54 protein-coding genes, 1 tRNA gene and 1 pseudogene (2 of these 56 running past the window's edge) are annotated in these 55739 nt (G+C 66.8%); 34 read left to right on the top strand and 22 right to left on the bottom strand.

What is annotated here, in order from left to right; translation table 11 throughout:
- From FWJ24_RS00810 to hmgA, 8 genes are all read left to right on the top strand, one after another.
- Positions 1-923, top strand: partial view of an esterase-like activity of phytase family protein gene (locus FWJ24_RS00810; RefSeq protein ID WP_150285883.1) — the 3' portion only. It extends 463 nt beyond the left edge of the window; the window shows 923 of its 1386 coding nt (coding positions 464-1386); its start codon lies off the left edge, out of view; its stop codon occupies positions 921-923.
- Between the two features lie 76 nt (positions 924-999).
- Complete coding sequence (locus FWJ24_RS00805) at positions 1000-1650, top strand: GyrI-like domain-containing protein (protein WP_150285882.1); 651 nt, start codon at positions 1000-1002, stop codon at positions 1648-1650.
- 222 nt (positions 1651-1872) lie between these two features.
- The gene (ffh, locus tag FWJ24_RS00800; RefSeq protein WP_150285881.1) at positions 1873-3444 is read left to right on the top strand and encodes a signal recognition particle protein; all 1572 of its coding nucleotides are present in this window, start codon (positions 1873-1875) and stop codon (positions 3442-3444) included.
- 37 nt (positions 3445-3481) lie between these two features.
- Positions 3482-3835 carry a 30S ribosomal protein S16 gene (gene rpsP / locus FWJ24_RS00795; protein ID WP_150285880.1) on the top strand — a complete coding sequence of 118 codons (354 nt, stop codon included), beginning with the start codon at positions 3482-3484 and terminating at the stop codon, positions 3833-3835.
- A gap of 93 nt (positions 3836-3928) precedes the next feature.
- Positions 3929-4528, top strand: coding sequence for a ribosome maturation factor RimM (rimM, locus tag FWJ24_RS00790; RefSeq protein WP_150285879.1), 600 nt, complete (start codon positions 3929-3931; stop codon positions 4526-4528).
- A 29-nt stretch (positions 4529-4557) separates the two neighbouring features.
- Positions 4558-5244, top strand: coding sequence for a tRNA (guanosine(37)-N1)-methyltransferase TrmD (trmD, locus tag FWJ24_RS00785; RefSeq protein ID WP_150286606.1), 687 nt, complete (start codon positions 4558-4560; stop codon positions 5242-5244).
- 93 nt (positions 5245-5337) lie between these two features.
- Positions 5338-5718 (top strand): 50S ribosomal protein L19, encoded by a 381-nt coding sequence (gene rplS / locus FWJ24_RS00780; RefSeq protein ID WP_150285878.1) that lies wholly within the window; start codon positions 5338-5340, stop codon positions 5716-5718.
- 260 nt (positions 5719-5978) lie between these two features.
- Positions 5979-7328 (top strand): homogentisate 1,2-dioxygenase, encoded by a 1350-nt coding sequence (gene hmgA, locus FWJ24_RS00775; protein WP_246155518.1) that lies wholly within the window; start codon positions 5979-5981, stop codon positions 7326-7328.
- A gap of 21 nt (positions 7329-7349) precedes the next feature.
- Here the strand turns inward: hmgA and FWJ24_RS00770 are convergent, their stop codons facing one another.
- Positions 7350-8780, bottom strand: coding sequence for a helix-turn-helix domain-containing protein (locus FWJ24_RS00770; RefSeq protein ID WP_150285876.1), 1431 nt, complete (start codon positions 8778-8780; stop codon positions 7350-7352).
- A 152-nt stretch (positions 8781-8932) separates the two neighbouring features.
- Here FWJ24_RS00770 and FWJ24_RS00765 point away from each other — a divergent pair, with 152 nt between their 5' ends.
- The 4 genes from FWJ24_RS00765 (at position 8933) to scpA (ending at position 16584) form a co-directional block, all read left to right on the top strand.
- Positions 8933-10462, top strand: a complete 1530-nt coding sequence (locus FWJ24_RS00765; RefSeq protein WP_150285875.1) for an acyl-CoA carboxylase subunit beta — start codon at positions 8933-8935, stop codon at positions 10460-10462.
- Between the two features lie 79 nt (positions 10463-10541).
- Complete coding sequence (locus tag FWJ24_RS00760) at positions 10542-12548, top strand: acetyl-CoA carboxylase biotin carboxylase subunit (RefSeq protein WP_150285874.1); 2007 nt, start codon at positions 10542-10544, stop codon at positions 12546-12548.
- Positions 12548-14431 (top strand): methylmalonyl-CoA mutase family protein, encoded by a 1884-nt coding sequence (locus tag FWJ24_RS00755; RefSeq protein ID WP_150285873.1) that lies wholly within the window; start codon positions 12548-12550, stop codon positions 14429-14431. The genes FWJ24_RS00760 and FWJ24_RS00755 overlap by 1 nt, the downstream gene beginning before the upstream one ends.
- A gap of 2 nt (positions 14432-14433) precedes the next feature.
- Positions 14434-16584 carry a methylmalonyl-CoA mutase gene (gene scpA / locus FWJ24_RS00750; RefSeq protein ID WP_425468894.1) on the top strand — a complete coding sequence of 717 codons (2151 nt, stop codon included), beginning with the start codon at positions 14434-14436 and terminating at the stop codon, positions 16582-16584.
- Between the two features lie 32 nt (positions 16585-16616).
- On the opposite strand, the gene cobU is transcribed toward scpA, so the two are convergent.
- Together cobU and FWJ24_RS00740 are read right to left on the bottom strand one after the other, a co-directional pair.
- On the bottom strand, positions 16617-17171 hold the full coding sequence (gene cobU / locus FWJ24_RS00745) for a bifunctional adenosylcobinamide kinase/adenosylcobinamide-phosphate guanylyltransferase (protein WP_150285871.1): 555 nt from the start codon (positions 17169-17171) through the stop codon (positions 16617-16619).
- A 102-nt stretch (positions 17172-17273) separates the two neighbouring features.
- A tRNA-Gly gene (locus FWJ24_RS00740) sits at positions 17274-17348 on the bottom strand.
- A gap of 126 nt (positions 17349-17474) precedes the next feature.
- On the opposite strand from FWJ24_RS00740, the gene FWJ24_RS00735 reads away from it, so the two are divergent.
- The 4 genes from FWJ24_RS00735 (at position 17475) to FWJ24_RS00720 (ending at position 20053) form a co-directional block, all read left to right on the top strand.
- Positions 17475-18026, top strand: coding sequence for a prolyl-tRNA synthetase associated domain-containing protein (locus tag FWJ24_RS00735; RefSeq protein WP_150285870.1), 552 nt, complete (start codon positions 17475-17477; stop codon positions 18024-18026).
- 152 nt (positions 18027-18178) lie between these two features.
- Complete coding sequence (gene trxA, locus FWJ24_RS00730) at positions 18179-19087, top strand: thioredoxin (protein ID WP_150285869.1); 909 nt, start codon at positions 18179-18181, stop codon at positions 19085-19087.
- Between the two features lie 29 nt (positions 19088-19116).
- Positions 19117-19788, top strand: a complete 672-nt coding sequence (locus FWJ24_RS00725; protein ID WP_150285868.1) for an LON peptidase substrate-binding domain-containing protein — start codon at positions 19117-19119, stop codon at positions 19786-19788.
- A gap of 88 nt (positions 19789-19876) precedes the next feature.
- Positions 19877-20053 (top strand): Trm112 family protein, encoded by a 177-nt coding sequence (locus FWJ24_RS00720; protein ID WP_150286605.1) that lies wholly within the window; start codon positions 19877-19879, stop codon positions 20051-20053.
- Positions 20054-20057: 4 nt separating this feature from the next.
- On the opposite strand, the gene FWJ24_RS00715 is transcribed toward FWJ24_RS00720, so the two are convergent.
- Positions 20058-21278: an FAD-dependent monooxygenase gene (locus tag FWJ24_RS00715; protein WP_166443534.1), complete on the bottom strand. Its 1221-nt coding sequence runs from the start codon at positions 21276-21278 to the stop codon at positions 20058-20060.
- A gap of 127 nt (positions 21279-21405) precedes the next feature.
- On the opposite strand from FWJ24_RS00715, the gene FWJ24_RS00710 reads away from it, so the two are divergent.
- From FWJ24_RS00710 to xth, 6 genes are all read left to right on the top strand, one after another.
- The gene (locus FWJ24_RS00710) at positions 21406-22263 is read left to right on the top strand and encodes an acyl-CoA thioesterase (RefSeq protein WP_150285866.1); all 858 of its coding nucleotides are present in this window, start codon (positions 21406-21408) and stop codon (positions 22261-22263) included.
- Between the two features lie 297 nt (positions 22264-22560).
- Complete coding sequence (locus FWJ24_RS00705; protein ID WP_150285865.1) at positions 22561-22899, top strand: P-II family nitrogen regulator; 339 nt, start codon at positions 22561-22563, stop codon at positions 22897-22899.
- 29 nt (positions 22900-22928) lie between these two features.
- Entirely contained in the window at positions 22929-24401 is a 1473-nt protein-coding gene (locus FWJ24_RS00700; RefSeq protein ID WP_150285864.1) for an ammonium transporter, read from the top strand.
- Between the two features lie 267 nt (positions 24402-24668).
- Positions 24669-27182, top strand: coding sequence for a DNA translocase FtsK (locus FWJ24_RS00695; protein ID WP_150286604.1), 2514 nt, complete (start codon positions 24669-24671; stop codon positions 27180-27182).
- 133 nt (positions 27183-27315) lie between these two features.
- On the top strand, positions 27316-28062 hold the full coding sequence (locus tag FWJ24_RS00690) for a LolA family protein (protein ID WP_150285863.1): 747 nt from the start codon (positions 27316-27318) through the stop codon (positions 28060-28062).
- A gap of 112 nt (positions 28063-28174) precedes the next feature.
- Complete coding sequence (gene xth / locus FWJ24_RS00685; protein ID WP_150285862.1) at positions 28175-28990, top strand: exodeoxyribonuclease III; 816 nt, start codon at positions 28175-28177, stop codon at positions 28988-28990.
- A 4-nt stretch (positions 28991-28994) separates the two neighbouring features.
- Here the strand turns inward: xth and FWJ24_RS00680 are convergent, their stop codons facing one another.
- The gene (locus tag FWJ24_RS00680) at positions 28995-29435 is read right to left on the bottom strand and encodes a Crp/Fnr family transcriptional regulator (RefSeq protein ID WP_150285861.1); all 441 of its coding nucleotides are present in this window, start codon (positions 29433-29435) and stop codon (positions 28995-28997) included.
- An 8-nt stretch (positions 29436-29443) separates the two neighbouring features.
- The gene (locus FWJ24_RS00675) at positions 29444-30130 is read right to left on the bottom strand and encodes a response regulator transcription factor (protein ID WP_150285860.1); all 687 of its coding nucleotides are present in this window, start codon (positions 30128-30130) and stop codon (positions 29444-29446) included.
- 170 nt (positions 30131-30300) lie between these two features.
- Here FWJ24_RS00675 and FWJ24_RS00670 point away from each other — a divergent pair, with 170 nt between their 5' ends.
- Positions 30301-30870 (top strand): L,D-transpeptidase family protein, encoded by a 570-nt coding sequence (locus FWJ24_RS00670; protein WP_246155451.1) that lies wholly within the window; start codon positions 30301-30303, stop codon positions 30868-30870.
- On the opposite strand, the gene FWJ24_RS00665 is transcribed toward FWJ24_RS00670, so the two are convergent.
- Positions 30839-31588, bottom strand: a complete 750-nt coding sequence (locus FWJ24_RS00665; RefSeq protein ID WP_150285859.1) for a YggS family pyridoxal phosphate-dependent enzyme — start codon at positions 31586-31588, stop codon at positions 30839-30841. The two genes, FWJ24_RS00670 and FWJ24_RS00665, sit on opposite strands and share 32 nt — an antisense overlap.
- A 145-nt stretch (positions 31589-31733) precedes the next feature.
- Between FWJ24_RS00665 and leuS the strand changes: the two genes are divergently transcribed.
- From leuS to holA, 3 genes are read left to right on the top strand one after another with little or no spacing between them, the layout of a single operon-like run.
- Positions 31734-34340 carry a leucine--tRNA ligase gene (gene leuS / locus FWJ24_RS00660; RefSeq protein ID WP_150285858.1) on the top strand — a complete coding sequence of 869 codons (2607 nt, stop codon included), beginning with the start codon at positions 31734-31736 and terminating at the stop codon, positions 34338-34340.
- A gap of 12 nt (positions 34341-34352) precedes the next feature.
- Positions 34353-34967 (top strand): hypothetical protein, encoded by a 615-nt coding sequence (locus tag FWJ24_RS00655; RefSeq protein ID WP_150285857.1) that lies wholly within the window; start codon positions 34353-34355, stop codon positions 34965-34967.
- A 3-nt stretch (positions 34968-34970) separates the two neighbouring features.
- Positions 34971-35987, top strand: coding sequence for a DNA polymerase III subunit delta (holA, locus tag FWJ24_RS00650; protein ID WP_150285856.1), 1017 nt, complete (start codon positions 34971-34973; stop codon positions 35985-35987).
- On the opposite strand, the gene FWJ24_RS00645 is transcribed toward holA, so the two are convergent.
- The 8 genes and pseudogenes from FWJ24_RS00645 to hemE all read right to left on the bottom strand — a co-directional run bounded on the left by FWJ24_RS00645 (position 35973) and on the right by hemE (position 44544).
- Entirely contained in the window at positions 35973-36872 is a 900-nt protein-coding gene (locus tag FWJ24_RS00645) for a ParB/RepB/Spo0J family partition protein (RefSeq protein WP_150285855.1), read from the bottom strand. The genes holA and FWJ24_RS00645 overlap by 15 nt on opposite strands.
- Before the next feature lie 14 nt (positions 36873-36886).
- On the bottom strand, positions 36887-37672 hold the full coding sequence (locus FWJ24_RS00640) for a ParA family protein (protein WP_150285854.1): 786 nt from the start codon (positions 37670-37672) through the stop codon (positions 36887-36889).
- Complete coding sequence (gene rsmG, locus FWJ24_RS00635) at positions 37623-38357, bottom strand: 16S rRNA (guanine(527)-N(7))-methyltransferase RsmG (RefSeq protein ID WP_150285853.1); 735 nt, start codon at positions 38355-38357, stop codon at positions 37623-37625. Before rsmG ends, FWJ24_RS00640 begins: the two co-directional genes overlap by 50 nt.
- Entirely contained in the window at positions 38347-40233 is a 1887-nt protein-coding gene (mnmG, locus tag FWJ24_RS00630) for a tRNA uridine-5-carboxymethylaminomethyl(34) synthesis enzyme MnmG (RefSeq protein ID WP_425468882.1), read from the bottom strand. Before mnmG ends, rsmG begins: the two co-directional genes overlap by 11 nt.
- Before the next feature lie 35 nt (positions 40234-40268).
- Positions 40269-41579, bottom strand: a complete 1311-nt coding sequence (gene mnmE / locus FWJ24_RS00625; RefSeq protein WP_150285851.1) for a tRNA uridine-5-carboxymethylaminomethyl(34) synthesis GTPase MnmE — start codon at positions 41577-41579, stop codon at positions 40269-40271.
- Positions 41580-41615: 36 nt separating this feature from the next.
- Positions 41616-42881 carry a transcription termination factor Rho gene (gene rho / locus FWJ24_RS00620; protein WP_150285850.1) on the bottom strand — a complete coding sequence of 422 codons (1266 nt, stop codon included), beginning with the start codon at positions 42879-42881 and terminating at the stop codon, positions 41616-41618.
- A gap of 209 nt (positions 42882-43090) precedes the next feature.
- Positions 43091-43507, bottom strand: a pseudogene (gene hemJ, locus FWJ24_RS00615) (protoporphyrinogen oxidase HemJ); the annotation flags it as partial.
- An 8-nt stretch (positions 43508-43515) separates the two neighbouring features.
- Complete coding sequence (hemE, locus tag FWJ24_RS00610) at positions 43516-44544, bottom strand: uroporphyrinogen decarboxylase (RefSeq protein WP_150285848.1); 1029 nt, start codon at positions 44542-44544, stop codon at positions 43516-43518.
- A 390-nt stretch (positions 44545-44934) separates the two neighbouring features.
- Between hemE and FWJ24_RS00605 the strand changes: the two genes are divergently transcribed.
- From FWJ24_RS00605 to dnaQ, 4 genes are read left to right on the top strand one after another with little or no spacing between them, the layout of a single operon-like run.
- Positions 44935-45768 carry a pyruvate, water dikinase regulatory protein gene (locus tag FWJ24_RS00605; protein ID WP_150286602.1) on the top strand — a complete coding sequence of 278 codons (834 nt, stop codon included), beginning with the start codon at positions 44935-44937 and terminating at the stop codon, positions 45766-45768.
- A complete protein-coding gene (locus tag FWJ24_RS00600) occupies positions 45765-46388 on the top strand; it encodes a Maf family protein (protein WP_150285847.1) in 624 nt (207 codons plus the stop codon). The genes FWJ24_RS00605 and FWJ24_RS00600 overlap by 4 nt, the downstream gene beginning before the upstream one ends.
- A 12-nt stretch (positions 46389-46400) precedes the next feature.
- Entirely contained in the window at positions 46401-46991 is a 591-nt protein-coding gene (coaE, locus tag FWJ24_RS00595; RefSeq protein ID WP_150285846.1) for a dephospho-CoA kinase, read from the top strand.
- Positions 46992-47006: 15 nt separating this feature from the next.
- A complete protein-coding gene (gene dnaQ / locus FWJ24_RS00590; RefSeq protein WP_150285845.1) occupies positions 47007-47714 on the top strand; it encodes a DNA polymerase III subunit epsilon in 708 nt (235 codons plus the stop codon).
- Between the two features lie 3 nt (positions 47715-47717).
- Here the strand turns inward: dnaQ and secB are convergent, their stop codons facing one another.
- Complete coding sequence (secB, locus tag FWJ24_RS00585; RefSeq protein WP_150285844.1) at positions 47718-48185, bottom strand: protein-export chaperone SecB; 468 nt, start codon at positions 48183-48185, stop codon at positions 47718-47720.
- A gap of 255 nt (positions 48186-48440) precedes the next feature.
- On the opposite strand from secB, the gene FWJ24_RS00580 reads away from it, so the two are divergent.
- The 4 genes from FWJ24_RS00580 (at position 48441) to FWJ24_RS00565 (ending at position 52002) form a co-directional block, all read left to right on the top strand.
- The gene (locus FWJ24_RS00580) at positions 48441-49160 is read left to right on the top strand and encodes a Tim44/TimA family putative adaptor protein (RefSeq protein WP_150285843.1); all 720 of its coding nucleotides are present in this window, start codon (positions 48441-48443) and stop codon (positions 49158-49160) included.
- Between the two features lie 98 nt (positions 49161-49258).
- On the top strand, positions 49259-50383 hold the full coding sequence (mltA, locus tag FWJ24_RS00575; RefSeq protein ID WP_246155450.1) for a murein transglycosylase A: 1125 nt from the start codon (positions 49259-49261) through the stop codon (positions 50381-50383).
- Positions 50380-50952 carry a Smr/MutS family protein gene (locus FWJ24_RS00570; protein ID WP_150285841.1) on the top strand — a complete coding sequence of 191 codons (573 nt, stop codon included), beginning with the start codon at positions 50380-50382 and terminating at the stop codon, positions 50950-50952. Before mltA ends, FWJ24_RS00570 begins: the two co-directional genes overlap by 4 nt.
- A gap of 54 nt (positions 50953-51006) precedes the next feature.
- Entirely contained in the window at positions 51007-52002 is a 996-nt protein-coding gene (locus FWJ24_RS00565) for an adenosine kinase (RefSeq protein ID WP_150285840.1), read from the top strand.
- 9 nt (positions 52003-52011) lie between these two features.
- On the opposite strand, the gene coaA is transcribed toward FWJ24_RS00565, so the two are convergent.
- The 6 genes in view from coaA to FWJ24_RS00535 are tightly spaced (at most 36 nt apart) and all read right to left on the bottom strand, a layout consistent with a single transcriptional unit that may run on beyond the window.
- Positions 52012-52980, bottom strand: a complete 969-nt coding sequence (coaA, locus tag FWJ24_RS00560; protein ID WP_150285839.1) for a type I pantothenate kinase — start codon at positions 52978-52980, stop codon at positions 52012-52014.
- 36 nt (positions 52981-53016) lie between these two features.
- A complete protein-coding gene (locus tag FWJ24_RS00555) occupies positions 53017-53340 on the bottom strand; it encodes a phosphoribosyl-ATP diphosphatase (protein ID WP_150285838.1) in 324 nt (107 codons plus the stop codon).
- Between the two features lie 2 nt (positions 53341-53342).
- Entirely contained in the window at positions 53343-54119 is a 777-nt protein-coding gene (gene hisF, locus FWJ24_RS00550; RefSeq protein WP_150285837.1) for an imidazole glycerol phosphate synthase subunit HisF, read from the bottom strand.
- A complete protein-coding gene (gene hisA / locus FWJ24_RS00545) occupies positions 54116-54853 on the bottom strand; it encodes a 1-(5-phosphoribosyl)-5-[(5-phosphoribosylamino)methylideneamino]imidazole-4-carboxamide isomerase (protein ID WP_150286601.1) in 738 nt (245 codons plus the stop codon). The genes hisF and hisA overlap by 4 nt, the downstream gene beginning before the upstream one ends.
- A gap of 11 nt (positions 54854-54864) precedes the next feature.
- Positions 54865-55530, bottom strand: coding sequence for an imidazole glycerol phosphate synthase subunit HisH (gene hisH / locus FWJ24_RS00540; RefSeq protein ID WP_150285836.1), 666 nt, complete (start codon positions 55528-55530; stop codon positions 54865-54867).
- A protein-coding gene (locus FWJ24_RS00535) for a DUF2628 domain-containing protein (protein WP_150285835.1) crosses the window boundary here: on the bottom strand, positions 55527-55739 show its end. The gene runs 270 nt beyond the window's last position; only the last 213 of its 483 coding nucleotides appear in the window; the start codon falls outside the window, past its right edge; its stop codon occupies positions 55527-55529. The genes hisH and FWJ24_RS00535 overlap by 4 nt, the downstream gene beginning before the upstream one ends.

The raw sequence follows: 55739 nt of genomic DNA, 5'->3' as shown, positions 1-55739 counted from the left end.
CGCTCAAGGGGCGTTCCGGCAAGCCGGTCTCCGGCCGCCCCGGCCCGATCAGCCCGCCCGGCAGGCCGGAGCCCGTCTACGGAATCGACGGAAAGCCGCTGCCGCTCGATCCTTCGGGCGTCGATCCGGAGGGTTTTGCGCGCCTGCAGGACGGCACCTTCTGGATCGCCGAGGAATTCGGCCCCTCGCTCCTCGAGGTCGGGCCGGACGGCGCGATCCGCCGCCGCCTCGTCCCGGCCGGGGCCCAGGCCGATTTCAAGGATGCCGATTACGAGATCTTCCCGGTGCTGCCAGCAATCCTGCGCCAGCGCCTGCCCGGCCGCGGCCTCGAAGGCCTGGCCCTCGCGCCTGACGAGCGGCATCTCTTCGTCGCGATGCAATCGCCGCTTGCCAATCCCGATCCCGATGCGGCCCGCGCCTCCCGCCATGTCCGGATCTGGAAGATCGAGCGCGAGACCGGCCGCGTCGCGGGGCAATATCTCTACGAACTCGACGAGGCTTCCGCCTTCCGCGCCGATGCCGAACTGGCGCGCGACCGGAACCAGCTTCAGGCGGGCATCACCGAAATCGTCGCCCTGGCCGAGAACCGCCTCCTCATCGTCGAACGCATCGACCGGACGGCGCGCCTCTTCACGGTCGAACTCGGCGATTCCGCGCTTGTGCCGCCGGATCTCGACCTGCCCGAGACCCGCCCGACGCTGGAGCAGCTCGGCCGCGAGGTCCTGCGCGAGCGCGGACTATCCCCGCTTGCGAAGGAATTGGTGCTCGATACCGACACGATTCCCGGCCTGCCGGGCCGCATCGAGGCGGTCGCGGTCACCGCCCAGGACGAAGTGATCATCGTCAACGACAACGATTTCGCGATCGACGGCGTGCGCACGCAGATGTTTCGGGTTACATTGCCGCGCCCCGTCCTGCGCTAGGCGCGCAGGCGGCGGAACGGCGGTCAGGGAAGCGGCCATGGCGGAAGAACGGCGTTGCATCGCAGGATTGGCCGGCTTGCGGGGTCTCGTGCTCGCCGCGCTGATCGCCAGCGGCACGACAAGCCTCGCGCAGACCCCGCCCGCGCCGGCCGTGGCGGCGCCAGCCGCCCCGGCTGCTCCTTCTCCCGCCGCTCCCCCGGCGGCGGGTGCTGAACCGCCACCGCCGGTCGCCGGCGAAGGCAGCCGGGCCGGCAATGACGGCCTCGCCGGCGAGATCGGCGAGATCGCCGCCCGCCCGGTCCTGCGGCTCAGGGGGCAGAGCAGCTGGGACGACGGCTTCACGGCGCTGAAACAGGCGATCGCCCGGCTCGATTCCGAGGTGAAGCGGCTCGGCCTCGCCGTCGCCGGGCAGCCCATGGCGCATTTCATCGACAGCGACGATCTCGGCTTCACCTACGAGGCGATGCTGCCGCTGGCGGCGCCCGCATCCGCCGGCACGGCGCTGGAAGCCGGGTTCGAGGCCGGACAATCCCCCGCCGGGCGCGCCATCAGCTTCCCGCATGAAGGCGCCTATGACGAGATCGACACCGCCTACGAGGCGATCACCGCCTATCTCGACGAGAAGAACCTCGTCTCCACCGGCACCTTCCTCGAGGAATACGCCTTCATTCCCGAGAAGAGCGACGATCCCGGCCTGAAGCTGAAGATCGTGGTGTTCCTGAAATAGCCGGGCACCGCGCCACCTTTCTTGACCTGTCGCGCCTTTTCGCCTAAGGGACCGCCTCCAATCTGGTGCGATCGATCCGATCCGCCGACCGGGGCCCCGGCCCCGGAGGTCCACGCCCGGCAGCGCGATGCGCCCCCGGGCGCGTTCGTGCTTGGAGGGGCATGTCCGAAGGGGCGTGCCTGTAAAACCGCCCGCCGCGCTGCGGCTCAATTGGGGACCGAGATGTTCGAAGGCCTTTCGAACCGCCTGTCCGGCATTCTCGACACGCTGACGCGCCGCGGTGCGCTGCGCGAGGCCGATGTCGCCGAGGCGATGCGCGAGGTCCGCCGGGCGCTGCTCGAGGCGGATGTCGCGCTCGATGTCGTGCGCGATTTCACCGACAAGGTCCGCGCCCGCGCGGTGGGCGTCGAGGTGGTGAAATCGGTCACGCCGGGCCAGATGGTCGTCAAGATCGTCCATGACGAGCTGGTCGCGACCCTCGGCTCCGATGCCGCACCGATCGACCTCCAGGCGACCCCGCCGGTCGGCATCCTGATGGTCGGCCTTCAGGGCTCCGGCAAGACGACCACCACCGCCAAGATCGCGAAACGCCTCGCCGCGCGCGAGCGCAAGAAGATCCTGATGGCCTCGCTCGATACGCGCCGTCCGGCCGCGATGGAGCAGCTTGCCGTGCTTGGCCGCGACAACGGGATCGACGTCCTCCCCATCGTGGCGGGGCAGAACGCGATCGAGATCGCCCGGCGCGCCGAGCAGGCCGCGCGGCTCGGCGGCTACGATGTCGTGCTGTTCGACACCGCCGGCCGCGTGACGCTCGATGACGAACTGATGGAGGAGGTCGTCCGCGTCCGCGATGCCGTGAATCCGCACGAAATCCTGCTGGTGGCGGACAGCCTCACCGGCCAGGACGCGGTGAACACCGCCCGCGCCTTCGATGGCCGCGTCGGCATCACCGGCATCGTGCTCACGCGCGTCGACGGCGACGGCCGCGGCGGCGCCGCGCTCTCGATGCGCGCGGTGACCGGCAAGCCGATCAAGCTGATCGGCACGGGCGAGAAGATGGACGCCCTCGAGGATTTCCATCCCGCACGCATCGCCAACCGCATCCTCGGCATGGGCGACATCGTCAGCCTCGTCGAGAAGGCCGCCGCCTCGATCGACCAGGAAAAAGCCCTGGCGATGGCCGAGAAGATGCGCAAGGGCCGCTTCGATCTCGAGGATCTGCGCGATCAGCTCCGGCAGATGGAGAAGCTCGGCGGGCTTGGCGGGCTGATGGGCATGCTGCCGGGTGTCGGCAAGGCCAAGGGCCAGATGGAGGCCGCCGGCATCAACGACCGGATGCTGGCGCGGCAGGTGGCGATCATCAATTCCATGACCCCGGCCGAGCGACGCAACCCGGATCTCCTCAAGCACAGCCGCAAGAAGCGCATCGCCGCCGGCTCCGGCACCAGCGCGGAGGAGATCAACAAGCTCCTCAAGCTGCATCGCGGCATGGCGGACATGATGAAGGCGGTCGGCAAGGGCGGGCGTGGGCCGATGGCCGGCCTCGCGAACATGTTCGGCCTGGGCGGAGGATTTCCGGGCGGAGGATTGCCGGACCCCTCGAAGCTGCCCCCGGCCGGCGGCGTCTCGCCCGATGCCCTCGCCGAGGCGCAGAAGCAGATCGAGAAGCTCTCGGGGCCCGGCGGCGCCAAGCTGCCGCCCGGCCTGCCCGGCCTCGGCAAGCCGGGGCTTCCCGGCCTCGGCGGTGGCGGCCTGCCGGGCCTCGGCGGCTTCAACCCGTTCAGAAAGAAATGATGTCGTATCCGGAACAGAGCAAACACAGGAGTACCCCATGCCTCTGAAGATCCGTCTTGCGCGCGGCGGCGCCAAGAAGCGCCCCGTCTATCGCATCGTCGTCGCGGATGCCCGCGCCCCCCGCGATGGCCGCTTCATCGAGAAGCTCGGCACCTACAACCCGATGCTGGCCAAGGATTCGGCCGAGCGCGTGGTGCTCGACATCGAAAAGGCCAAGGAATGGATCGCCAAGGGCGCGCAGCCGACCGATCGCGTGCTCCGCTTCCTCGATGCGGCCGGTGTGCTGAAGCGCGAAGCGCGCAACAACCCGGAAAAGGCCAAGCCCGGCAAGAAGATGGAAGAGCGCGCCGCCGAACGGGCCAAGAAGGCCGGCGAAGCGGCGGCCGAGTAAGGCCGGCGTCATCACAAAAGAGATGCGGCGCGGCCGCACGCCCTGCGCTGCCGGATGGGAGATGCAATGGCAAAGCCCCGCCGCCCGAAGCCCATGCCCACGCTCCCGCCGCCCGAGCGGCGGGTGGTGCTGGCCGTGATCGGCGCGCCGCACGGCGTGCGCGGCGAATGCCGCGTGAAGAGCTTCACCGCCGATCCGCTCGCGATCGACGATTACGGCCCGCTCTTCGCCGCCGATGGCCGCATGTTCGAGATCGAGGCCGGCCGCCTCCTCAAGGACGACATGCTTGTCGTCCGCTTCGCCGGCATCACGGATCGCGACCGGGCGAGGACTCTCACCGGCACCGAACTCTTCGTGGATCGGGCGATGCTGCCCGAGCCCGAGGAGGAGGAATTCTACCATTCGGACCTGATCGGCCTTGCGGTCGTGGATCAGGCCGGCGACGGCCTCGGCCGCATCGCCGCCGTGCATGATTTCGGCGCCGGCGACATCCTGGAGATCCGCCCGGAGGCCGGCGGCGCCACCTGGCTGCTGCCCTTCACCAGGGCGGCGGCGCCGCGGGTGGACATCGCCGCCGGGCGGATCGTCATCGACCCCGCCTTCCTGATGAAGCCCGAGCCCGCGAAAGACGCCGGCGGTGAAGGGCAGCCCGGGCAGGAGAACGACGATCCGACGCCGGATCCGGCACCGTGACCGGGTTTTCCGCCCTCGTCCTCACGCTGATGCCGGACATGTTCCCCGGCCCGCTCGGCATGTCGCTTGCGGGAGAGGCGCTGAGGCGCGGCCTGTGGCACCTCGCGCTCAAGGATATCCGCGATCATGGCATCGGCCGCCACCGCGCGGTCGACGACACGCCGGCCGGGGGCGGCCCCGGCATGGTCATCCGCGCCGATGTGCTGGCCGCCGCGCTCGATTCGAGCATCGCGCCGGAGGATCCGCGCCCGCGCCTGCTGATGTCGCCGCGCGGCCGGCGCTTCACGCAGGCCGAGGCGCGGCGATTGGCGGCCGGGCCGGGCGTCATCCTCGTCTGCGGCCGCTTCGAGGGCATCGACGAACGGGTGATCGAAGCACGCGGCCTCGAGGAGGTCTCGATCGGCGATTACGTGCTCTCCGGCGGCGAGCCCGCCGCGCAGGTGGTGCTCGACGCGGTGATCCGGCTCATCCCCGGCGTGATGGGCGGCGCGGGATCGGATCTCGAGGAAAGCCACGAGCAGGGCCTGCTCGAATACCCGCATTACACGCGCCCCCGCGCCTGGGAGGGCCGCACGATCCCCGAGATCCTGCTCTCGGGAAACCACGCGGAGATCGCGCGCTGGCGCCGGGCCGAGGCCGAGCGGATCACGCGGGAACGGCGGCCCGACCTGCCGGGACCGGATCGCGCGGCGAAAAAACCCGGCCGCGATGCGTGACAAGCCCGGCATTCTCGTGTATGGCCCGCGCCTCAACTCAGAACAGCGTTCCGAAGCGCTCGCCGCCTCAGGCGAAACGGAAAGGTCTTTGTCATGGATATCATCGCGACCCTCGAGAAAGAGGAAGCCGAGCGCGTCATCGCCGGCAAGACGATCCCCGATTTCCAGCCGGGCGACACCGTCATCGTCAATGTGAAGGTCAAGGAAGGCGAGCGCAGCCGCGTCCAGGCCTATGAGGGCGTGTGCATCGCACGCAATGGCGGCGGGCTCAACGAGAGCTTCACCGTGCGCAAGATCTCCTATGGCGAGGGCGTGGAGCGTGTCTTCCCGCTCTATTCGCCGAATATCGATTCGATCAAGCTCGTGCGCCGCGGCAAGGTCCGCCGCGCAAAGCTCTATTACCTGCGCGATCGCCGCGGCAAGTCGGCCCGCATCGCCGAGCGCACCGACCGCAAGGACGGCGCCGGCAAGTAAGCCGGGTCAGACCCGCATTGACCTGTCGGACGATCGGGAAGGGCGGCTCAGGCCGCCCTTTTTCATGCCCGCTTTCGGCATTCCGGGCCCATGGCGATCGCTCATTGGCAAGATGGTTTCACAAGCAACGAATTTCCTTGCCTTGCGGCTCCGTTCTGGCATCCTGCCGGCAGCACAAGGCGGCCAACCCGCCGCCGGCGAGGAAATTCCCTGAGAAACCCCGAGAGACCCCGAGAATCGCCATGAATGTCCACGCGAAAATGGTCGCGGCCGAGGGCGCGAAGACGACAATCGAGCAGAAGCTGCGCTACATGACCGGCTTCGGAAATTCCTTCGAGACCGAGGCATTGCCCGAGGCGCTGCCCGTGGGGCGCAATTCCCCGCAGAAATGCAATTACGGACTTTATGCCGAGCAGCTTTCCGGCTCGCCCTTCACCGCGCCGCGCTCGACCAACGAGCGCTCCTGGCTCTACCGCATCCAGCCGGGCGTGAAGCATCAGGGCCGCTACCGCAAGACCGATCCCGGCATGATCCGGACCGCGCCGAACCGCGAGGAATCGACGCTGCCGATCGGCCAGATGCGCTGGATGCCGATCCCCCTGCCGGACGCGGCGCTGAACTTCCGCACCGGCCTGCACACCATCATCACCGCCGGCGACGCGGAAGGCCAGACCGGCATGGCCGCTCATATTGCGCTCGTCACCGCGAACATGGTTGACGAATATTTCTTCAATGCTGACGGCGAGATGATGATCGTCGCGCAGGAAGGGCGGCTGCGCTTCGCGACCGAATTCGGCGTGATCGAGATCGAGCCCGGCGAGATCTGCGTCATCCCGCGCGGGGTGATCTTCCGCTGCGAACTGGTGGACGGCCCCGCTCGCGCCTATGTCTGCGAGAATTACGGCGGGGCACTCACGCTGCCCGAGCGCGGGCCGATCGGCGCCAATTGCCTCGCGAATGCGCGCGATTTCAAGGCGCCCGTCGCCGCCTACGAGGACCGGCCGGGCAAGGCCGCGCTCTATGTCAAGTGGTGCGGCGACATGTTCGTGACCGATCTCGAGGCCTCGCCCCTCGATGTCGTCGCCTGGCACGGCAATTACTATCCCTACAAATACGATCTGCGCCATTATTCGCCGGTCGGCGCGATCCAGTTCGATCATCCCGATCCGTCGATCTTCACCGTGCTCACCTCGCCCTCCGGCGAGGTCGGCACGGCGAATATCGATTTCGTGATCTTCCCCGAGCGCTGGATGGTGGCGGAGAACACGTTCCGTCCGCCCTGGTATCACCGCAACATCATGAGCGAGTTCATGGGCCTCATCTATGGGGTTTATGACGCCAAGCCCGAAGGCTTCGTGCCCGGCGGCATGAGCCTGCACAACATGATGCTGCCGCATGGCCCCGATGCGCCGGCCTTCGAGAAGGCCTCGAACGAGCCGATGGTGCCGCACAAGCTCGCAGGCACCCTGGCCTTCATGTTCGAGACGCGCCTGCCGCAGCGGCTCACGCATTTCGCGGCAACCCTGCCGACGATCGACGCGAAATATCTCGATTGCTGGGCCGGCCTGAAGCGCCGTTTCGATCCGACGCGCAAGGAGCCGAACTGGTGAGCCGCCGGCCTCGGGGCCAGATCACAGGATATCGTAGGGCAGCGTCGCACGCGCGTCCGGGTCGAGCGTGATCCGGCGCGACAGCGGCGGCGCCGAGCGTTGCGCGCAATCGATGCGCGCGCAGAGCCGGCAATTGATGCCGACCCGCGCAACACCGGTGCGTCCGCGCATGTCGATCCGGTCGGAATAGACGAAATGCTGCGCGTCCGAGATCGCGCAGCCGAGGCCGATAGCATAACGCTGGCCCGGCCCGCCATGGAAGCGCGGCGGCTTCACCACCGATTTCGCGAGGCAGAGATAGCGCATGCCGTCCGGCATCTCGGCCTGCTGGACAAGGATGCGGTCGGGCGTCTCGAACGCCTCGTGCACGTTCCAGAGCGGGCAGGCGCCGCCGAACCGCGCGAACTGGAACCGCGTCGCCGAATGCCGCTTCACGATATTGCCGGCGCGGTCGAGCTTGACGAAATAGACCGGCACGCCGCGCGCGCCGTTGCGCTGGAGCGTCGAGAGCCGGTGGCAGACCTGCTCGAAGCTCGCGCCGAACCGGTGCCCGAGCCGCACAAGATCGTGCCGCGTCCGCTTCGCCTCGGCCGCGAACAGGCCGTAGGGCATCACCAGGGCGGCGGCAAAGTAATTGGTCAGTGCCGCCTGCGCCAGGGCGCGCGCCTCCGGGGTGCGCAGCGTCGCGTGGTTCGCCGCGGCATCGATGGCGCCGCCATGCTCGAGCCGGGCGATCTGGGCGGCGAGATGGAAGCCGCGCGTCGTCGGCTCGAGCGCCGGGTTGAGGCTCAGCACGCGCGACTTGGCATCGAAGATGCGGATGCGCGGATCGTCATCCTGGAGATCGCGGACACGCACGCCGTGCCGGGTCTGGAGAAAGTCGACGAACGGCGCGAGATCGCGCCCGCGCCCGTCGAAGGCGCGCGCGGCGAGGCGCTCGGCCGCAAGATCGAGGTCGTCGATGTAATTGTCGTTGTAGTGGAAGAAGTCGCGCACCACGTCGAAAGGGTGGGCGCTGACATCACGCGGCGTCTCGCCCGGCGCGGCGTCGAACGGGATCGCGGGGTTCGGCACGGGGCCGGCATCGAGCGCGCGCCGGAATGCGGCATGCAGTTCGAGGAAGCGATGCGCGAGCCAGGGCGCCGAAAGCGCGAGCGCCCGGATATCGACATGGCTCGCCTCCTGGCGCGAGAAGACCGGATCGGCCAGCGCCTCGCGCAGATCCGCCGCGAGCCGGTCCGGATCCTCGGACACGAGCTGCCCCGCCTCGGCGCCGAAGAGCTGGCCGAGCCCGTAGAGCACCGCAGCCGAGACCGGGCGCTGGTTGGTTTCCATCTGGCTGAGATAGGCCGTGGAGATCCGGAGCTGCGTCGCGAGATCGGCCTGCGTCATCGCCCGGCTCTCGCGCAGCCGCCGGATCCCGGCCCCGACGAACAATTTGCGATCCCGCATGCCTGATCTTCAATTTGAGCAGTTGCAAATATTTGCTTATCGCCAGTTTACCGGCTTGTCATCCGCGATTTTCGCTGGAAGGACGAAGCATTGCCTGACGCGCCGCTTTATGCGCTCAATCCGAACAAGAACGGGGCTGCGGGGAGACCGGAATGCGCGATATTCTCGAGAAGCTTGAGATCCGGCGCGCGGAGGCGCGTCTCGGCGGCGGCGAGAAGCGCATCGCCGCGCAGCACGAGAAGGGCAAGCTGACCGCGCGCGAGCGCCTCGAATTGCTGCTCGATCATTCGAGCTTCGAGGAATTCGACATGTTCGTCGAGCATCGCTGCGTCGAATTCGGCATGGACCGGCAGCCGAAGATCCCGGGTGACGGCGTGGTGACCGGCTGGGGCACGGTCAACGGCCGCAAGGTCTTCGTCTTCGCCAAGGATTTCACCGTGCTCGGCGGCTCGCTTTCCGAGACCCATGCGGAGAAGGTGAAGAAGGTGCAGGACATGGCGCTCCGGATGCGGGCGCCGATCATCGGCCTGTTCGATTCCGGCGGCGCGCGCATCCAGGAAGGGGTGGCGAGCCTCGCCGGCTATGCCGACATCTTCAAGCGCAACGTGGTCGCGAGCGGCGTCATCCCGCAGATCTCGGTCATCATGGGCCCGTGCGCCGGCGGCGATGTCTATTCCCCGGCCATGACCGATTTCATCTTCATGGTCCGCGACACGTCCTACATGTATGTCACCGGCCCGGATGTGGTGAAGACGGTGACGAACGAGGTCGTTAGCCACGAGGAGCTCGGCGGCGCCTCGGTCCATACGGTGAAATCCTCGATCGCCGACGGTGCCTTCGACAACGATGTCGAGGCGTTGCTCCAGGTGCGGCGTCTGATCGATTTCCTGCCGTCGAACAACCGCGAGGGCGTGCCGGAATGGCCTTCGGCGGACAGCCCGGAGCGTCGCGAGATGAGCCTCGACACGCTCGTGCCGGACAATCCGAACAAGCCCTATGACATGAAGGAATTGATCCTCAAGGTCGTGGACGAAGGCGATTTCTTCGAGATCTCCGAGAAATTCGCCGGCAACATCATCACCGGCTTCGGCCGCATCGAGGGCCGCACGGTGGGCTTCGTCGCCAACCAGCCGATGGTGCTTGCCGGCGTGCTCGATTCGGATGCCAGCCGCAAGGCGGCGCGCTTCGTGCGGTTCTGCGATGCCTTCGAGATCCCGATCGTCACCTTCGTCGATGTGCCCGGCTTCCTGCCCGGCACGGCGCAGGAATATGGCGGGCTCATCAAGCACGGCGCGAAGCTCCTTTTCGCCTACAGTCAGTGCACGGTGCCGCTCGTCACCTGCATCACCCGCAAGGCTTTCGGCGGCGCCTATGACGTGATGGCCTCGAAGCATATCGGCGGTGACGTGAACTACGCCTGGCCCACGGCGCAGATCGCCGTGATGGGCGCCAAGGGCGCGGTGGAGATCATCTTCCGGGGGAAAAGCGCCGAGGAGATCGCCGCGCAGACGAAAGCCTACGAGGATCGTTTCCTCTCGCCCTTCGTCGCCGCCGAACGCGGCTATATCGACGAGGTGATCATGCCGCATTCGACGCGCCCGCGCATCGCCCGCGCGCTCGCCATGCTCAGGACCAAGCAGGTCGAGCAGCCCTGGCGCAAACACGACAACATGCCGCTCTAGTATTTTGCTTTATCGCATTTTCTTCATGCGAGCCGGAATCCACTTCGCTTGAAAATGCTCCAAAGGATCAGGCCAAACCATGTTTACAAAAATCCTGATCGCCAACAGAGGCGAAATCGCCTGCCGGGTCATCAAGACCGCGCGGAAGATGGGCATCCGAACCGTCGCGGTCTATTCCGAGGCGGATCGCGACGCGATGCATGTCGCGATGGCCGACGAGGCCGTGTTCATTGGTCCGGCGCCGGCGGCAGAGAGCTATCTCGTCATCGAGAAGATCCTCACGGCGTGCAGGGAGACCGGCGCGGAGGCCGTGCATCCCGGCTATGGCTTCCTCTCCGAGCGCGAGGCCTTCGCGCTGGCGCTGAAGGAGGCCGGTATCACCTTCATCGGTCCCAATCCGGGCGCGATCGCCGCGATGGGCGACAAGATCGAATCGAAGAAGGCCGCCGCGGCGGCCGGCGTTTCCACCGTGCCCGGCTTCCTCGGCACCATCGCGAGCGCGGCGGAAGCGCGGCGGATCGCCGACGAGATCGGCTATCCCGTGATGCTCAAGGCGAGCGCGGGCGGCGGCGGCAAGGGGATGCGCATCGCCTGGAATGCGAGCGAGGTCGAGGAGGGTTTCGAGCGCTCGCGCTCCGAGGCCGCCGCCTCGTTCGGTGATGACCGGATGTTCGTCGAGAAATTCATCGTCAACCCGCGCCATATCGAGATTCAGGTGCTGGGCGACAAGCACGGCAACGTGATCCATCTTGGCGAGCGTGAATGCTCGGTCCAACGCCGCAACCAGAAAGTGGTGGAAGAGGCGCCCTCGCCACTGCTCGACGCGGAAACCCGCGCGAAAATGGGCGCGCAGGCGGTCGCGCTCGCCAGGGCCGTGAACTACGACAGCGCCGGCACGGTGGAATTCGTCGCCGGCCAGGACAAGAGCTTCTATTTCCTCGAAATGAACACCCGGCTTCAGGTCGAGCATCCGGTGACCGAGATGATCACCGGGCTCGATCTCGTCGAGGAGATGATCCGCATCGCCGCCGGCGAGACGCTCCGCCACCGGCAGGAGGACATCACGATCAAGGGCTGGGCGGTCGAGAGCCGCATCTATGCGGAAGACCCGAGCCGCAATTTCCTGCCCTCGATCGGCCGCCTCATCCGCTATCGCCCGCCGGCGGAGGGGCAATCCGGCGCCGTCACCCTGCGCAACGACACCGGCGTCGAGGAGGGCGGGCAGATCTCGATGTTCTACGATCCGATGATCGCCAAGCTCGTCACGCATGCCCCCACGCGCGCCGAGGCGATCGCCGCCCAGGCCGAGGCGCTGGACGAGTTCGTGATCGACGGTATCCGCCACAACATCCCGTTTCTTTCGACGCTGATGGCGCATCCGCGCTGGCGGGAGGGCCGGCTCTCGACCGGCTTCATCGCCGAGGAATTTCCCGAGGGCTTTGCGGTGCCGCTGCCGGCGGGTGACCAGGCGCGGCGTTTCGCGGCCGTCGCAGCGGCGATCGACCATGTCCTCAACACACGCAAGCGGCGGATTTCCGGCCAGATGCCGCGCGCCGCGCCGCTCGCCTTCGAACAGGACCGTGTCGTGCTGCTTGGCAACGGCACGCCGCTGCGCTTCGATCTCCGTGTCGAGGACGGGCAGGGGCTTGCCATCGCCTTCGCCGAGACCCGCCTCGTCCTTGCCTCGGACTGGAAGCCGGGGGACCCGCTCTGGCGCGGCACGATCGCCGGGGAAGCCTTCGCGTTCCAGGTCACGCCGATCCCCAACGGCGTCCGCCTCGCGCAGGGCGGCGCCGCGGCGGAGATCCGCGTCTATACCCGCCGTGAGGCCGAACTGGCCGCGCTGATGCCGGAGAAGACGCGCGCCGACACCTCGAAAGCGCTGCTTTGCCCGATGCCGGGGCTCGTGAAGAGCATCGCCGTCAGCGAGGGGCAGGAGGTCAAGGCCGGGGAGACGCTGGCGATCGTCGAGGCGATGAAGATGGAGAATGTCCTGCGTGCCGAACGCGACGTCACCATCCGGGCGCTGAAATCCAAGCCCGGCGACAGCCTCGCAGTCGATGCCGTGATCATGGAGTTCGCCTGATGCGCCTCGCCGGGGATTTTCCGCGCGCGACCGAAGCTCAATGGCACGCCGCCGTCGAGGCCGTGCTCAAGGGTCGCGACTTCACGCGGGCGTTGATCGGCCGCACGCGCGACGGAATTCCGATCGAGCCGCTGCTGCCGCGCCGCGCCGATGCCGAGCCGATTCATGGCGCGCGCGGCGCAGGCCGCTGGCGGATTGCCGCCCGGCTCGACGACCCCGATCCCGAGCGCGGCAACCGCCAGATCCTCGACGATCTTCTCGGCGGCGCGGATATGGTGACGCTGACCTTCGCCGGTGCACCGGCCGCGCGCGGCTTCGGCCTGCCCGACCACGCCCCCATCACGCTCGAACGCGCGCTGCACGACGTGCATTGCGATCTGATCGCGCTCCGGCTCGAATCGACGCCGTTCGGCGGCCGCGCCAGCGCCGAGGCGATTGCCGGGCTTGCCCGCCGGCGCCGGCTGCCCGGCGGCACGGTTACGGTGGATTTCGGCCTGCAACCGCTGGCGGATTGGGCGGCGGCGGGCCGCATGCCGCTGACCTTCGCGCAGGCCATGGCCAATATCCGCAGCATCATCGGCGAGCTCGAAACCGAAGGCTTCACCGGCCCCTTCCTGCGCTGCGACGGCCGCCCCTTCCACGAAGCCGGCGCCGGGGAGGCGCAGGAACTCGCGGCGCTCATCACCCAGGGGCTCGCCTATCTCCGTGCGCTTGAGGCACAGGGCATCGCGCCGGAAACCGCTCGGCACTGGCTCTCCTTCACGCTCGCCGTCGATGCCGACCAGTTTCTCGGCATCGCCAAAATTCGGGCCTTGCGGCTGCTCTGGGCGCGGGTGGAGGCGGTGCTGGGTCTCGAAACCCGGCCGATCGCCATCCATGCCGAGACAGCCTGGCGGATGCTGAGCCGCGACGATCGCCACACCAATCTGCTGCGCAACACCATCGCCACGCTTGCTGCCGGCCTTGGCGGCGCGGATTCGGTGGCAGTCCTGCCCTTCACCGCCGCCTGCGGCCTGCCCGACGGTTTCGCCCGCCGGCTCGCGCGCAATACCGGCCTGATCGCGATGGACGAGAGCCAGCTGCACCGTTTCGCCGATCCCGCCGCCGGGGCGGGCGCCATCGAGGCGCTGACGGACCGGCTCTGCGAGGCCGCCTGGACGCTCCTCCGCCAGATCGAGGCCCAGCACGCGCAGGGCGAGACGGGACTGCCGGCCGCGCTCGCCAACGGCTTTCTCGCGACGCTGGTGCGCGAGACACGTCAGGCCCGCGAGGTCGATCTCGCGACGCGCCGCGAGCCGATCACCGGCATCAGCGAATTCCCCGATCTCGGCGAGGCGGCGGCATCGGTGCTCGCGCCGCTGCCGCATGCCGGCCGGGAAGGCGGCTGGGCGACCAGTCAGGAAAGCTTTCCCTCCCGCCGGCTGGCGGAACCCTTCGAGCAGCTCCGCGATCGCGCCGGGCGGCTCGCCGCAGCGGGGCGGAAACCTGCGATCTTCCTCGCCAATCTCGGCCGGATTGCCGATTTCAACAGCCGTGCGACCTTCGCCAGGAGCGCCTTCGAGGCCGGCGGCATCGCGGCCCTCGGCAATGACGGCTTCGCAATCGCGGCCGGCACCGATCTCGCTGCGCTCGCGGCGGCGTTCCGGGAGGCCGGAACGCCGCTCGCATGCCTTTGCGGCACCGATTCCGGCTATGCCGCCGAGGCGGAGGAGGCCGCCCGCGCACTGAAGGCAGCCGGCGCGGCATGCCTCTGGCTCGCGAGCAAGCCGGGCGAATCGGAGATGGCCTGGCGGGCCGCCGGCATCGACCGTTTCCTTTTCGCCAGCTGTGATATCCTCGCGCTGCTCGGCGACGCGCTCGACCGATGGGAGGAAACGCGATGACGATGCCCGATTTCTCTCGGATCGACTGGCTGAAGCCGGCGCTCTGCCCGCCCGCGGCGGAAGCGACACCCTGGCAGACCCCGGAGGGAATCGCGCTCGCACCGGTCGTCGGGGAGGCGGATCTCGCCGGGCTCGATACGCTCGACACCTTTCCCGGCCTGCCGCCCTTCATCCGCGGCCCCTATCCGACGATGTACGTCACCCAGCCCTGGACGATCCGGCAATATGCCGGCTTTTCCACGGCGGAGGATTCCAACGCCTTCTACCGCCGCAATCTCGCCGCCGGGCAGAAGGGGCTGTCGATCGCCTTCGATCTCGCAACGCATCGCGGCTACGATTCCGATCATCCGCGCGTCAGCGGCGATGTCGGCATGGCCGGGGTGGCGATCGATTCGATCCTCGACATGCGCACGCTGTTCGACGGCATCCCGCTCGACCAGATGTCGGTCTCGATGACAATGAACGGCGCGGTGCTGCCGGTTCTGGCGCTCTACATCGTCGCAGGCGAGGAACAGGGCGTGAAGCCGGCCCAGCTCTCGGGCACCATCCAGAACGACATCCTGAAGGAATTCATGGTGCGCAACACCTATATCTACCCGCCGGAAGGGTCGATGCGCATCATCTCCGATATCTTCGCCTTCACCGCGAAGGAAATGCCGAAGTTCAACTCGATCTCGATCTCGGGCTATCACATGCAGGAGGCGGGAGCGACCCAGGATCTCGAACTGGCCTATACCCTGGCGGACGGCCTGGAATATATCCGCGCCGGCATTGCGGCAGGGCTCGACATCGACAGCTTCGCGCCGCGTCTCTCGTTCTTCTGGGCGATCGGCATGAATTATTTCATGGAAATCGCCAAGATGCGCGCAGCGCGCCTGCTCTGGGCGCGGATCGTCAAGGGCTTCAACCCGAAAAGCGCGAAATCGCTGCCGCTGCGCACGCATTGCCAGACAAGCGGCTGGTCGCTGACGGCGCAGGACGTGTTCAACAACGCGGTGCGCACCTGCATCGAGGCGCTCGCGGCCACGCAGGGCGGCACGCAATCGCTGCACACCAACGCCCTCGACGAGGCCTTGGCGCTGCCGACGGATTTCTCGGCGCGCATCGCCCGCAACACCCAGATCCTGATCCAGCAGGAAAGCGGCACCTGCCGCTTCATCGATCCCTGGGGCGGGGCGCGCATGCTGGAGAAGCTCACCCATGATCTTGCCGTTCGCGCCTGGGGGCATATCGAGGAGGTGGAGAAGCTCGGCGGCATGGCCAAGGCCATCGAGGCGGGCATTCCCAAGCTCCGCATCGAGGAGGCTGCGGCCCGCACGCAGGGGCGCATCGATGCCGGCGAGCAGGTGATTATCGGGGTCAACCGTTATCCCCCCGCCGACGAAAAGCCGATCGACGTGCTCAAGGTCGACAATGCCGCCGTGCGGGCGCGCCAGATCGCCAAGCTCGAACGCCTGCGTGCCGAGCGGGATTCCGGCGCGGTGAAATCCGCGCTCGACGCGCTCGAACGCGCGGCGCGGGAGGGAGGCGGCAACCTGCTGGCCCTGGCGGTGGCGGCAGCGCGCGCCAAGGCCAGCGTCGGCGAGATCAGCCTCGCGCTTGAGCGCGCCTTCTCGCGTCACCGGGCGGAAATCCGCGCCATTTCCGGGGTTTATCGCGAAACGGTCGGCGAGAAGAACGCGGCCGTGCAGCGCGTGACGGGCATGACGCGCGCCTTCGCCGAGAATGACGGCCGCCGCCCGAAAATCCTGGTCGCCAAGATGGGGCAGGACGGCCATGACCGCGGCCAGAAGGTGATCGCCTCGGCCTTCGCCGATCTCGGCTTCGATGTGGAGATCGGCCCGCTCTTTGCCACGCCCGAGGAGGCGGCCGCCCAGGCCGTACAGGGCCAGGCGCATATTATCGGCGTTTCCTCGCTGGCGGCGGGGCATCTCACGCTGGTGCCGGCGCTACGCGCGGCGCTCGAGAAGGAAGGCCGGCCCGATATCATGATCGTGGTTGGCGGCGTCATCCCGCCGCAGGATTTCCAGGCGCTGATCGATGCCGGCGCGGCAGCGATCTTCCCGCCGGGCACGGTGATCGCCGAAGCCGCGGAGGCGCTGATCGACGGGCTGAACCGCAAGCTCGGCTATGCCCAGCCCAAGGTCGCCTGAGGCCGGCTCCTCCCGCCCCCCGGGCCGGGGGCCTAGCCCGCCCCGGATACGCCCCCCTTGAGCACCAGCGGCAGGCCGGCGGCCACGAAATGGACCCGCGCCGCGATGGCCGCGACCTGCTGGTTGAGACGCCCCTGCGCGTCCCGAAAACGCCGGCCGAGCGGCGTCTCCGGCACCAGCCCCAGCCCGACCTCGTTTGAGACCAGGATCACCGCACCGCGCGCGGCCGCAAGCGCGGCAACGAGCATTGCGCCTTCCTGCTCGGGATCGGCGCCGGCAAGCAGGACATTGCTGAGCCAGAGCGTGAGACAATCGACGAGCAGGACGCGCTCGGGCCGGGATTCGCGGACCAGCGCCTCGGGCAAGGCGCGCGGAATTTCGAGCGTCGTCCAGCCATCCCGCGTGCGGTCGGCGCGGTGGCGGGCGATGCGCGCGCGCATCTCGTCGTCGAACGGCTCGGCCGTCGCAATGTAGAGCCGCTCGCGGCCGGTCTCGCGCGCGAGTGCCTCGGCATGGCGGGACTTTCCCGAGCGGGCGCCGCCGAGAACCAGGGTCGTGCCGGAAGGAGGAGGCGGAAGACCGGACATTCCCCCGCTTCGCCGATTCCGGCGCAAGCCGCAAGCGTCGGCCGAAATCGCCGCGCGGAAAACCCGCGCGGGGGCGCAACGAGTGGATAGTGTGAGAGAAACTGGAGCGGGCGAAGGGATTCGAACCCTCGACCCCAACCTTGGCAAGGTTGTGCTCTACCCCTGAGCTACACCCGCATCCATGCCCGGTTGAAATCACCGGAGGCGCGCTCTATGCCCGATCTCGCGGGCGCTGACAAGTGCCCTTGCACCAATTCTGGCTTCGTCCGTTCTGCGGCGCGGAGCCGCCATTCCGGATGAGCCATGCCGCAAACCGCCACACAATCCCTCCCCGAGCTTGCGGGGGCCGGCGAGAACGCCGCCCTCGCGCTTCTGGCGCGGCTCGGAATCGCCTGCCACACGCGCGCGCATCCGCCCCTGCATACGGTGGAGGAATCGCGCGCGCTGCGTGGCGAGATCGCCGGCGGACACACCAAGAACCTGTTCCTGAAGGACAAGGCCGGGAGCCTGTTCCTCGTCACCGCCGAGGAGGATTCGCCGCTCGACCTCAAGGCGATGGACAAGATCATCGGCGCGAAGGGGCGGCTCTCCTTCGCCACGGCCGAACAGCTTTTCGCCCATCTCGGGATCCTGCCCGGCTCGGTCAGCCCGCTGGCGCTCATTCATGACCGCGCGGCGCGCGTCCGGTGCGTGATCGAGCGCCGGCTCCTCGCCCATGCCGAGATCAACGTCCATCCGCTGGTCAACACGCTGACGAGCACCGTGCCACGCGACGGGCTGCTGGCCTATATCCGCGCCACCGGCCATGAGCCGGAGATCCACGATCTGCCCCATCGGGCGCCGGGAGCCGGGTGATCCGCCGGAACGGTTGCGCATCGGCCGCTCCGGCCCCAAATAGAGGCGGCGGTGCGCCGGACCGTCCGGCGTTCCGCCATCCGCGAGCCGCCAAGGTTTCGCGAGCCCGCCACGCGTGCCGCCTTACCGCGCCCGAAAGGACATTGCGCCCGATGAGCTCCGATCTGCTGAATTCCGGCCAGCCCGGCCCCGCCGGCGATCTCGTGAAGGATACGACCACGGCCGGCTTCCGCCAGGACGTGCTCGCGGAATCGATGAAGCAGCCGGTGCTCGTCGATTTCTGGGCACCCTGGTGCGGGCCGTGCAAGCAGCTCGGCCCGACCATCGAAAAGGCCGTGCGCGCGGCCAAGGGCCGGGTGAAGCTCGTCAAGATGAATATCGACGAACATCCGCAGATCGCCGGCCAGCTCGGCGTCCAGTCGATCCCCGCGGTCTTCGCCTTCGATCGCGGCCAGCCGGTCGACGGATTCGTCGGCGCCCTGCCAGAGAGCCAGATCAAGGGCTTCATCGAGCGTCTCGTCGGGCCGGTCGGCGCCGATGCTGCGGCTCTGCTCGCCGAGGCCAAGGCTCAGCTCGATCTCGGCGATGCTGTCGGCGCCGCCGAACGCTATGCCGCGGTTCTTGCGGAGGACCCCGAGAACCCCGACGCGCTCGGCGGCATCGTCCGGGCGCAGGTGCTTGCCGGCAATCTCGTCCAGGCGCGGCGCATCCTGGAATCGGCGCCCCCCGCCAAGGCCGATCATGCCGCGATCACCGGCGCCCGCGCCGCGCTCGAACTGGCCGAACAGGCGGAAGCCTTCGGCGATATCGGCACGCTGCTGCGCAAGGTCGAGGCGCAGCCGGCGGATCACCAGGCGCGGTTCGATCTTGCGCTGGCGCTCAACGCGCGCGGCAAGCGGCTCGAGGCGGTCGAACATCTCATCGCCATCCTGCGCAAGGACCGCGGCTGGAACGACGAGGCCGCGCGCCGCCAGCTCATCCAGTTCTTCGACGCCTGGGGGCCGACGGACGAGGCGACGCTGATCGGCCGCCGCCAGCTCTCCGCCACGCTGTTCGCCTGAGCCGGGAGGCGCATCCGAGGGAGGCTCCCATGCCGAGCAATGTGCATTACGCCCGCGCCGCCGACCTCCCCGCGACGCTGCCGCTGTTTCCGCTGCCGGGAGCGCTGCTGCTGCCGCGCGGGCAGATCCCGCTCAATATCTTCGAACCACGCTATCTCGCGATGGTCGATGCCGCTTTGGCCGGCCCGCGGCTCATCGGCATGATCCAGCCCGATCCGGCCCATTCCCCGGACATCGGCCTGCCCGCGCTCTATCCGGTCGGCTGCGCCGGGCGGATCACCCAGATCGCGGAAACCGGCGATGGGCGCTACCTGATCCAGCTCACGGGCATCGCCCGGTTCCGGATCGTCGCGGAACCGGCAACGACGACGCTGTTCCGGCAGGCGCAGGTGGATTTCACGCCGTTCGAGACCGACCTTGAGCCCCGCCGTGGCGAGGAGCTGGTCGACCGCGCCGCGCTGGTCGCGGCGTTGCGCGCGTTTTCGGTCGCCAACCGGGTCGAGATCGATTGGGAGAACGTCAACGCCGCGCCGAACGAGGCGCTGGTCAACGCCCTGTCGATGATGGCGCCGTTCGGCGTGCCGGAGAAGCAGGCGCTGCTCGAAGCCGCGGATCTCAAGGCTCGCGCCGAGATGCTGGTGGCGCTGACCGAGATCGAAATTGCACGCGAGAACGGTGACGGCAGCACGCGGATGCAGTAAGGACAGCCATCCCCATCCAGTGAGGAAGATTCCCATGCCGGAAGCCGGTCCCGCCCATCCGCCGAGTTCCGCCGCACCCCCTGCGCCTATGGGCGGCATCGACCCCAAATTGCTTGAATTGCTGGTCTGCCCGGTGACCAAGACGACACTCGATTACGACGCGGTGAACCAGGAACTGATCAGCCGCGCCGCGCGCCTCGCCTACCCGATCCGCGACGGCATTCCGATCATGCTGCCGGAAGAGGCACGGCGCATCGAGGGCTGAGCGTTCAGCCGCGCCCGTCCTGTGAAGGTTGCGGCGCGCCATCCGCCACGCCCGAAGCCTGCGCCATCAGCCAGGCTTTCGCGCCGGGGATCCGCTCGAAAAGTCCCGCCCCGAAATCACGCATCAGCCGCAGCGGACCGGAATCGTTGGAGAACAGCCGGTTGATGCCATCGGTGGCGCAGGCCATCGCCACCGCCGGAGGGCGCCGGCGCGCCTGATAGGCCGCGAGCAGATCCGGCGCGCCGGGATCGAGCCCGAGCCGCAGCCTTTCAAGCACCATCTCCGCCAGCGTCGCGGCATCCGCGAAGCCGAGATTGAGCCCCTGCCCGGCCAGCGGATGGACGATATGCGCCGCATCCGCCACCAGCGCGAGGCGGGACGCGACGAAGCGCCGCGCCAGCCGCAGGTTCAGCGGATGCGCAGACAAGGCTTCCACCGCCAGGATCTCGCCGCGCCAGCCCGCCGCGCGCCGGGCAATCTCGCGCCGCTGCGCTTCGGGATCGGCGGCGAGAACCGCGCGCGCCACTGCCCCGGCCTCGCTCCAGACGATCGAGGAGCGGCCCTCGTCGAGCGGCAGCATCGCGAAAGGGCCGGCGGGCAGGAAATGCTGCACCGCCCGCCCCTCATGCGGCAGCGTGTGGCGGATCGTCGCGACGATCGCGGTCTGACCATAGGCCCAGCCGTGAAACGGAATGCCGGCGAGGCGGCGGATCGGGGAATGCGCCCCATCCGCGCCGACAAGCAGCCGGGCGCTATCGGCCCGGTCCCCGCTCTCGACGCGCATCGCATCCGGTCCGGCAGAAAGAGCGGTGATCGGCACGACCCGCACCGCGATCCCCGCCTCCCGCACCCGCACCCGCAGCGCAGCCGTCAGGCGGCCGAGCGGAACCAGATGCGCGATCGGCTCCGCGCCATCCTCCATGCCGATCGTCGCCAGCGCCGGCCGGATCTCTTCGCCGAGCGCGCTGTCCGAGATCGCGAACCCGGTCATCGGATGGGCGGCATCCGCCACGTCATCCCAGACCCCGAGCGTCGCGAGAAACCGCCGAGACCCCGTATTGAGCGCCAGGATCCGGGCGTCGGGCACCCGTTCCGGCCCGTCGGCGCCGGCGGCGGGGTCCAGGATCAGGAGATCGCGTGCGGGCACACCGCCCGCGACAAGCGCCAGCGCGGTCGCCGCGCCGGCGGCGCCGAACCCGCCGATGAGAATGTCGTGCCGAGCCATCATAATGATGATATAGGTCGAACTGCATGACGCAGGAAGGGCCGGGAGCGCCGCGAAGGTCTTGCCGCTTGACGCGCCCCGCCACGCCCGCCACGCTGTTGCCCCGCCTTAACGGACCATTCCCCGCATGACCGGCATCGATACCCTGTGCGCGATCCTCGACCTCGAGCCGCTGGAGAAGAATCTCTGGCGCGGCGTCTCGCCCGGCCTCGGCTGGGGCCGCGTCTTCGGCGGGCAGGTGATCGCGCAATCGCTTGTCGCGGCGAACCGCACGGTCGAGGGCCGCGCCGTCCATTCGCTGCACGGCTATTTCATGTTGCCGGGCGATCCGGCGCGGCCGATCCTCTACGAGGTGGATCGCATCCGCGACGGCCGCTCCTTCACCACCCGCCGGGTGCGGGCGATCCAGAACGGCGAATCGATCTTCGCCATGATGGCTTCCTACCATGCCGAGGAGCCGGGCCTGCACCACGAGACGCCGATGCCGCCGGTGCCGCGCCCGGAGGAACTGCCCGGCGGCGAGGCGCTCCGGCCCTATCTCGAGAGCATTCCCGAGGATCGCCGCGGCTATTGGCTGCGTGAAAGGCCGATCGAACTCCGCCCCTGCGATCCCGAACGCTATTTCAGGCGCGCACCGGCCGATCCGGTGCAGAGCATCTGGTTCCGCGCCACCGGGCGGCTTCCGGACGATCCCGCGCTGCACGCGGTGGTGCTGGCCTATGCCTCGGATATGACGCTGCTCGATTCGGCTGCGGTGCCGCATGGCAAGAGCGTCGCCTATCCCGAGATCCAGGCCGCGAGCCTCGATCACGCCCTGTGGTTCCACGAACCGTTCCGCGCCGACGAATGGCTGCTCTATGCCCAGGACAGCCCGTGGAGCGGCCATGCGCGCGGCCTAGGGCGCGGGCTGATCTACACCGCTGACGGCCGGCTCGTGGCCTCCGTGGCGCAGGAAGGGCTGATTCGCCTGCGTCGCCAGGGCTGACACCATTCCGGACAGATTGCCGATTGTTTAGGCATCCCGAAGCAGCGATGGCGCTGCTTTAGGCATTGTGCCTGCGCTGCGACGTGTCCGCGCCGCAGATCTCGCGCCGCCGGAAGACGATTTCCCCGGCCGCCCGGCTCTCCCGCCGCGAATCAGCGGCATCCCCCACCGCAAACATTGTCAACCGCCGATTCTGGCACGGGGCTTGTTTACCAACCTGCGCTGGCCTGCCGCGGGGATCGGACCCTGGGGGGCGAAACAGCGGTTTTCGAGGCAAAGTCCGGCAAGGAGAGAGACATGAAACTCGTCACCGCCATCATCAAGCCATTCAAGCTCGAGGAGGTGCGTGACGCGCTCACTTCCTTGGGCGTCCATGGCATGACCGTCACCGAGGTCAAGGGCTATGGGCGACAGAAGGGGCATACCGAAATCTATCGCGGCGCAGAATACGCTGTCAGCTTCCTGCCCAAGATCAAGCTCGAAGTCGCGGTCGACACCGCGCTGACCGACAAGGTGATCGAGGCGATCACCCAATCCGCCCGCACCGGGCAGATCGGCGACGGCAAGATCTTCGTCCAGCCCGTCGAGCGTGCACTCCGGATCCGCACCGGCGAGCGCGACGGCGAAGCGCTCTGATCCTCCGGCCAGAAGAGAGGTATGATCCCATGACGTCTTTCCGCACCCTCCTGCCCCGGGGGCTCACCGCGGGCGCCGCGCTGGCGCTGCTTGCGCTCCCCGCTTTCGCCGCCGAAGCGCCGGCACCCAACAAGGGCGACATCACCTGGATGATGGTCTCGACCCTGCTCGTCCTGCTGATGACGATTCCCGGCCTCGCCCTGTTCTATGGCGGCCTCGTGCGCGGCAAGAACATGCTGTCCGTCCTGACCCAGATCCTCGCCATCGTCTGCATGGTGTCGCTCATCTGGGTCTTCTATGGCTATTCGCTGGCCTTCACCGGCGGCGGCGGCCTCAACGATTTCGTTGGCGGCTTCGACAAGGCCTTCCTGATGGGCGTCGATGCAACCAAGAATGTCGCGACCTTCTCGAACGGCGTCGTCATCCCGGAACTGGTCTACATGGCGTTCCAGATGACCTTCGCCTGCATCACGCCGGCGTTAATCGTCGGCGCTTTCGCCGAACGCGTGCGCTTCTCGGCGGTGCTGGTCTTCGTCGCACTCTGGGTGACGCTCGTCTATTTCCCGATGGCGCACATGGTCTGGTATTGGCCGGGGCCGGACGCGATCGCCGATGCCGCCAAGGCCGTCGCCGCGGCCGCGGATGAAGCCGCCAAGAAGGCGGCGCAGGCCAAGCTCGACGAGGTGAAGGCAGATGCCGGCCTGCTCTTCAAATGGGGCGCGCTCGATTTCGCGGGCGGCACCGTGGTGCATATCAATGCCGGCATCGCGGGCCTTGTCGGCGCGCTGCTGATCGGCAAGCGGATCGGCTATGGCCGTGACCTGATGGCCCCGCACTCGCTGACGATGACCATGATCGGCGCCGCATTGCTCTGGGTGGGCTGGTTCGGCTTCAATGCCGGCTCGAATCTCGAGGCGAACGGCACCGCGGTGCTCGCGCTGGTGAACACCTTCGTCGCCACCGCGGCCGCCGGCTTCGCCTGGCTGATCGTCGAATGGGCGGTCAAGGGCAAACCCTCGCTGCTCGGCCTGGCCTCGGGCGTCGTCGCCGGCCTCGTGGCGGTGACCCCGGCCTCCGGCTTCGCCGGACCGATGGGCTCGATCGTGCTCGGCCTCGTTGCCGGCGCCGTGTGCTTCTTCGCCTGCACCACCATCAAGAACGCGCTCGGCTATGACGACAGCCTCGACGTGTTCGGCGTGCATTGCGTCGGCGGCATCATCGGCGCGATCGGCACCGGCATCCTGGTCAACCCGGCGCTCGGCGGCGCGGGCATCGCGGATTACGAATCGAAGCCCGGCGAACTTGTCACCGCGGCCTATGAATTCGGCCCGGCGGTGACGGCGCAGATCAAGGCCGTCGTCTTCACGCTGCTCTATTCCGGCATCGTGTCGGCGATCCTGTTCAAGCTCGTCGATATCCTGATCGGCCTGCGCGTGCCGCAGGAGCAGGAGCGCGAAGGCCTCGACATCGCAAGCCACGGCGAACGCGCCTACAATTCCTGACGCGAAGCCGCGAGGCCGGGCGGGCCTCCTCCTCCCCCCGGCCGACGGAAAGGCGGGTGCCGCAACGCGGCGCCCGCTTTTTCGTTTCCGGCAGGGCGCCTGCCTGCCGCGCGGCGCGGCCGGTGCAAACAGAGCCTTAACCGGATCACGCCATAATCCGGACCGGCCTTGTCGTTCCGGAAACCATGACGCGCTTCCGGTGTCGCCAGGCCGCCTTCCACCCCGCCGGGCGGGGTTCCGGGTCACGCGTAAGGGAACGGCATGGTGATGCGGACGACGCGCCTCACGCAATCCTCGCTCGACGTTCTTCCCCACGACATGCGCGAAAGCCTGTCGCGGCGCATGAAGGATCTGATCGGCATCGGCCTCGTCGCGATTGCCGCAGCCCTGGGGCTCGCCTTTGCCTCCTGGTCGGTACGCGACCCGAGCCTCAGCCATGCCACCGCCGGCAAGGCGCAGAATCTGCTCGGCTATCCCGGTGCGATCGTCGCCGATCTCGGCATGCAGCTGTTCGGGATCGCCGCGGCGGCGATCACCATCGCCATCGCCCTCATCGGCGCGCGCCTGCTCTGGCTGCGCGAGGAGGAGCGTTTCCGGTTCAGGATCGTGCTCGGCCTTGCGGGGCTGGTCTCGGCTTCCGGTTTTGCCGCGGCGCTGCCGGTGGCAGAGAGCTGGCCGCTGCCCACCGGGCTCGGTGGCGCGATCGGCGACCAGATCCTTGCCGTGACGGGCTGGATCGGCCTGGGGGCGCAGGGCTTCGGGCGCCTTGTTGCCGGCCTCCTGTTCGGCCTCGGGGCGATCGTGTCCTTCTCGCTCCTGATCCGGGGGCTCGGTGACGCCCCGGCGACGGATCAGGTCGAGCCGGACGAGGCGCATGATGACGAGCCCTCGCTCGCCATTCTCGCGGTCGGTGCCATCCTACATTTCGGCTACATGCTGCGCGGTCTGTGGCGCCGCGTCGCGGCCCGGCTCGCCCGGCCTTCGATCGCCGCCGAACGGCGCGAGGCTGCGCCGATCCGCCGCGAGCCGGTTCTGGCCGGCGGGCCGGCCCGGGACATCCCGCGCGGCGGTTTCGACGATGACAGCGATCCTTTCATCGAGGAGATCGCCCCGCGCCGACCGGCTGCGGCGGACCCGGAGCCCCTGCCGCCCGAGCCCTCCGGTGCCGCGCGGGTCAGCGCGCCGGCCGGTGCGCTCAAGCCGGGGCGGCGCGAATTGCGCGAGCAGCAGGTCTCGATCTTCGACCATCAGGAATACCAGTTCCCGCCGCTCGCCCTGCTTGCCGAACCGAAGCGCAACGCGACGCCACAGGTCTCGACCGATGCGCTCGAACAGAATGCCCGCCTGCTTGAGGGGGTGCTCGACGATTTCGGCGTGCGCGGCGAGATCATCAATGTCCGGCCCGGTCCGGTCGTCACGCTCTACGAACTCGAACCGGCGCCCGGCACCAAATCCTCGCGCGTCATCGGCCTCGCGGAGGATATCGCCCGCTCGATGAGCGCGGTGGCCGCGCGCGTCGCGGTGGTTCCCGGCCGCAACGCGATCGGCATCGAACTGCCCAACGCCAAGCGCGAGACCGTGTTGCTGCGCGAATTACTCGCCTCCGAGGATTTCGAGAAATCCAAGCTCAAGCTTGCGATCTGCCTCGGCAAGACGATTGGCGGCGAGCCGGTGATCGTCGATCTGGCGCGCATGCCGCATCTGCTCGTCGCCGGCACCACGGGTTCGGGCAAATCGGTCGCGATCAACACCATGATCTGCTCGCTGCTCTACCGGCTGAAGCCCGAGGAATGCCGGCTGATCATGATCGATCCGAAGATGCTCGAACTCTCGATCTACGACGGCATCCCGCACCTGCTCTCGCCGGTGGTGACCGATCCGAAGAAGGCGGTGGTGGCGCTCAAATGGGCGGTCCGCGAGATGGAGGACCGCTATCGCAAGATGTCGAAGATCGGCGTCCGCAACATCGACGGCTACAATGCCCGCATGGACGAGGCGCGGGCGCGTGGCGAGGCCATCACCCGCACGATCCAGACCGGCTATGACCGCGAAACCGGCGAGGCCATCTACGAAGAGGAGGTGATGGCGCTCGAGAGGCTGCCTTACATCGTCGTCATCGTCGACGAGATGGCGGATCTCATGCTCGTCGCCGGCAAGGAGATCGAGGGCGCGGTGCAGCGTCTCGCGCAGATGGCGCGCGCCGCCGGCATCCATATCGTGATGGCAACGCAGCGTCCGTCGGTGGATGTCATCACCGGCACGATCAAGGCCAATTTCCCGACCCGTATCTCCTTCCAGGTGACGTCGAAGATCGACAGCCGCACCATTCTCGGGGAGATGGGCGCCGAGCAGCTCCTCGGCCAGGGCGACATGCTCTACATGGCCGGCGGCGGTCGCATCAGCCGCGTGCACGGCCCCTTCATCTCCGACCAGGAGGTCGAGAAGGTTGTGGCGCATCTCAAGACGCAGGGCCGGCCGGATTATGTCGATGCCGTCACCGTCGATCTCGAAGGCGAGGAGAGCGCCGCCTGCGAGCAGGACGGGGCTGTATTCGACAAGGGCAATTTCGGCGAAGAGCCGGCAGATCTCTACGATCAGGCCGTGGCGGTGGTTCTGCGCGACAAGAAGGCCTCGACCTCCTATGTCCAGCGCCGCCTGCAGATCGGCTACAACCGCGCGGCCTCGATCATCGAGCGCATGGAGCGCGAGGGCATCGTCGGCCCCGCAAACCATGCCGGCAAGCGCGAAATCCTCATCGAAACCGCCGGCCGCGACGACTAGGAGGAAGACGGATCGTCGCGATTTGGCCATAAGGAGAGCCTAGCCAGTCGTGCGTTGGCATACCGCCCCGCAAACGCCGTCGCCGCAACCTGCGCGTCTTGCGCCACCCGTTCGTCTTGAAGGTCGAACCCCGATGCAGCCTTTCCTCCGCGCCGCCATCCTTGCCCTGCCGCTCGCGCTCGCCGCAGGGGCGGCGCCGGCCGCGCCGGACGCCGGCACACGCCACTACGCCCAGGCGCAGGCGCCGCTCCCGCCCGTGCGCCCCGCCACGCCCGACCCCGCCAAGGCGAATGCCGGCGCACCGGCCGCGAACATGCCCGTTCCGAATATGCCGGCCCAGGGAACGCCGCCGAGCCTCGACCGGGTGAACGGCTATTTCAACGCGATGCGCGGCCTGCGCGCCGATTTCGTGCAGATCTCCCCGGACGGGCGGCGTTTCGGCGGCGTGCTGCATCTGCTGCGGCCAGGCCGGATGCGATTCGAATACAACCCTCCGGCAACGCTGGAGATCGTGTCCGACGGCCGCTCCGTCGCGATCCGCGACCGCAAGCTCAACACCCAGGACCTTTATCTGATCGGTCAGACGCCGCTCAAGTTCCTGCTCCAGCCGAAGATCGACATCGCCAAGGATGCAAAAGTGATCGATCTCCGGCGCGCCGGCGCAGAAATCCTGCTCGATATCGAGGATCGCGGCACGATCGGCGGCACCTCGAAGATCCGCGTCGTCTTCGACGGCGAAAGCCATGCGCTGAAGGAATGGACCGTCACGGACCCGCAGGGCGCAACGACGCGGGTGATGCTGTCCAACCTCAACCTCGCCGCCCTGCCCGACAAGGCGCTGTTCGTGATCGACGACCAGCCGCTGATCAACCCGCGCTGAGCCGGCCCGGCCCGGAAATGTCAGGATAATTGCCGTCCCGGCGCGGGGGCGGTATTCCGTATCGCCGCGAATGGATTAAATGGCCCGGCCATGCCGCCGGGATCCCTCCTTCATGCCGTCGCCGCTCACCATCGCCACCTGGAACATCAATTCCGTGCGTCTGCGCCTCGACCAGGTCCTGCGCTTCCTGCTCGAACAACACCCGGACGTGCTCTGCCTCCAGGAGACGAAATGCCCGGATGACCTGTTCCCGCGTGGCGCCTTCGCCAAGGCCGGCTACGGGTATCAGGCGATTGCGGGCATCAAGGGCTATAACGGCGTCGCCATCCTTTCGCGCCGGCCGATAACGCCTTGCGAAAAGCGCGACATGTGCGGGAAACCCGACGCGCGCCATATCGCCGCGACGATCGGCCAAGGCGCCGACGCGATCCGCATCCACAATTTCTACGTCCCGGCCGGCGGCGATCTCCCCGATCCCGAGGCCAATCCCAAATTCGCCCACAAGCTTGCCTTCGTGGAGGAATTGCAGCGGTTTTCCGAAACGACGCGCCGCAACGATCCGCGCGCGATCCTGGTCGGCGACCTCAACATTGCGCCGCTGGAACACGATGTCTGGAGCCACAAGCAACTCCTCGACGTCGTGAGCCACACGCCGGTCGAAACGCGCGGGCTGACGGAAGCGATCTCGGCCGGGGAATGGGTCGATGCGATGCGGGTTCTGAAACCGGAACCGGAGAAGGTCTATTCGTGGTGGAGCTACCGCTCGCCGGACTGGGACAAGGCCGACAAGGGGCGCCGGCTCGATCATGTCTGGCTGGGCCGCGCGCTTGGCGACACCCTGCATTCAGGCCAGATCCTGCGCGAGACGCGTGGCTGGGAGCGTCCCTCGGATCATGTGCCGGTGATGGTGACGCTTGATCTCGGCTGAAGACTCAGAAGGCCAGATTTCGGAGCCGCTCGCCAAGACGCCGGCTTTCGGCCGCGAGCGTATCGCGCAGGATCACCGCGCTTTCGGGATGCGCATCGAGCACCTTCAACATCAGGTCGCGCGAGAAGGCAAGCACGCTTGTCGGCTCGCGCGCCAACGCCGTCGCCGGACGCTCGATCGGGGCGAACAGCGCCATCTGCCCGAGCAGCGTCCCCGCACCGAAGACATGCGGCGAGGGTGAGCCGTCATCAGCGCGATCGAGCACGATGGCGCCGCTCACGACGAGGTAGCCACCATCGGCGAGTTCACCGCGGCGGAACAGCGTGTCGCCCGGCCGGAGATTGCGCTGCACCGCCGAGAAGGCGAGCAGACGCAGCGCCTCGACATCCACCCGCGCGAAGAGCGGAAGCGTGCGGAGCAAAGCGATGATGTCCTCGAGCCGCATCGGAAACCTCAGGGAACGAGCTTGTAGCCGCCGCTCTCGGTGACAAGGATCCGCGCCCGCCCCGGATCGACCTCGATCTTCTGGCGCAGACGATAGATATGCGTCTCAAGCGTATGGGTGGTGACATTGGCGTTATAGCCCCAGACCTCCTGCAGCAGGACATCGCGCCCGATGACCCGCTGGCCGGCCCGGTAGAGGAAGCGCAGGATCGCGGTCTCCTTCTCGGTCAGCCGGATCTTGGAGCCCTTTTCGGTCACGAGCAGCTTGGCGCCCGGCCGGAAGGTATAGGGGCCGACGGAGAAGATGGCGTCGTCGCTCGCCTCGTGCTGCCGGAGATGGGCGCGGATCCGCGCGAGCAGCACCGCGAAGCGGAACGGCTTCGTGACATAATCGTTCGCGCCGGCCTCGAGCCCGAGGATCGTGTCCGCTTCGCCGTCATGCCCCGTCAGCATGATGATCGGCGAACGGAACGACCCCTTGCGCAGGATCTTGACCGCCTCGCGCCCATCGATGTCCGGCAGGCCGACATCCATGATCAGAAGATCGAAATGGTCGGCCTTGGCGAGTTGCACGGCCTGCGAGCCGGTAGCGGTGTCCTTGATCTGGAACTCGTCATAGATCTGCAATTGCTCGACCAGCGCCGCACGCAATTCGTTATCATCGTCGCAGACGAGGATCTTGCGGACATTGCTCATCGAACTTCCCTCGTTGACTCGCGTTTCCGCGGGCCGGGTCTCGATGATCCGGCACGGCGGAGACAGGTTGCGCTGACTCGCCGGACCATGGCAAGGCAGGCTCCGGATTTGAAGCCCCTCACGGTTCTGTCACGCCGAGTTGCGGTGAATTGATCGCGCGAGAATGGTCCATGCCCATCCCGATTTCCACCCCGCCCCGCCACCGGCTGCCGCGCCTGGCCCTGGTCGACCGGACCGGCTTTTCCGCCACCGGACGTCCGCCGCATCTCGCGCGGCTGCGGATCGGGTCGCTATGCTTGCCCTGCCGCATCGGCCGAACCGGCACGCGCCACGCCAAGCGCGAGGGCGACGGGGCGACGCCGGCCTGCACCCTGCGACCCGTGCGCGGCTTCTGGCGCCAGGACCGGCGCCTGCGCCCGCGCTGCCGGCTGCCGATGCGCCCCATCCGCCCCGGCGACGGTTGGTGCGAGGTGCCGGGCGACAGGAACTACAACCGCCTGGTCCGGAAACCCTATGCCGCGAGCCACGAGGACATGATGCGCGCCGATGCGCTCTATGATGTGGTCATCGAGCTGGACTGGAACCGTCGCCCGCGCCGGCAGGGGCGCGGCAGCGCGATCTTCCTGCATCTCGCCCGCCCCGATGGCGGGCCGACGGCCGGCTGCATCGGCATCCCGGCCCGCTATATCGATCGGGTCGTCGCCTGCCTCACCCGGCGGACGCGGATCGTGATCCGCTGAGCGGCGGCCGCGCCCCGAAAATCGCCGAGCCGATCCGCACATGCGTCGCGCCCAGCTGGATCGCGGCGTCGAAATCGGCACTCATGCCCATGGAAAGCACCGGCAGCCGGTGGCGCCGGGCGATTTCCGCAAGCAGCGCAAAATGCGGCGACGGTGGCTCGTCGACCGGGGGAATGCACATCAGCCCCTCGACCGGCAGATCCAAAGTCTCGCGGCAGAGACGGAGAAAGGCATCAGCCTCCTCGGGGGCCACGCCCGCCTTCTGCGGCTCGCCACCGGTATTGACCTGAACCAGCAGGCGCGGGCAACGTCCGCTGCGGATGCGCTCCTCCGCCAGCGCCCGCGCGAGCTTCTCGCGATCGAGCGTCTCGATCACATCGAACAACGCAACCGCCTCGCGCAGCTTGTTGGTCTGGAGCGGTCCGATGAGATGCAGCTCGATGCCGGATTGTTCCGCGCGCAGGCCGGGCCATTTCGCCTGCGCCTCCTGCACGCGATTCTCGCCGAACACCCGCTGCCCGGCCGCCAGGGCGGGGCGGATCGCATCCGCATCCTTGGTCTTCGACACCGCGACCAGCGTGACGGACCCCGCCGGCCGGCCGTGATCGGCCTCGGCCCGCGCGATCGCTGCACGGATGCCCGCCAGCGCCTCGGCCACGCCGGAATGCCCGTCCCCGCCCCAATGCCGTTCCTCGCCGGACTGCTGCTCTCCGCCCATCCGCCGGACTTCCTTGCCAGATCAGGTTCACGCGCCGACAATTTCGCCGCGATCTCCGTTGACCGTAAAGGCGGAATGATGTCCATACCCAATCGCATTCGCCGGCCAGCGGGCTCCGCTGCCGGGCAGTGAGACCGGAATTCCGATGCGCGCAAGCCGATACAATTTCCGCGAGGCCGAGCCCCGCTGGCAAAAGATCTGGGACGAGAAGCAGGTCTTCAAGACCAGGACGGACGATCCGCGCCCCAAATATTACGTGCTTGAGATGTTCCCCTATCCGTCGGGGCGCATCCATATGGGGCATGTCCGCAATTACGCGATGGGCGATGTGGTTGCGCGCTATCGCCGCGCCAAGGGTTACGCGGTCCTGCATCCGATGGGCTGGGATGCGTTCGGCATGCCGGCCGAGAACGCCGCGATGGAAAAGAAGGTCCACCCCGCCACCTGGACCTACCAGAACATCGCGACGATGAAGGCCCAGCTCAAATCCATGGGCCTCTCGCTCGATTGGTCACGGGAATTTGCGACCTGCGACCCGGATTACTACAAGCATCAGCAGCGGATGTTCCTGGATTTCCTCAAGGCCGGGCTCGTCGCGCGCAAGACCTCCAAGGTCAACTGGGACCCCGTCGACCACACCGTCTTAGCCAATGAGCAGGTGATCGACGGCCGCGGCTGGCGGTCCGGCGCGCTGGTCGAACAGCGTGAGCTGACACAATGGTTCCTCCGCATCTCCGATTTCTCGGAAGAGCTGCTGAACGCGCTCGATGGGCTGACGCGCTGGCCGGAAAAGGTCCGGCTGATGCAGGCGAACTGGATCGGCCGCTCCGAAGGATTGACGATCCGCTGGGCGCTTGTCCCGGAATCTGCACCGGCCGGCTTCGATACGCTCGAAATCTACACCACCCGCCCGGATACGCTGGGGGGAGCCTCCTTCATGGCGATCGCGGCCGATCACCCGCTTGCCAAGACCGCAGGCGCGCAGGACCCGGCGCTTCAGGCCTTCATCGAGGAATGCCGGCGCATGGGAACCTCCCAGGCGACGCTCGAAACGGCCGAGAAGCGCGGCTATGATACGGGTATCCGTGCCCGGCATCCCTTCGATCCGACCTGGGAGCTCCCGGTCTATGTCGCCAATTTCATCCTGATGGATTATGGAACCGGCGCGATCTTCGGCTGCCCGGCCCATGATCAGCGCGACCACGATTTCGCGACGCGCTACGCCCTGCCGATCAAACCGGTGGTCCGGCCCGCGGAGATGAGCGATGCCGAGGCCAATGCCGCGTTTTCGCGCGAGGCTCCGCCCTATCTCGATGATGGCGTGGTGTTCAATTCAGGCTTCCTCGACGGATTGACCATCGCCGCCGCAAAGGAGGCCGTCGCCGCCCGCCTCGAAGCCGAAACGATTGCCGGCGCGCCGGTCGCGGCCCGCAAGGTCAATTTCCGCCTGCGCGATTGGGGTATCTCCCGCCAGCGTTACTGGGGCTGCCCCATCCCAATCATCCATTGCGAGGATTGCGGCATCGTTCCGGTTCCGAATCAGGCGCTCCCCGTCACGCTCCCCGACGATGTCGATTTCGACAAGCCGGGCAATCCGCTCGACCGGCATCCGACATGGCGGCATGTTCCCTGCCCGCAATGCGGCAAGCCGGCGCGTCGCGAAACCGACACGATGGATACATTCGTTGATTCGTCGTGGTATTTCGCCCGCTTCACCGACCCGTTCAATGCCGATTCGCCAACCAGCCCGGCCGCAATCGCCAAATGGCTTCCGGTCGATCAATATATCGGTGGGATCGAGCATGCGATCCTGCATTTGCTCTACTCGCGCTTCTTCACCCGGGCAATGTCCCTGACCGGCCATGCGGATATCAAGGAGCCGTTCGAGGGGCTCTTCACCCAAGGCATGGTTGTGCACGAGACCTATCGCAATGCCGATGGCGCCTGGGTGTCGCCGGCCGAGATCCGTATTGAAACCGGCGAGCATGGCCGCCGGGCGGTCGAGATCGAAAGCGGCCGCGAGGCGATCATCGGCTCGATCGAGAAGATGTCGAAATCGAAGAAGAATGTCGTCGACCCTGACGACATTATCGCAAGCTATGGCGCCGACACCGCGCGCTGGTTCATGCTTTCGGATTCGCCGCCTGAACGCGATGTCATCTGGTCAGAGGAAGGCGTTCAGGGTGCGGGCCGCTTCGTGCAGAAGATCTGGCGTCTCGTCACCGAGGCGGCGGATCTGCCGCGTGAAGGCAGCACCGACACCGTGCCGGCAGTGACGCGGGCCGCGCACAAGGCAGTGCTTTCGGTCAGCGAGGATCTGGAACGCCTCCGATTCAATCGCTGCATTGCCCATATCCACGATCTGTCCAACACCATCGCTGCGGCGCTGGCGGAACGTTCCGACGAAACCGGCCCCGCGATCCGGGAGGCTGTTCGCGTTATGGTTCAGCTCTTCGCCCCGATGATGCCGCATCTTGCCGAGGAATGCTGGGCGGAACTCAACGAAGATGGTCTCGTCGCCGACGCCGCCTGGCCGGTCGCCGATCCGGCGCTCGTGCGGGAAGACAGGCTGCTGCTGCCGGTCCAGATCAATGGCCGCAAGCGCGGCGACATCGAGGTGCCGGCAGAGGCCGATGCGGCAGCGGTCGAGGCGATGGCGCGCGCCGATGCGGCGATCGGTGCATTGCTCGAAGGCAAACCGATCCGCAAGGTGATTGTGGTGCCGAAACGCATCGTCAATATTGTTCTCTGAAAGGTTCCCGGCATGATTGGCCTGCCCCTCGCGCGTTTCCTGGCTCCGGCGATGCTCGCGTTGGGCCTTTCCGGCTGCATCCAGCCGGTCCACACGCCTCGGATCGGAAGCGGGCCCTCCCGGGTCTCGGCGCTTCTGGCGGAGGTGTCGGTCGAGCGCGTTGAGGGATATCTCGGATACAATCTCAAGTCGGAGCTCGATTTCCTGCTGACCGGCGGCGCCGCCCCCACCAGCGGGGGCCGCTTCCTGCTCAAGGTGAAGACCAAGCAATCGAGCGCCGCCACGATCATCGACCAGCAGACGGGGCGCGCACAGATCGCGACGCTCCAGGTCGAAGCCGTCTATGTGCTGGTCGATCAGAAGGAAAAGGGCCGCATCCGGGCATCCGGCAAGACCTATGCCTCGGCTTCGTTCGACCGCTCGCAGCAGCGTTACGCCACGCTGCGCGCCCAACGCGACGCCGAGGAGCGCGTCGCCAAGGCGCTGGCCGAACGCCTGAAGATCATCGTGACCAGCGCCCTGGTCAATGACGGCGCAAACGCCGGCGCCGGCCAGACGCCCGAGCTCTCGCCGCCGCTCGACGATCCCGAGACGGTGCCGGCGGCAGATCCCGGCGACGAGACCTGATTCATGGCCGTCATCCGGCCCGGGGATCTTCCGCGTTTCCTGAAATCGGGCTGGCGCGAGACGCCGCTGATCCTGATCCATGGCTCCGACGAGGGCGGGGTTCGCGCGCGCGCCGGACAGGTGGCGGCAGCCGTTCTCGGCCCCGACCCCGATCCGATGAACCGGGTCGAACTCGATGCCGACACGCTTGCGGCGGACCCCGCCCGTCTGCTCGATGAGGCCAATTCGATCTCGATGTTCGGCGGCCGCCGCCTCATTCTGGTGCCCGGCGCCGGCCGTCTTGCCAAATCCGCCTGGCAGCCGCTGATCGAAGTGCCGCCGCTCGATTCGATCGTTATCCTTGTCGCCGACGAACTCGCGAAGGCCTCGCCGCTGCGCATTGCGCTCGAACAGGCGGCGCAGGCTGCGGTGATCGCCTGCTATCCGCCGACACGGCAGGATATCCTGGCGCTCGTTGACCAGCGCGCGGCAGAGACCGGGCTTTCCGTGACCCCGGTCGCGCGGGCGGCACTCGGTGACCTGCTCGGAACCGACCAGGCTCTGGCCGAAGGCGAGATCGATAAAGTGCTGCTTTATTGTCATGGCAGGCTGAGCGTCGATGCCGAGGATGTCCTGGAGCTGATCACGGACAGCACCGAACTCGCAGGCACGGAACCGGTCGACCGTGCCTTTGAAGGCCGCCTCGAAGAGATCGAGACCGTCGCATTGCGATCATTTCGGGAGGGAATCAATCCGTCCGGCCTGCTGGCGCTGGCGCTGAACCACGCGCTGATGTTGCGCCGACTGACGCTCGCCCGGCGCGAGGGCGGGTTCGACGCGGCCCTGCGGCAAGAACGGGTTTTCTTCCGGCGGCTCGACCGGGTTCGCAGCCAGGCGCAATCCTGGGACGCCACGCGCATCACCCGCGCGATCGACCTTCTCGCCGCGGCCCAGGATCAGGCGCGGCGGACGGCATCCCTCGAGGAGACCATCGCAATCCGTGCGCTCTGGTCTATCGCCCTGGCGTCACGCCGGCGCTGAGGCGATGCTTGCGAGGCGATGACTCAGGGCTTCGAGCTGCTCGAGGGTCCGGTAGCGGATGCGCACCGCGCCGCCCTTGTCCCCGCGATGGTCGATCGAGACTTCGAGCCCAAGAATGTCGGACAGGCGCGCCTCGAGTGCGGCGGTGTCCGCGTCGCGCTCCGCGGATTTGTGCTTGGGGGGCTTTGCCTCTTCGGGGCTTTCCGCCTCGCGCTGCGCGATGCGTTCAATATCGCGCACCGTCAGCCCCTGGGCGACAATCCTGCGGGCGATCAGCTCCGGATCGGAAACCGCAAGCAACGCGCGGGCATGCCCGGCGGAAAGATCCCCGCCGACGACCATTTCCTTGACTCGGTCCGGCAGCCGGGCCAGCCGCAACGTATTCGCCACATGGCTGCGACTCTTGCCCATCACCTTGGCGAGATCGGATTGCGAATACCCGAATTGCGCGATCAGGTTCTCGTAACCCCGGGCCTCGTCCATCGGGTTGAGATCGGCCCGCTGGATGTTCTCGATGATCGCGAATTCCAGTGCCTGGCGATCATCCGCCTCGACGATCACCACCGGCACATCATGCAGACCGGCCCGTTGCGCCGCGCGCCAGCGCCGCTCGCCGGCAATGATTTCGAACGCATCAACCGTTCCGGCGACCCCGCGCACCACGATCGGCTGAATAATGTCACGCTCCCGAATCGAAGCCGCCAATTCCTCCAGCTCGGCTTCCGGGAAGCTCTGTCGAGGATTCAACGGGTTGGGTCGCAGGAACTCGATCGGGACCCGTCGCTGGCTGCGGTGCCGCGCCTCGGCTGTCGTTTCGTTGCCGACATCGCCGAGTAAGGCCGCGAGGCCGCGGCCGAGGCGCATCTTGGGGTTTTCATCCGCCATGTTTCGCTCCCGAATCACTCGGCCGCCTGCAACAGCCGCTCACGCTGGATCACCTCGGATGCCAGCTTCAGATACGCCTGGCTGCCGGCGCATTTGAGATCGTAAAGCAGGACCGGCTTGCCATAGGACGGCGCTTCAGAGACGCGAACATTGCGCGGGATAACCGTCTCGAACACCTTGGCCCCGAGAAATTGCCGGACATCGCGAATGACCTGACCCGCGAGATTGTTTCGCGGATCGAACATTGTCAGCACCACGCCATGGATCTCGAGATCGGGATTGATCGTTGCGCGCACCTGCTCGACGGTCTTGAGAAGCTGCGAGAGCCCTTCCAGCGCGAAGAACTCGCATTGCAGCGGCACGAGGATGCCGTCGGCCGCCGCCATTGCATTCACGGTCAGCAGGTTGAGCGACGGCGGGCAATCAATCAGCACATAGCTGTAGCTCGAGCCCAGCGCATCGATCGCCTGTTTGAGCCGATGCGTGCGGTCCTTGCGCGCGGCCAGCGTGATTTCCGCGCCGAGCAGATCCATCGTCGCCGGAACAATCGAGACCCGCGGCACATCCGTTTCGATCGCGGCCTCCGTGATCGACGTATCGCCGAGCAGGACATCGTAAGCCGAGAGGCGCCGCGATCGCGTCTCGATCCCGAGACCGGTCGAGGCATTGCCTTGCGGATCGAGATCGATCAGCAACACGCGTTCGCCGATCGCGGCGAGTGCAGTGCCGAGATTGATGGCGGTCGTCGTCTTACCGACACCGCCCTTCTGGTTTGCCACCGTCAAAACTCGCGGCTTCATCGCTCGTTTCTCCTGCTGCCGCGGTCTGCGCGGCGGAAAACTGGGGCTTGGCAACGTCGCGGCGCTCTGCCGAGATGATCTCGACGAGCCGCGCTGCCGGATCGGTTGCGCTTTCGTGCAACCGATACGACAAATGCCAGCGATCCATGGCCTCGGTCAATTCCCGAGCATGCTCGCGACCCTTGGGAAACAGGCCGACGGCACCGCTTTTCAACAGCGGAATTGTGTAGTCGAGCAAAACATCAAGCGGAGCCAGGGCGCGCGCGGTCACGATCTCCGGGATCGGGAGACGCGTTACGACATCCTCGACCCGTCGGGCATGGATGCGAGCCGGCAAGGCGAGATGCGAAACGACATACTGGAGGAACGCTGCCTTCTTGCGGTTGCTCTCCACGAGATGGATCTCGCCGTCAGGAAGATCAGCCAAAACACAGGCGAGGACAAGTCCCGGAAAGCCGCCACCCGAGCCCAGATCAAGCCAAGTCCGCGCCGCAGGCTTGAGCATGTGAAGCTGGAGGGAATCGGCAACATGGCGCGACCAAAGCTCGGGCAGCGCTTCCGGCGCAACAAGATTGATCCGCGATTGCCATTGCCGCAGCAGGGTCACAAAGCCCTCGAGACGGGCCCGTGTTTCACGTGAAACACCAAGCGGAAGCCGAAACATTGCATCCGTCTCATGCGGCATGGCTGTCTTCTCCACGCGATCCCGAGGAGAGCCGACGTGCCAATGCCGCCAGAAAAACCAAAGCCGACGGTGTCATGCCCTCGATATCGGCCGCTTCAGCAATGGATCGAGGGCGTATCGCATGAAGCTTTCCACGCAACTCTGCCGATAGGCCCCCCATCTCTCGATAATCAAGTTCGTCAGGCAGAAGCAATCCGCGATCCCGCTCGAGGCGAGCGATATCTTCACGCTGGCGCGCGAGATAGACCGAATAACGCGCCTCGGTTTCAAGGCTCTCGGCAGCCCAATCCGGGCAGTCGGCCAATGCGGGGGCTAAGGGAACAAGCTCCCGCAAGCGGATCTCGCCGCTTGCCATGAGCCGGAAGCCATCACGGCGCATGCCGTCGGCATTGACGCTCTTGCCGATTGCCGCAACGTCCTGAGGCGTTGCAGCGATGTCGCGCAGAACGGCAGCGAATCGATTTAGAATCCTTTTCTTGTCCTGAAAATGCCTGCTTCGAGTCGCGCCAACACAACCCAAGGCGATCCCTCTATCCGTCAACCGGAAATCCGCATTGTCGGCGCGAAGGGTCAGACGAAATTCAGCCCGAGAGGTGAACATTCGATAGGGCTCGCTTACCCCTCGGCGAGTCAGATCATCGATCATCACGCCGATATAGCTCTCGGTTCGGGGAAAAACCGCACCATCGGAGCCCCCCGCGCGTCGCGCCGCATTGATTCCCGCCACGAGGCCCTGGGCGGCCGCCTCTTCATACCCTGTCGTGCCATTGATCTGCCCAGCCAGAAAGAGTCCCGGCAAATTGCGAAGCTCAAGGCTGGGCTCCAGCTCGCGAGGGTCCACGAAATCATACTCGATGGCATAGCCGTGACGGAGGATCCGCGCCTTCTCAAGGCCAGGAATAGAGGCAATCATGCGTGCCTGGATATTCTCCGGAAGCGAAGTCGAAAGTCCGTTTGGATAGACCGTGTCGTCTTCGAGCCCTTCCGGCTCCAGGAAGATCTGATGGCTATCACGATCGCCGAAACGCACGATCTTGTCCTCGATGGATGGACAATAGCGCGGCCCCCGCCCCTGGATACTGCCCGAATACATCGCTGAATGCGGCAGGCCGGCTTCGACAATAGCGTGTGTCATCACCGTCGTCCGCGTGATGCCGCAGGCGATTTGCGGCAGCGTGATGGCCTCCGTCAATGTCGAAAATGGTTCCGGAGGCGAATCGCCTGGTTGCATCTCGATACCGGCCCAATCGATGCTGCGCCCATCTAGACGCGGCGGAGTTCCGGTTTTCAGGCGCCCAAGCCGCAAATTCAGACTTTGCAATCGATCCGCGAGCGCCAGCGCCGGCGCATCGCCAATCCGCCCACCCGGCTCTCGCCGCTGACCGACATGGATCATCCCCCGAAGAAAGGTTCCCGTCGTCAGAACGATCGCTCCGCAGGCGAATCGACGGCCATCCGATAGGACCACCCCCGATGCGCGCGCCCTGTCAACGGAGACATCCGCGACCTCCCCTTCGATGAGAACCAGCCGATCCTGCTGTTCAAGAAGCTGCCGGATTGCCTTGCGATACAGAGCCCTGTCGGCCTGCGCACGCGGGCCGCGAACAGCGGGTCCCTTGCTGCGGTTGAGCACCTTGAAATGAATTCCGGATCGGTCGATGGCGCGTCCCATGATGCCGTCAAGCGCATCGATCTCCCGAACCAGGTGTCCTTTGCCCAACCCCCCGATCGCAGGATTGCAGGACATGACGCCAATTGTGTCGAGCCGATGTGTAATCAGCGCGACCCGCGCGCCGAGCCGTGTGGCAGCCGCTGCAGCCTCGGTTCCGGCATGGCCGCCGCCGACAACGACGACATCAAAGCTCTCGTCCATCATACGCGTTCCATCCCTGTTTCACGTGAAACACCGCGCTACTTGCCGATACAGAAACGCGAAAAGATCGCATCGAGAATTTCCTCGCAATCAATCCGTCCCACCAGCCTTTCTACCGCTCGGACAGCCCGGCGGATTTCCTCCGCGCGCAACTCCGGCATCGCCTCCGGGCAACTCAACGCGGCATCCAGCGCATCGGCCGCATCCAGCACCGCCCGTCGCTGCCTTTCGTGGGCAACAATCATATCCGATTGGCAGTTCATCAACGCAGATTCGGCACGTTTGCGAATCAGCCCGATCAGATCCTGAAGTCCGGCGCCGGTATGGCAGGAAATCGCGAGACCGGCATGCTCGACCCTGGACTGATGCGACATTTCGTCAGAACGACTCCGAATCGAAATAACCGGTGCAGAATAATCCCCTGCCGGCATGTCGTCTGGTGAAAGCCAGAGCACAAGATCCGCCGAGGCCGCCGCCACCTCGGCACGGGCAATGCCCATCTGCTCAATTGAATCAAGGGTTTCGCGCAACCCCGCCGTATCGATCAGCGTCACCGGGAGCCCGCCCAGATCGAGATGAACCTCGATACTGTCGCGCGTCGTCCCTGGAATCGGCGAGGTGATCGCGATGTCCCGCGCCGCCAATGTGTTGACGAGCGTGGACTTTCCGGCATTCGGCGGTCCCATGACCGCAACGCGGAATCCACGCCGCATCCGCTCGGCATGGCTGAAGGTAGCCGCAGCCGCCCGCATCTGCGCCATCAGTGCGGCAATATCTCGTTCCACTTGCGAATCGAGCTGCGTGACGACATCCGCTTCGTCTGAGAAATCGATCCCGGCTTCGGTCAGCGCCAAAAGTTCGAGCATCTGTCGCCGCCAATCCTCGGCCGCGCGATGGAGATGCTGCTGGTGGATCTGGGCAAGACGCGCCTGGACCCGCGTCTCAGCCGCCAGAAGATCGCCAAGGGCCTCGACCTCGACCAGATCGAGCTTTCCGGCCTCGAAGGCGCGATAGGTAAACTCACCCGGATCCGCGCCTCGCAGCCCCGGCATCTCGCCGAGCACGGCAGCGATATGGCGGATGACCGCAACCGAGCCGTGAACATGCAGCTCTACCACATCCTCGCCGGTGAAGCTTCCCGGCCCGGGAAAAACCGCCACCAGCGCCTCGTCGATCAGAGAAGCGTCAGCCGGGTCGCGGAGCCGTCGCAGCCCCATTTGCCGCGGCCTCGGGAGCCCGCCGCACAGTTTCGTCGCCGAATCGAATGCGGCGGGTCCGGAAAGACGGATGATGGCCACCCCTGCGGGCCCCGATCCGGAACTCAGGGCGAAGATCGTGTCGCGTGGCATGATGCCTCCCGGAACCCTCCGCTGGCCGACCGGGTGTCAGGTGTTCATCCGCTCGAAGAACTCATCGTTGACTTTGGTCTCGCGCAGCTTGCCGAGCAGGAACTCGATCGCGTCCTGCGGGCCCATCGGGTTGAGGATGCGGCGCAGCACATAGGTCTTCTGGAGCTGGTCGCGCGCCGTGATGAGCTCTTCCTTGCGGGTGCCGGATTTGAGAATGTCGAGCGCCGGAAAGACCCGCTTGTCGGCAACCTTGCGATCAAGGACGATCTCGGAATTGCCAGTGCCCTTGAACTCCTCGAAAATCACCTCGTCCATGCGCGAGCCGGTATCGATCAGCGCAGTCGCGATGATCGTCAGCGACCCCCCTTCCTCGATGTTGCGGGCCGCGCCGAAGAAGCGCTTCGGCCGCTGGAGCGCATTGGCATCGACGCCGCCGGTCAGCACCTTGCCGGAGGAGGGCACCACGGTGTTGTAGGCGCGGCCGAGGCGCGTGATCGAATCGAGCAGGATGACGACATCGCGACCGTGCTCGACGAGGCGCTTGGCCTTCTCGATGACCATCTCGGCCACCTGGACATGCCGTGTTGCCGGTTCGTCGAAGGTCGAGGAGACGACCTCGCCGCGCACCGAGCGCTGCATATCCGTCACTTCTTCCGGCCGCTCGTCGATCAGCAGCACGATGAGATAGCATTCGGGGTGATTCGCCGTGATCGATTGGGCGATGTTCTGCAGCAGCACCGTCTTGCCTGTGCGCGGCGGCGCCACGATCAGCGCGCGCTGACCCTTGCCGATCGGCGCCACGATATCGATCACCCGCGCTGACATGTCCTTCTTCGTCGGATCGGGATTCTCGAGCTTCAACCGCTGGTCAGGGTAAAGCGGTGTCAGATTGTCGAAATGAACCTTGTGTCGGGCCTTGTCCGGATCCTCGAAATTGATCGTGTTGACCTTCAGCAGCGCGAAATAGCGTTCGCCCTCGCGCGGGGACCGGATCTGACCCTCGACCGTATCGCCGGTGCGCAAGGAAAAACGCCGGATCTGCGCTGGCGAGACATAAATATCATCCGGCCCGGCGAGGTAATTCGCGTCGGGAGAACGAAGGAATCCGAACCCGTCCTGCAGAACCTCGATCACCCCCTCGCCGATAATCTCGGTGTCGCTGGCCGCAAGCTGCTTGAGGATCGCAAACATCAGCTCCTGCTTGCGCATGGTGCTGGCCCCCTCCACTTCGAGCTCCTCGGCAAAGCTGAGGAGCTCCGTCGGCGACTTGCGCTTAAGATCGTGGAGTTTGATCTCCCGCATCGGTAATTGACCTTGGCTGACATGCGGACCACGAGACCGCGATCCTGCAAACTGAGGGGGACTTTAAGGATGCGCCGGCCCCGATCACCGATGAGAGATCATCATCTCGGCCGGCCCGCGTACAGGCTACTCCGCAGATCAGGGGAGGAACGCTGATCGTCGGCTGTTAGCCTGTTTTGTGCGCAAGCTCAAGCCCACCTTGCGGCGCGTCAGAACGGCTTGACGATCACCAGAACCAGGATCGCGAGCATCAGCAGCGTCGGCACCTCGTTCTGGATCCGGAAAAAGCGGGCCGACCGGCTCCGGCGATCCTCGGCGAGTTCGCGCAGCCAGCGCCCCTGCAGGGCATGATGTCCACTCATCATGGTTACCAGCGCGATCTTCGCATGCAGCCAGCCGCCTTGGAAGCCGAAGCTCGACCAGGCGAGCCACAACCCCACCAGCCACGTCACCAGCATCGCCGGGCGCATGATGAACCGATAAAGTCGGCGTTCCATCACCTTGAAGGTTTCGCTCGCTTCCGAGCCCGGCACCGTTCCGGCATGATAGACGAACAGTCTTGGCAGATAAAAAAGGCCAGCCATCCAGGATATCACGGCAGCGACATGCAATGCCTTGAGCCAGAGGTCGAGCATCAGCCGCGCACCCTCTCGATCAGCCGCTCGACATGCGCGATCGGTGTCGGCGGCAGGATGCCATGGCCGAGATTGACAATGTGACGCGCATCCTCGGTCACAGCGAGCAGGGCATCGAGTGCGTGATCGAGCGCCGAACCGCCTGCCAGCAAAACCAGCGGGTCGAGATTGCCTTGCGTGACGACCCTGTCGTCTAGCTCTTCCACGGCATTGCCAAGACGCGCCGCCGTATCAAGCCCCAGCGCATCGACCTGTGTCGCCTCCGCGAAAGCGCGATATCCGCCTGCAATGGCACGCGGGAAGCCGATGATCGGCACTTGCGGATGCTTCTGCCGAAGCGCCCAGACAATCCGCGCTACCGGCTCGACACACCATGCCCGGAACTCATCCTCGGGGAGAATGCCTGCCCAGGAATCGAAGACCTGCACCGCTTCCGCGCCGGCTTCAATCTGTCGCATGAGATGCTCGGTACAGGCTTCAACAAGCCGCTCGATCAGCCCGGCGAACGCGACGGGATGCCGATAGGCGAAGATCCTCGCCGGGGCCTGATCCGGCGTGCCGCGCCCGGCAATCATATAGGTGGCGAGGGTCCATGGCGCGCCGCAGAACCCGATCAGCGCCGTGTCGTCAGGCAGCGCTGCACGGGTCCCTCGGAGTGCCGCATAAACCGGCTCCAGCCGCTCGACATCGAGATCCGATGCAAGCCGGGACAGATGCGAGGGCTCCTCGATCGGGTCAAGGCGCGGGCCCTCGCCCTCGACGAACCGCACCGGCTGGCCAAGTGCATCTGGAATGACCAGGATATCCGAGAAGATGATCGCCGCGTCGAACCCGAACCGCCGGATCGGCTGGAGTGTGGCCTCGATCGCAAGTTCCGGCGTATAGCAGAAATCGAGGAAGCTCGGCGCACGCTTCCGCGTTTCGCGATATTCCGGAAGATAGCGCCCCGCCTGCCGCATCAGCCATATCGGTGGCCTTGCCGGTCGCGAGCCTCGAAACAGGTCGAGGAAGGGCTTCACGCTCACCACAGACTCCCGAAAAAGAGAAAAGAGATTTCTTTCTTATTGTTTTTCTTTAGACCACTCCAATGCGGAAATCCGCTGCCACCCACAAGCGCCATCGGAGCTGCCGGATCCAAAAGCAGCCATGGCTCTGCTGTATACTCTTACAAGAGTTTGATATAAAAAGGGTTTTAAGTGGATGTGATCGGCTGCGGCATTTCTTCCCACATTTCTCCACATTCACAATCATCCCTTCCCGCTCATTTCTATGTTGGGAAATAGTCGGGTCACCCACAGGCCTGGCACGGGCATGAGCCTCCGACCGGGCTCGAAAGCCGATTGCCCACGCTTGACAACAGCCCTGTGCATGAGTCGGTTGAATGTGCCGGAAATACGGACAGGCGCAGGCAAACCGCGATGGGCCGCAACTTCTTCCACCTTCACCTCGTCTCGGATTCGACGGGCGAGACGTTGATCACGGTCGCGCGCGCGGCGACCGCGCTTTATGCCGGCATATCACCCATCGAACATGTCTATCCGCTGGTGCGCAACGAGAGGCAGCTTGATCGTGTGATTTCCGAAATCGAGAACGAGCCGGGGATCGTGCTCTACACGATGGTGGACCAGAACCTGGCCGAGCGGTTGCGGCGCGGCTGCGAGGAGCATGGCTCGCCGAGCCTGTCGGTTCTGGAGCCGGTCCATAATCTGTTCCAGTCCTATCTCGGTGTCGCTACAACCCCCCGCGTCGGCGCGCAGCACATGCTGAACGCGGAATATTTCCGGCGCATCGACGCGCTCAATTTCACGATGATGCATGATGACGGCCAGCTGACCGAGAATCTCGACCAGGCCGATGTCGTGCTGGTCGGCGTCAGCCGCACATCGAAAACACCGACAAGCATCTATCTCGCCAATCGTGGCATCAAGACCGCCAATGTCCCCCTGGTTCCGAACGTGCCGTTGCCGGCGCAACTCGAAACCCTGATCAAGCCGCTGGTTGTGGGGCTGATCGCTTCGCCGGAACGCATCGTCCAGATTCGCCAGAACCGCATGCTTGCGCTGAATGCAGATGGCAAGGATGCTTCCTATATCGACCGTCAGGCTGTTACCGAGGAGATCGGCTTCGCCCGGCGGCTCTTTGACCGCCATAACTGGCCCGTGATCGATGTCACGCGTCGGTCGATCGAGGAAACGGCGGCGGCGATCATCGATCTTTATCGCACCCACCGTCTCGGGCTCATCGCGCAATGACGGGAGCGAATTTCTGGCTCGAAAGCGAGCCCTTGCTGCTCGCGTCGCGCAGCGCGGCACGACGGTCCCTCCTGGAGGCGGCGGCGCTGCCCTTCGAGATTGGCGGCGCTCCCGTGGATGAGGCATCGATCGCCGCCACCCTGCTCGAAGCGCGCGAAGCACCGGATGCGATCGCCGTCGCCCTGGCCCATGCCAAGGCCGAGGCCGCCAGCCGGCGGCATCCCGGGCGTATTGTGCTGGCGGCGGACCAGACGCTTGACCACGCGGGCACCCTGCTCATGAAACCCGCCGATATCGACCATGCGCGCCGCCAGCTCCGGCGGCTTGCCGGAGAGAGCCACCATCTTCATGCTGCCGCCGTGCTGCGCCGCGACGATGTCGTCCTCTGGGCCGGACTCGATTCCGCCCGGCTGACGATGCGCCCGCTCACCGAAGCGTTTCTCGATGCCTATCTGGAAGCAATGGGCATGCGCGTCACCCAGACCGTCGGCGGCTACATGCTGGAGGGCCTGGGCATTCATCTCTTCGCCGAGATCGAGGGGTCTCATGCAACGATCCTCGGCCTGCCGCTGCTGCCGCTGCTTCATGCCTTGCGCGATCTCGGTCTTATCGCGTCCTGAGCCGGGTTTGCCATGCTGAAGCTCGGCCTGACAGGTTCGATCGGAACAGGCAAATCCACCACGGCGGCGATGTTTCGCGCCAGCGGCATTCCCGTCCACGATGCCGACGCCACCGTGCACCGGCTGTATTCCGGTGCTGCCGTCGGACCGATCGTGGAAGCCTTTCCCGGAGTGGCGCCGGGCGGCAGGATCGACCGCAAGGCGCTTGCGGCCGCGGTCGCGGGGGATGCGGAGCGGTTTCGCCGCCTCGAAGCCATCGTGCATCCCCTGGTGCGCGAGGAGGAGCAGAACGCGATCCTGACCGCTGCGGCGCGCGGACATCGGATGATTGTGCTCGACATTCCGCTGCTGTTCGAGACCGGTGCCGAGAACCGCTGCGATCTGGTGCTGACAACATTCGTTGCCGATGCCGAGCAGCACCGCCGCGTGATGGCGCGACCCGGAATGACGGAGGCGCTTTTCCACGCCATTCTCGCGCGTCAGATTCCGCAGGCCGAGAAATGCCGGCGCGCCCATGCCAGAATCGATACCGGCCACGGGCTCGAAGCGGCGCAGCGTGAGGTACGGGCACTGATCCGGGCGCTCGCCGGCATAGTGAAATGAGGAGAATGGCAGCCGATGCGGGAGATCGTGCTCGACACCGAAACCACGGGCCTCGACCCCCAGCGCGGCGACCGGCTGGTTGAGATCGGTTGCGTGGAGATCGTCAACCGCTTCGTCACCGGCAGGGTTTTCCACCGCTACCTCAACCCGGAGCGGGCGATGCCGGCGGAAGCCTTCGCGGTCCACGGGCTCTCCGATGCATTCCTCGCAGACAAACCGCTTTTCGCGGCGGTGGTGGATGAATTCCTCGGCTTCATCGGCGAGGACCCGCTCGTCATCCACAACGCGGCGTTCGACACCGCTTTCCTCAATGCCGAACTGAAGCGGGCCGGGCGTGCGCCGCTCGCACCGGAGCGGATCGTCGACACGCTGACGATCGCCCGCCGCCGTCATCCCGGTCAGCAGAACTCGCTCGATGCGCTCTGCGCACGCTATGGCGTGTCGAACGCGCACCGCACCAAGCATGGCGCCCTGCTCGATGCCGAAATCCTGGCCGATATCTACGCGGAACTGACAGGCGGCAAGCAATCGAGCCTCGGGCTCGGCGAATTCTCCGCGGGTTCCGGCGTTGAAACAAAATCCGAGAGCCGCAAGGCCGGCGTGCAGCGGCTTCCGCGCATCGCCCTGGCGACAGCGGACGAGCGGGCACGGCATCGCGCCTTCATCGCCGAGATCGGCGAGAAGGCGCTGTGGAATGCCTATATCCAGGCGACGGAGGAGTGAGCCTCAGCTATTCGCCGGCGCGCCCTGCTGGGCAAGCTCATTGACACGGGCCTGGTAAAGCGCCGCGAAATCGATCGGCTGGAGCAGGAAGGGCGGGAAGCCACCATCGCGGACGGCGTTCGCCAGCACCGCGCGGGCAAAGGGAAACATCATGCGCGGGCATTCGATCATCAGAACCTGGTGCACGTGCTGTTGCGGAATGTTCGAGAGATGGAACACGCCGGCATAGTTCAGGTCAAAACGGAACAGGATGTTCTCGCCCTCGCCGGCCGTGCCCTCGAACATGAGTTCGACCTCGAAATTGCCGTCCTGCAGCGGCTTGGCGTTGACATTCACCTGAATGGCAATGTTCGGCGCGGTTTCCTGCGGGCCGAGCGAGCGCGGCGCGTTCGGGTTTTCGAAGGAGAGATCCTTCACGTATTGCGCGAGCGCATCGAGGTGCGGCAGATCCCCGCCATTGGCTTCGGCCATGTTCCGTTCCCGTCGTGAGGCATGCCGGGTCCGGCACGCTGGTTCAATCGCATGGCTGTCGCCGGATGCGGGGCTCCGCTTACACCGATGCCGCCGCCGTCTCAAGACGGCAGCGGCGTTTCTGCCGCGCTGACAGGCCGCATAACCCACTAAAGGATAGCGAAGCCGTCGAACAGGCCCTATATGGTTCGGCGGGATCGGTTCTCCGCGATTGTCCGCGGTGCCAGCGCAGGTCCCCGCGCCGGGTCTTAAGAGATGCAGAATTTCGATATCCTCACGCTGGTCTTCCTCGGCCTTGCGGTTTTCGTGATCCTCAAGCTGCGCTCCGTGCTCGGGCAGCGCACCGGCACGGAGCGCCCGCCGGGCGAGATCTTCGACCGCCGTCCGCCCGCGCCGGGGGAGGGCGACCGGGCCGATCCGTCGGGTGCGGCGAGCAATATCGTGCCGATGCCTGGCACCCGCCGGGAGGCCGCCCCTGTCGAACCCGAGGCGCGGCTGGAAGGCGTGATCGCCAGGGATGCGCCCGGCTATAACGGCCTTCTAGAGATCATGCGCGCCGACCCGGCTTTTGATCCTGCGGAATTCGTCGCCGGCGCGCGGGCAGCCTACGAGATGATCGTCACCGCCTTTGCCGGCGGCGATCGTCGAACCCTCAAGGATCTGCTCTCCCGCGAGGTTTACGAAGGGTTCGAAGCGGCGATCCGGGATCGCGAGACCCGCGGCGAACGGGTCGAGACGCAATTCGTCTCGATCGATAAGGCCGATATCGCCGATGCGATGCTGCGCGCGCGCTCGGCTGAAGTAACGGTGCGGTTCCAGTCGAAGCTGATCACTGCCACGCGCGACAAGACTGGCGCGGTGATCGACGGCAGCCCCGAAAAAGTGATCGACGTCATCGACATCTGGACCTTCGCCCGCGAGGTCACGGCGCGCGACCCGAACTGGCGCCTGATCGCGACCGAATCGGCGCAGTGACGCGGGGGCGGGGCGGTAGTGGCGCCGTGCGCTTCCGCTTCGCGGCCCTGGCTGTCACCCTAGCGATTCCTGCAGCCCTCATGTTCCCGGAATTGGCAGTGAGCGCGACCCTTGCGCGGCTTCCCCCCGGTGCAAGCGCCACTCCGCTCGCCTTCGAGGCGATTTCCGGCTGGGCGGCCGACGACCACGCCGAAGCCTTCGATGCCTTCCTCGAAACCTGCGCGCCGGCCCTCGACGGAAGCGCGGTCCTGCGGGCGGCCCTGCCCCCGCCGCCGGCGCTGATCGCCGCGTGCCGGGCAGCGCAGGCACTCGCGGGCGCCGGCAGGCCGGCGCCGCTGGCGGCCCGGCATTTCTTCGAGACGTATTTCATCCCGCATGAGATCCAAAATCACGGCGAGCCGGGGTTCCTGACCGCCTATTTCGAGCCGGAAGTTCCGGCCTCGCGTGTTCGCAGCGCGGATTTTCCGGTTCCGGTTCTCGCCCGGCCGTCTGATCTCGTCACCCTGGCGCAGGGCGAGCGCGTCGCCGGGCTCGATCCCGCGCTCCAGGCCGCCCGGCGCGGTCCCGCCGGGCTCGAGCCCTATCCCGATCGCGCCGCGATCTGGGCCGGCGCGCTCGACGGCCAGGGGCTCGAGATCGCCTGGCTGCGCAACGAGGCGGAATTGTTCATCATCCAGGTCCAGGGTTCAGCGCGCCTGGCTCTGGCGGATGGCGGCACCGCGCGCCTCGTCTATTCCGGGCGCAATGGCCATCCTTATTCCTCCATCGGCCGGAAACTGGTCGAGCGCGGCGAGATTGCCCTCGCGGACATGTCGCTCGAACGCCTGATGGCCTGGTTGCGCGCCAATCCGGCGCGGGGTCGCGCCCTGATGGAGGAGAACCGCTCCTATGTGTTCTTCGCGCGCGAGGATGACATTCCGGCCGGAATCGGGCCGGTCGGCGGCGCCGGCGTCGCGCTGCGCGCCGGCCGCTCCCTGGCCATCGACCGCACGATCTGGCCCTATGGTCTGCCGGTCTTCATCGACGCAAACCCGCTGCGTCCGGAGGGCGGGCGGGGGCGCATCGCGCGGCTGATGGTGGCGCAGGATACCGGATCGGCGATCATCGGCCCGGCCCGCGGCGATTATTTCATGGGCACCGGCGCCGCTGCCGGCACGCGCGCCGGTCTCGTGCGCGATGCGATGCGGTTCGTGGTGCTCGTACCGCAGGAGCCCGCGCCGTGAGCGGCAAGCCGCCCGCCCGCCGCCGCCGCCGCGAGATCACCCCGGCCGAACGGGTGCTCTGGGCCGAGGTCGCGCGCAGCGCGCGGCCGCTGCCGGGGCGCAGCCTGCCGGAGATCGCGGAACACCCGCCGCCCCCGGCCGAGACGGCCCCGCCGGCACCCGCGCCCGGCGCAACGGCACCGCCGCCGCGGGGGCCGGCGCCGCGCCCAATGCCGCCGCTCGTCGGCATCGAGCAGCGTTTCGCACGGGCGCTGATGCGCGGCAGCGAGCCGATCGATGCCCGCCTCGATCTGCACGGCCTGCGCCAGGCCGAGGCGTATCAGGCGTTGCGGGCATTCCTCCACGACGCGCATGCGGGCGGGGCGCGGATCGTGCTTGTCATCACCGGCAAGGGCGGGGATGCGGCGGGGATCGGTGAGGGCCGGGGAATCCTGCGCCGGCTGGTGCCGCTTTGGCTCGCCGATCCCGACCTGCGCCGGCTGGTCATGGGGTTCGAGAGCGCCGGCCGGGCGCATGGCGGCGAGGGGGCGCTCTATGTCCGGCTGCGCCGCAGGCGGCCCGGCGCTTGACGCCTCCGGACATCTCGGCCATGGGGTCGCGTTCCGCCTGCAACAGAGTGCCCCATGATCAGCGAATTTGATGTCCTCGCCCTCGGCAACGCGATCGTCGATGTGATCGCCCGCGCGGAGGAGGATTTCCTCGTCGCTCAGAAAGTCGCCAAGGGCTCGATGACGCTCATCGACGAGGCGCGCGCCGAGGCGATCTACGCGGCCATGGGGCCGGCGACGATCATTTCCGGCGGCTCCGCCGCGAACACCGCAGCGGGGATCGCGTCCTTCGGCGGCAAGGCGGCGTTCATCGGCAAGGTCAAGGCCGATCCGGTCGGCGACATCTTTGCCCACGACATCATCCGCACCGGTGTCGCCTTCGGCACCAGCGCCGCCATCGAAGGTCCGGCCACCGCGCGCTCCTTCATCCTGGTGACGCCGGACGGCGAGCGGACGATGAACACCTATCTGGGCGCCTGCCTCAACCTGACGGAAGCCGATATCGACCCGGCCACCGTTGCCAAGGCCAAGGTGACCTATCTCGAGGGCTATCTCTGGGATCCGCCGCACGCCAAGGACGCGTTCCGCAAGGCGGCGCGGATCGCGCATGAGGCGCGCCGCGAGGTGGCGCTGACCTTCTCCGATTCGTTCTGCGTCGACCGCTATCGCGGCGAGTTCCGCGAGATGCTCCGGGAGCGCATGGTCGACATCGTCTTCGCCAACGAGCACGAGCTGAAATCGCTCTACGAGACCGGCGATTTCGACAGCGCGCTGATGGCGCTGCGCGGCGAGGCGAAGCGCGCCGTCGTCACCCGCTCCGAGAAGGGCGCGGTCGTCATCGAGGACCGGCTGACAATCGAGATCCCCGCCGCGCCGATCGAGCGCCTCGTCGATGCAACGGGCGCCGGCGATGCCTTCGCCGCCGGTTTCCTGTTCGGTTATACCCAGGGCCTGGGCTACCGGAAAGCGGCGCAGCTCGGCGCGCTCGCAGCGGCCCATGTCATCCAGAAGATCGGCGCCCGGCCGGACCGCGCACTGAAGGATCTGGCGGCGGAGGCGGGGCTGCTCTGAACCGGCCGCTCACAGCTTCCTGAGCGCCACCTCTTCGATGCGGTGGCTCTCGCCCTTGCGCAGGATGAGATCGGCGCGCGGGCGGGTGGGGAAGATGTTCTCGCGCAGATTGGGCAGGTTGATCCGGTCCCAGAGGCCGAAGGCGACGCCGCGCGCCTCCTCCTCGCTGATCTCGGCATAGCGGCGGAAGAAACTCTCCGGCTTGCGGAAGGCGGTCTTGCGCAGGGTCATGAAGCGATCGACATACCAGCGCCGCAGATGCGGCTCGTCGGCATCGAGATAGATCGAGAAATCGAAGAAATCCGAGACGAAGGGGATGGGTTTGGCGTCGAGCGGCAGTTTCGGCGGTTGAAGCACGTTGAGCCCCTCGACGATCAGGATGTCCGGCCGGTCGATCACCACCTCCTCGCCGGGAATGACATCGTAGACGAGGTGGGAATAGAGCGGTGCCGAGACATTGCTCTCGCCGGCCTTTATGCGGGCCAGGAATTTGAGCAGCGCCGGCGTGTCGTAGCTTTCGGGAAATCCCTTGCGCTCCATCAGCCCGAGCCGGCGCAGTTCCGCATTGGGAAGCAGGAAACCGTCGGTGGTGATGAGGCTCACCTTCGGCGTGTTGGGCCAGCGCGCGAGGAGCTTCTCCAGCACGCGCGCGGTGGTGGATTTCCCCACCGCAACCGAGCCGGCGAGGCCGATGATATAGGGTGTCTTGCCATCGCCCGCCGAGAGGAAGCGCTGGGTGGCCTTGAACAGCCCCTGCGTCGCCGCGACATAGAGCGAAAGGAGGCGGGAGAGCGGCAGATAGATCGCGACGATATCCTCGATCCCGAGCCTGTCGTTGAGCGATTGCAGGCCCTTGATCTCGTCGAGCGTCAGCGTCAACGGCGTATCGGCGCGCAGATCCGCCCATTCATCGCGCGAGAAGACGCGGAACGGCGAGAGATCGACGTCCGGCGCGAGCTTCGAAACCTGCGCGTCCATGCCGGAACCTCCCTCAACGCCGGCGCCGGCGGCGCTTCAATCCGGCCTGCGCCGGGCCTTCTCCTCGATCCCGGATTGCAAGGTCCGGTTTTCGAGTTCGGCCAGCACATCCTGCACGGCGACGCCGCCGATGTGAAGCACCACCAGGAGGTGGTAGAGCACGTCCGCGGCTTCCTTGGTCAATTCCGTGCGGTCGCCCTGCAGGGCGGCGATCACCGCCTCCACCGCCTCCTCGCCGAGCTTCTTGCCGGCCTGCGCGGCCCCGCGCGCGACGAGCTTCGCGGTATAGGATTCGGCAGGGTCCGCCTGGGCGCGTGCGGCGATGCGGGATTCGAGGTCAGCGAGGGTGAAAGGGGGCATGCTCAATCCATCCTCATCGCGATCCCCGCGCGCGCCATATGCGCCTTCGCCTCGCGGATCGAATACGTGCCGTAATGGAAGATCGAGGCGGCGAGCACCGCGCTCGCATGGCCGTCGAGAACACCCTCGACAAGATGATCGAGCGTGCCGACCCCGCCGGAGGCCACGACCGGGATCGTCACCGCATCCGCCACCGCGCGGGTAAGCGCGAGGTCGAACCCGGCCTTGGTGCCGTCGCGATCCATCGAGGTGAGCAGGATTTCCCCCGCCCCGAGATCGGCGACCGCGCGCGCGTATTCGATCACCTCGATTCCGGTCGGGTTGCGGCCGCCATGGGTGAAGATCTCCCAGCGATCCGCCGCGCCGGGCGCATTGACCCGCTTGGCGTCGATCGCGACCACGATCGCCTGCGCGCCGAATTTTTCCGCCGCGCGGCCGACAATGGCGCGATCCCTCACGGCGGCGGTGTTGATCGAGACCTTGTCGGCGCCCGCGAGCATCAGCGCCCGCACGTCCTCGACACTGCGCACCCCGCCGCCCACCGTCACCGGCATGAAGCAGTTCTCGGCGGTGCGGCGGACGACATCGAGAATGGTGCCGCGATTCTCGTGGCTGGCGGTGATGTCGAGGAAGCAGAGTTCGTCCGCCCCCGCCGCGTCATAGGCCCTTGCGCTCTCGACCGGATCGCCGACATCCGCGAGATCGACGAAGTTCACGCCCTTGACGACGCGGCCGTCCTTGACATCGAGGCAGGGGATGATGCGGGTCTTGAGACTCACGCCGCCCTCCGGCCCTTGAGCATCGCCAGCGCTTCTCCCGCATCGAGCCTGCCGTCATAGAGCGCGCGGCCGGTGATGGCGCCGGCGAGATGCGCGCAATCGGGGGCGGCGAGGCGCGCGACATCCGCCATCGAGGCGAGCCCGCCCGAGGCGATGACCGGGATCGTGAGGGCATGGCCGAGCGCGATCGTGCCGGCGAAATCGAGGCCCGAGAGCATGCCGTCGCGCGCGATATTGGTATAGATGATCGCCGCCACCCCGGCATCCTCGAAGCGCCTGCCGAGTTCGGCGGCGTCGAGATCGGAGGTTTCGGCCCAGCCCTCCACGGCGACCTTGCCGTCGCGCGCGTCGATCCCGACCGCGATCTGCCCCGGAAATGCCCGCGCCGCGGCGCGCACGAAATCCGGGTCGCGCAGGGCCGCGGTGCCGATGATGACGCGCGCGACGCCGCGCGCCAACCAGCCTTCCACCTGCGCCATGCGCCGGATGCCGCCGCCGAGCTGCACGGGGAAGCGCACCGCGCCGAGAATGGCCTCGACCGCCGCCGCGTTCACCGGCCGGCCGGCAAAGGCGCCGTCGAGATCGACGACATGCAGCGCCTCGAAACCCTGCCGCTCGAAGGCGGTCGCCTGCGCGGCCGGATCGTCGGCGAACACTGTCGCCTGCGCCATGTCGCCCTGCTTCAGGCGCACGCATTGGCCGCCCTTCAGGTCGATCGCGGGATAGAGGATCATCGCCATGGTTTTCAGGGCGCCCATTTCAGGAAATTGGCAAGCAGTTTCAGCCCTAGCCTCTGGCTTTTCTCGGGGTGGAACTGCGTGCCGACGATCGTGTCCCGCCCCACGATCGCGGAAACCGGGCCGCCGTAATCCGCGGTCGCGAGGAGATCGGTCGCATGCGCGGGCAGCAGGTGGAAGGAATGCAGGAAATAGGCGTGAAGCCCCGCGGGGCCGAGCGTCAGCCCGTCGAGAACCGGGTGGGCGCGGCGCGCTTCGAGCGTGTTCCACCCCATATGCGGTACTTTGAGGTGCCGCGAGACCAGACCGGGCGATTGCGGATCCAGCGCCACCACCCGGCCCGGAATCCAGCCGAGCCCCGCGGTCTCGCCCCGCTCCTCGCCGAGATCGGCGAGAAGCTGCATGCCGACGCAGATGCCGAGAAAGGGCCGACCCCTGACGCGCACCTGCGCGTGAAGCGCTTCCTCAAGGCCGTCGATGGCGGCAAGATGGTCGCGGCAATCCCGGAAGGCGCCATCGCCGGGCAGCACGATCCGGTCGGCGCGCGCCACCTCGTCCGGATCGGCGCCGAGCACGACATGACCGGTGACGCCGATCTCGTCCAGCGCCCGCATCAGCGCCTTGCCGGCGGAATGGAGATTGCCGGCCCCGTAATCGATCAGCGCGATCCTCACGGATGCTTCCTTGCTTCGGGGAAGAGCCCGAGCACCGGCGAGGGCATCGCCCCCGGCACCGGCACCGCAGGGGGCGGAAGGGGGCCGGCATCCGCATCGCCACCCGGAAGCGCCCCGGCGAAGAACCGGTATTCGATCTCGTCCCGGCTCTGCCCGGCCACAAGACCCGCTTCCTCGAAGCCGGCGGCACGGAGCGCGGCCCGACGCAG

Origin of the sequence: Rhabdaerophilum calidifontis (assembly GCF_008641065.1) — a bacterium.
In the GTDB taxonomy this organism is placed as follows: Bacteria; Pseudomonadota; Alphaproteobacteria; order Rhizobiales; family Beijerinckiaceae; genus Rhabdaerophilum; species Rhabdaerophilum calidifontis.
The sequence above is the reverse complement of the archived record's forward strand: the minus strand, read 5'-3'. Positions and strand labels throughout refer to the sequence as shown.

Excerpts from the sequence above, each read along its gene's own strand:
- ffh (WP_150285881.1), top strand. The coding sequence starts at position 1,873 with ATGTTCGAAGGCCTTTCGAACCGCCTGTCCGGCATTCTCGACACGCTG.
- rpsP (WP_150285880.1), top strand. The coding sequence starts at position 3,482 with ATGCCTCTGAAGATCCGTCTTGCGCGCGGCGGCGCCAAGAAGCGCCCC.
- rimM (WP_150285879.1), top strand. The coding sequence starts at position 3,929 with ATGCCCACGCTCCCGCCGCCCGAGCGGCGGGTGGTGCTGGCCGTGATC.
- trmD (WP_150286606.1), top strand. The coding sequence starts at position 4,558 with ATGCCGGACATGTTCCCCGGCCCGCTCGGCATGTCGCTTGCGGGAGAG.
- rplS (WP_150285878.1), top strand. The coding sequence starts at position 5,338 with ATGGATATCATCGCGACCCTCGAGAAAGAGGAAGCCGAGCGCGTCATC.
- hmgA (WP_246155518.1), top strand. The coding sequence starts at position 5,979 with ATGGTCGCGGCCGAGGGCGCGAAGACGACAATCGAGCAGAAGCTGCGC.
- FWJ24_RS00770 (WP_150285876.1), bottom strand. The coding sequence starts at position 8,780 with ATGCGGGATCGCAAATTGTTCGTCGGGGCCGGGATCCGGCGGCTGCGC.
- FWJ24_RS00765 (WP_150285875.1), top strand. The coding sequence starts at position 8,933 with ATGCGCGATATTCTCGAGAAGCTTGAGATCCGGCGCGCGGAGGCGCGT.
- FWJ24_RS00760 (WP_150285874.1), top strand. The coding sequence starts at position 10,542 with ATGTTTACAAAAATCCTGATCGCCAACAGAGGCGAAATCGCCTGCCGG.
- FWJ24_RS00755 (WP_150285873.1), top strand. The coding sequence starts at position 12,548 with ATGCGCCTCGCCGGGGATTTTCCGCGCGCGACCGAAGCTCAATGGCAC.
- scpA (WP_425468894.1), top strand. The coding sequence starts at position 14,434 with ATGCCCGATTTCTCTCGGATCGACTGGCTGAAGCCGGCGCTCTGCCCG.
- cobU (WP_150285871.1), bottom strand. The coding sequence starts at position 17,171 with ATGTCCGGTCTTCCGCCTCCTCCTTCCGGCACGACCCTGGTTCTCGGC.
- FWJ24_RS00735 (WP_150285870.1), top strand. The coding sequence starts at position 17,475 with ATGCCGCAAACCGCCACACAATCCCTCCCCGAGCTTGCGGGGGCCGGC.
- trxA (WP_150285869.1), top strand. The coding sequence starts at position 18,179 with ATGAGCTCCGATCTGCTGAATTCCGGCCAGCCCGGCCCCGCCGGCGAT.
- FWJ24_RS00725 (WP_150285868.1), top strand. The coding sequence starts at position 19,117 with ATGCCGAGCAATGTGCATTACGCCCGCGCCGCCGACCTCCCCGCGACG.
- FWJ24_RS00720 (WP_150286605.1), top strand. The coding sequence starts at position 19,877 with ATGGGCGGCATCGACCCCAAATTGCTTGAATTGCTGGTCTGCCCGGTG.
- FWJ24_RS00715 (WP_166443534.1), bottom strand. The coding sequence starts at position 21,278 with ATGGCTCGGCACGACATTCTCATCGGCGGGTTCGGCGCCGCCGGCGCG.
- FWJ24_RS00710 (WP_150285866.1), top strand. The coding sequence starts at position 21,406 with ATGACCGGCATCGATACCCTGTGCGCGATCCTCGACCTCGAGCCGCTG.
- FWJ24_RS00705 (WP_150285865.1), top strand. The coding sequence starts at position 22,561 with ATGAAACTCGTCACCGCCATCATCAAGCCATTCAAGCTCGAGGAGGTG.
- FWJ24_RS00700 (WP_150285864.1), top strand. The coding sequence starts at position 22,929 with ATGACGTCTTTCCGCACCCTCCTGCCCCGGGGGCTCACCGCGGGCGCC.
- FWJ24_RS00695 (WP_150286604.1), top strand. The coding sequence starts at position 24,669 with ATGCGGACGACGCGCCTCACGCAATCCTCGCTCGACGTTCTTCCCCAC.
- FWJ24_RS00690 (WP_150285863.1), top strand. The coding sequence starts at position 27,316 with ATGCAGCCTTTCCTCCGCGCCGCCATCCTTGCCCTGCCGCTCGCGCTC.
- xth (WP_150285862.1), top strand. The coding sequence starts at position 28,175 with ATGCCGTCGCCGCTCACCATCGCCACCTGGAACATCAATTCCGTGCGT.
- FWJ24_RS00680 (WP_150285861.1), bottom strand. The coding sequence starts at position 29,435 with ATGCGGCTCGAGGACATCATCGCTTTGCTCCGCACGCTTCCGCTCTTC.
- FWJ24_RS00675 (WP_150285860.1), bottom strand. The coding sequence starts at position 30,130 with ATGAGCAATGTCCGCAAGATCCTCGTCTGCGACGATGATAACGAATTG.
- FWJ24_RS00670 (WP_246155451.1), top strand. The coding sequence starts at position 30,301 with ATGCCCATCCCGATTTCCACCCCGCCCCGCCACCGGCTGCCGCGCCTG.
- FWJ24_RS00665 (WP_150285859.1), bottom strand. The coding sequence starts at position 31,588 with ATGGGCGGAGAGCAGCAGTCCGGCGAGGAACGGCATTGGGGCGGGGAC.
- leuS (WP_150285858.1), top strand. The coding sequence starts at position 31,734 with ATGCGCGCAAGCCGATACAATTTCCGCGAGGCCGAGCCCCGCTGGCAA.
- FWJ24_RS00655 (WP_150285857.1), top strand. The coding sequence starts at position 34,353 with ATGATTGGCCTGCCCCTCGCGCGTTTCCTGGCTCCGGCGATGCTCGCG.
- holA (WP_150285856.1), top strand. The coding sequence starts at position 34,971 with ATGGCCGTCATCCGGCCCGGGGATCTTCCGCGTTTCCTGAAATCGGGC.
- FWJ24_RS00645 (WP_150285855.1), bottom strand. The coding sequence starts at position 36,872 with ATGGCGGATGAAAACCCCAAGATGCGCCTCGGCCGCGGCCTCGCGGCC.
- FWJ24_RS00640 (WP_150285854.1), bottom strand. The coding sequence starts at position 37,672 with ATGAAGCCGCGAGTTTTGACGGTGGCAAACCAGAAGGGCGGTGTCGGT.
- rsmG (WP_150285853.1), bottom strand. The coding sequence starts at position 38,357 with ATGCCGCATGAGACGGATGCAATGTTTCGGCTTCCGCTTGGTGTTTCA.
- mnmG (WP_425468882.1), bottom strand. The coding sequence starts at position 40,233 with ATGATGGACGAGAGCTTTGATGTCGTCGTTGTCGGCGGCGGCCATGCC.
- mnmE (WP_150285851.1), bottom strand. The coding sequence starts at position 41,579 with ATGCCACGCGACACGATCTTCGCCCTGAGTTCCGGATCGGGGCCCGCA.
- rho (WP_150285850.1), bottom strand. The coding sequence starts at position 42,881 with ATGCGGGAGATCAAACTCCACGATCTTAAGCGCAAGTCGCCGACGGAG.
- FWJ24_RS00605 (WP_150286602.1), top strand. The coding sequence starts at position 44,935 with ATGGGCCGCAACTTCTTCCACCTTCACCTCGTCTCGGATTCGACGGGC.
- FWJ24_RS00600 (WP_150285847.1), top strand. The coding sequence starts at position 45,765 with ATGACGGGAGCGAATTTCTGGCTCGAAAGCGAGCCCTTGCTGCTCGCG.
- coaE (WP_150285846.1), top strand. The coding sequence starts at position 46,401 with ATGCTGAAGCTCGGCCTGACAGGTTCGATCGGAACAGGCAAATCCACC.
- dnaQ (WP_150285845.1), top strand. The coding sequence starts at position 47,007 with ATGCGGGAGATCGTGCTCGACACCGAAACCACGGGCCTCGACCCCCAG.
- secB (WP_150285844.1), bottom strand. The coding sequence starts at position 48,185 with ATGGCCGAAGCCAATGGCGGGGATCTGCCGCACCTCGATGCGCTCGCG.
- FWJ24_RS00580 (WP_150285843.1), top strand. The coding sequence starts at position 48,441 with ATGCAGAATTTCGATATCCTCACGCTGGTCTTCCTCGGCCTTGCGGTT.
- FWJ24_RS00565 (WP_150285840.1), top strand. The coding sequence starts at position 51,007 with ATGATCAGCGAATTTGATGTCCTCGCCCTCGGCAACGCGATCGTCGAT.
- coaA (WP_150285839.1), bottom strand. The coding sequence starts at position 52,980 with ATGGACGCGCAGGTTTCGAAGCTCGCGCCGGACGTCGATCTCTCGCCG.
- FWJ24_RS00555 (WP_150285838.1), bottom strand. The coding sequence starts at position 53,340 with ATGCCCCCTTTCACCCTCGCTGACCTCGAATCCCGCATCGCCGCACGC.
- hisA (WP_150286601.1), bottom strand. The coding sequence starts at position 54,853 with ATGATCCTCTATCCCGCGATCGACCTGAAGGGCGGCCAATGCGTGCGC.